This is a genomic window from Gardnerella sp. c12Ub_1 (assembly GCF_055804375.1).
Window position 1 is genome coordinate 230,686 of the sequence record NZ_JANUZC010000001.1, and the last position, 57,671, is coordinate 288,356.

Here is a 57,671-nt window from a genome sequence, read left to right on the forward strand (position 1 = left end):
AAACTTCCACTGTTTGTTGCAGATTATGTGCTTATGGGCTACGGAACGGGCGCAATTATGGCAGTTCCAGGCGGTGATCAGCGCGATTATGATTTTGCTAAAGCTTTTGGCTTGCCTGTGATTTACACTGTTAAGCCTTTGCTTGATTCTGGCGAAAAGTTAGAAGATTATGATGGCAAAGCTCCGTTTGTTTCTCATGACGGAATTGTTATTAACTCTTCTGTTGAGCATACTCATAAGCTTGGCGACGCCTTGTCTATTAACGGTTTGCGCGTAGATGAAGCTATTAAAAAAGTGACGACTTGGCTTGAATCGGCAGGCGTAGGCGTTGGCAGAGTTTCTTACAGACTTCGCGACTGGCTGTTCTCTAGGCAGCGCTACTGGGGTGAGCCTTTCCCAATTGTTTACGACGAGGATGGTGTTGCTTACTTAGTTCCAGATAGTGAGCTTCCGATTGCTTTGCCAGATGTTCCAGACTATCAACCAAAGACTTATGCTCCAGACGATGCAAACTCGGAGCCAGAAGCGCCGTTGAGTCGAAATGATGATTGGGTTAAAGTTCAGCTCGATCTTGGTGACGGCGTAAAAACCTACTATCGAGACACCAACACTATGCCAAATTGGGCTGGTTCATGCTGGTACTACATGCGCTACTTGGATCCGAATGACGCAGAGCACATGGTTGACAGCGACGAATACGACTATTGGATGGGCACGAACCGTCCAGGCAAAGAGCATGTTTCTGGCGGCGTTGACCTTTATGTTGGCGGTGTAGAGCACGCAGTTTTGCACTTGCTTTACTCGCGATTCTGGCATAAAGCGCTTTACGATTTGGGTTATGTGAATTCTGCTGAGCCATTCCATCGCTTGTTTAACCAGGGCATGATTCAAGCTTACGCTTACACGGATGAGCGCGGACAGTACGTTCCGGCTGATGAGGTTGAGGAAGGTGCTCCAAACGGCTCCGGCGAGCCAACCTTTACATGGCACGGCGAGAGCGTAAATCGCGAGTTTGGAAAGATGGGCAAGAGCCTAAAGAATATTGTGACTCCAGACTACATGTACGAAAACTACGGTGCAGATACGTTCCGCTTGTACGAGATGAGCATGGGTCCACTTTCTGAATCTCGTCCATGGAATACGCGCAACGTTGTTGGAGGCATGCGATTCTTGCAACGCTTGTGGCGTAACGTTGTTAACGAAGAAACTGGTGCTTGCGTAGTAACAGAAGATGCGCTCGACGAAAAGACGCTTAAGCTTCTTAATAACACGATTGCCGAAGTGACTGTAGAGATGGAAGCAATGCGTCCAAACACTGCAATCGCTAAGCTGATTGTGTTGAATAACCACTTAACGTCTCTACCTCACGTGCCTCGCGCAGCAGTTGAGCCGCTTGTTCTTATGCTTTCTCCAATTGCGCCGCATATTTGCGAAGAAATGTGGAGCAAGCTTGGGCATACTAAGTCGATTGCTCACGCAAATTGGCCTGTTGCAGATTCTCGCTATGTTGGTGAGGATACTGTTACAGCTGTTGTGCAAATCAAGGGCAAAGTTCGCGCAAAGCTCGAAGTTGACCCGAATATTTATGCTAGCGAGCTTGAAAAGCTTGCGTTGAAAGCTGTTGCTGATCGCTTAGGTGGTAAAGCTCCGCGCAAAGTGATTGTGAAGGCTCCAAAGATTGTGTCTATTGTGCCAGACGAAAGCTGAAAACTCAATGTTTTCTAGGCAAAATAGCCTTTAACCACATTGGTTAATTTTACTTGAAAGATGCTTATCTTCATTTAATAGTGGAGGTAAGCATCTTTTTTTATGAATGATTATGAATAACAAAAGGAGGTGATTAAAGGTGCATAAAACGAGTCGTAATGTTTTGGAAAGATTTGAGGCTATTAGTGGCTTGAACAATTATGTTAGTGAAGAAATCAGTGATATTAGTGATTCTTATAGAGAAGCTAAAGATTTACAGCACACAAAAGATGATTTGAATATTTTAGACTATAAAACTTGTGTTTTAGATAGCGAAACTAAAGAACGTGCGCTCGCTTTGAAAGACCTTGCTGCTAATGCTAATAGTTCTTCATTAAAAGTTGATGATTTTAATAAGCGCAACGAAGCAAGAATGAAGAATCATGTTAGATTAGCTATAAAGCCTGCTCATATTTTAGCAATAATGCTGATTCTAGTTGTTTGTTTATCTTGTAGTTTAACAATGTTAATAAGTCAATATGCAACTTATAGCAAGGTTTATGCATATAACGCTAGTGCAAAGTCAAAAAATCATTCTAATAAGCAAGTTGATTTTTACAATAAGTCAGATGCTAAAGGCGACGGTAAAAATGATGGTAAAGACGAATCAAATAATAAATCAAAAGTGAGCACTAATCATAAAAGTGAGTTAAAAAAAGATGAAGAAAGCGTTGAAAGTGTTGGTAAAAATCAAGATTTGATTGAAAAAAATAAGAGTGAATATAGCCAAAATCGCAGCAAAAATATTCAAAATAAAAGTGAATGCATAAATATAAATAGTGCTGGGTCAGAAGAATTACAAGCAATAAAAGGCATAGGGCCAAAAATGGCTCAAAGAATATTAGACATGCGTAAAAAAGTTCGCGTTTTTAATCGTGTTGAAGATTTGATGCAAGTAAATGGGATTGGTTCCAAAACTTTTGCAAAGATTAAATCGATGATTTGTGTTGGTTAAGAATCGCTTATCTATAGGTTTATTTTATAACTTTGTTGTTTAAGGCGTAAAATGGAAGAATTTTATTGGAATTTTGAAAATGGAAACAAGGATTTTAGACTTGTTCCAATTGCTTTTGCAATGTGGTTTGGATGCTTGTATGCAAGATTTATATGCAAAAGTAATCAAGTTTTAGCGTATACAATATTTGCCACTTTTGCGTTTGTTGTTGCATGTTTTTATTGCGTATTTGCTAATGGCATGTTTAAAATTACATTTTTGAGACGCTTAGAAATAATCAAATACAAGCAAACTTTTTATGCGATTATGTGCGCATTTTTAGCTTCATTTATGATTTGTTTGATTACGCAATGTTTAGAAGAACTAGATCCTGTTTTTTCTGTTATTAAAAGCGAAAGTGCTAGAAGCGCTCAAAGCTATGATGGTAATAAAAGGCTCGATTCTAAAAGCGCTAAAGTGGTTATGAAAATAACGTCTCCCTTAAGAACATCCCCTTCTTTTAGAGGAGATTGTGTAGCTAATGTAAGTGTTAAAAGTGTTGAAACAGAAGATAAAAATCATGTTGTGCAAAAACGTGTGAGTTTTGCAAGTGCGAAGCTTTACGCTTTTAATCCAGATTGTAAAGCAATTAATTATGGCTATACGATTAGCAGTTTTGCAAAGATTGGTATATCAAAATTTGGCGCAAATAACGTAGAAATTCAAATTCCTAAAGCTAGTAAAAAAGATAAATCTAAGTTTAGTAAGGAAAATAAAACGAGCAAAAATCAAGTTAATTCCTTAAAAGTGATTGAAAAATCTGGGTTTTTAACAAGTGCTCTAAACAGTCTTTACAAAGAATTTTACAAAGTTACAAGCAATTTGAGTGAGCAGGGTCAAATGCTTGTTCCTGGACTTACTGTAGGGCTTTTGGGTCAAGAGCATTTAAGCAATGACGATGAAGATAAAAGTAGTCAAATTGACAGCGCATATGCAAATACAATGAAGCAAAGATTTAAGATTTCGGGAATAATGCACTTAATGGCAGTTTCTGGAGGTCACTTTTTGCTTATTGCTGCAATGATTCGTAAAATTTGCTTATATTTTCTTGCTCCAAAATGGCTGTGTGCGCTCCTTGAAATACTTGGAAATATTTCTCTAGCATTTATTGTTTACCCATCTGCTTCGGTTTTACGCGCACTTATAATGGGCATTATTTGTTCAATCGCATTTTTACTTTCTAGAGTGTATCAATGTGCTAGCGCGTTAAGTTTAACTGTTATAGGTGTTTTATTTGTTTGCCCAAAATTTGCGTGGGATTACGCGTTTGCGCTTTCTGTTTGCGCTACTTTTGGAATAATTGTTTGTGGAATGCCTTTAAGAAGAATCTTTTTAAGATATATGCCGTCTAGTATTGCAAGCGCGTTAAGTATTACATTGTGTGCTCAATGTTTTACACTTCCTGTGCAAATATTAATGCAACCTCAAGTTTCTTTTATATCTATTATAGCGAACTTACTTGTTGCTCCTTTTGTTGATTTTGCAACGATTTTTGGGCTTTTGTCTCTTGTTTGCTCGTGCTGGAATTACTCTATTGCGCTATTTTTCGCTAATATTTCCTCTATTGGAACAAACATTATGGCGAATTGTGCTTGGAATCTTGGAGATTTACAAATCGGAGTTATTCCATGGGTTTCAGGGCCATTAGGCGCGTGGCTTGCGTGGTCGGTTGAATTTAGCGTATTTTTGTGTGTATTTTTTATTAATAAGTATCTTAAAAATAAAGAGTTTTATAATGCGTTTAAGATTTACGCTCAAGCAAAATCAAATCGCTTTAAGCATCTTGTAGATGATTCGGTTGAACTTTTTGAATGATTTTTGTGCAAATGATGATTTTGAGCAATTTTTATAGTCAATCATCTTAAGTTTTGTATAGTTTGTACAATTATTAGATGTGTTAAATAGCTAAAAATAATCGAATTAATGGTAGATTTGATTAGCTAACTTGTAAAACATTAGCATTAAGGGGTACGTATGCAAGCGTTAAAAAACTTTGCGCCACTTACGATTGTAGTTGGTGGGGATGCGTATTTGAATGATTTGAACGCTCGCGACTTAAAAACGCGCATATTAGTCTCATGCCCAGATGCAGATGTTGTAAATTTAGACGCTTTTAATGCCAATAAATATGCTTTTATAACTGCTACAGGTCCATCACTTTTCTCTAGTGGAACAATTGTTGTTATTAATAATCTTGAACAAGCTAATGAAGATTTAGTCGAAGCAATAATAGAGTTTTGCGCTAGTAAATCTAAATCTAATGTAAAATCTAATGAAAACGATTGCTGGGTTATTGCACGACACGAAGGTGGTGTTAAAGGAAAGTCAATCGTTACAAAGCTAGAAAAAGCTGGAGCAAATAAAATAACTGTTCCAGATCTTAAAAAAGATGATGCAAGATTGAATTTTGTTCTAAGTCTTTTTGAAAGACAAAATCGCACAGTAGAGCCTGCAGCAGCTGCGCGAATTGTAGAGGTTTTAGGTGGAAAAACCGACCAGTTGGCATCTCTTTGTTCTCAGCTTTGTTTTGATTTTGAAGATAACCCAATAACGCTAAAAATAGTTGACCAATACTTAATATCGGATCCGCAAGTAACTGGATTTTTTGTAGCAGATAAAGCTGCACAAGGAAACGCGGGTCAAGCTATTCTTGCTGCAAGAAGAGCGGTTTTGCAAGGCGTTGACCCTATAGCGTTGATTGGAGCATTAGCTGTAAAAATGCGCATAATCGCAAAAGCTATAGCAGTTAAAAACGGAGAAATTTCTAACGCGCAAGCAAAAGTGAACCCGTGGGCGTTAAAAATGGCTATGAGAGATTTAGGCGGATGGAGTGAGAATGGAATTCGTAAGTGTTTTATGTGTTTAGCGTGGGCAGATGAGCAATGCAAAGGCGGAACAAGCGATGCTGATTACGCTTTAGAAAAATGCATTAGCATGATTGCTTTGCGCGGTCGTTAAAGTAAATCAAATTAAATTGAATTAAATTGAATTAAGTCGAAAGTGTGTGATTTTGGAAAATCATAATATTAAAAAGCTTGTAATTCCAAGTGATTCGTGTATGCAAGATCTTGGAGAATCAATCGCAAAAATAGTGCATGAAACAGACGTTATTTTGCTTTCTGGCCCTCTTGGTGCTGGAAAAACGACGTTTGCTAAAGGATTTGGTAAAGGCTTAGCAATAAAAGAGCCAATAGTTTCCCCAACTTTTACTATTGCTAGAGAGCTTAAAGGAACGTTTTCTAACGGAAAAGTGGCAAATCTTATTCACGTAGACGCGTACAGGCTTGGTGGAAAAGATTACGCTCCAGGGCAAGACACTGTTTCTAGGCTTTTAGATGAGCTTGAATCACTTGGATTAGACGAAGCTTTAGAAGAGCCAGGAGATGGAACTGTTGTGCTTATGGAATGGGGAGAGCAAATGGCAGGCGTTCTTGCAAATGTTCGTCTTGAAGTTCATATTGATAGGCCGATTGATAAAAGCGAATCAAATGAGTTTACGAGCGAAGGAAATCGCGTTGTAACGCTTGTTCCAGTTGGGGGAGACTGGTGTGATCGCTTAAAAATTCTTGATTAAGAGTAAGCTAAATTGGTTAGTCAATTTAAGGAATGAAAATGAGCAATACGCTGATTATAGACACGTCGTACGGTTCAACAGTTGGAGTTGTGGGGCATAATCCGATAATAGAAACGGATTCTCGCACTCATGTTGAAAGATTGCAAGTAAACATTGATTCTGCTGTAAAAAATGCTGGACTAGAGCTTAATCAAATAGATGAGATTGTAGTTGGAGTAGGCCCTGCTCCTTTTACTGGTTTACGAGCTGGACTAGTTGCAGCTAAGGCGATTGCTTTTGCGAATAACGCAAAGATTCTAGGATGCAACAGTTTGCTGCCTCAAAGCTTAATGATTCGTTCTGGAGCTTTTGAAGAATCGCTTAAAAATGGCGTTATCTCTAATAGCGAAATAGTCGAAAATAATGAATCTTGCGTAGCTAAACACACGTATGTTCTTTCGCTAAATGACGCTAGAAGACGCCAAGTTTATATGAGTTTATATGACGATAGTGGTTGCGCAGTAATAGAAATGGATATTGATTATCCTGCAAATATTGTTGATAGAGTAAATCAATATTTTGAATCAAATAATATTTGCGATTATTGCGTTTGCGTTGCGGGTCATGGTGCTAAAAAATACGCTGAAGATTGGAAGAAAATCGAGAATATATGCTTAATCACCGAAGTGAGTGCTCTTGATTTAGACGTAAAAGGATTAGAGATATTTAAGTTGTGCGCAAGTCAAAAAGACGTTATTGAACCACTTTATTTAAGAAGACCAGACGTATCTGTTCCAAACCCATTGAAGCATGTTTTGGGATCTGGCGCTGCTACAAAAGTGGCGGAAGTGGCGGAAAAATAGGATTCAAGCGAAGTACGCATATGATTGTAGACATAACTTGCTCAAAATATCCAGCTTGTGTATCAAATAGTAAAAGCAGAGCTATAGAGAAAATTGATTGTGCAAAATATGAAGCAATAGTTTCTCAAATTGCAAAAATCGAAGCAGACTTGTTTGGGTCAGGATGCTGGAACAAGAACATGATTTTGCAAGAGTTACAAGCACCGATGCGCGCGTATTATGCAGATGTTGATCTAAACACAAATACGGTAGCTGGGTATGCAGGATTTTGGTTTGATGGTGACGACGCTCAAATAATGACAATAGGTGTTGCAAAAGAGTATCAAAAGCGAGGAATTGCAAGCAATCTTCTAAAAACTATGATTGAAAATGCAAAATCAATCGGCGCAAAACGAATGCTTTTGGAAGTTAGAGTAAATAACAATCCAGCGCTAAAACTGTATGAAAAATTCGGTTTTACAAAAATGGGATTACGAAAAAGATACTACATGCCAGAAGGAATAGACGCATATACAATGTGTGCGCAAATAGAAAACTTTGAAGACTTAGACAACTTAGACGACTTAGAAAATTTAGAAAACTCAAAAAACTTAAAAGAATCTAGCGAAGCTTATAACAGCGCTAAAAGTGAGGATAACAATGAGTGAAACAATGAATAAAACAAGCGAGCCAATAGTTTTAGGCATTGAATCAACTTGCGACGAAACAGCGGCCGCAATCGTTAAAGGAAGAACATTAGTTTCTAACGTTGTAGCATCCTCAATGCAAGAACACGCGCGATATGGCGGTGTTATACCAGAAATCGCATCGCGCGCGCATGCAGAAGCATTTGTGCCAGTCGTTTCAAAAGCATTAGCAGATGCAAATATGGATTTGAGCGATATTGATGCTATAGCAGTAAGCGCGGGTCCAGGATTAGCAGGATGTTTAGCTGTTGGTGTTTCTGGCGCTAAAGCACTAGCGAGTGCCGCAAAAAAGCCGATTTATGGAATAAACCACGTTATTGGACACATTGCAGTAACGCAATTGCAATTCGGAGACGTGCCTAAAGACGTTCTAGCGCTTATTGTTTCGGGAGGACACACTTCTCTTTTGCATGTTAATAACATTGCGCGCAGCATAGACGTTGTTGGAACAACATTAGACGATGCAGCTGGCGAATGCTTTGATAAAGTAGCTAGGTTGCTTGGATTCCCTTACCCAGGAGGCCCGCATATTGATAGGCACGGGCGCCTTGGAAATCCAAATACGTTGAAAGTTCCACAGGGACTTACGCAAGGTCGTTCTGGCAAAGAGCATCCTTACGACTTTAGTTTTTCGGGAGTAAAAACTGCTGTTGCGCGCTGGGTGGAAGCTCGCCAAGCACAAGGCTTAGAAATACCAGTAGACGACGTTTGTGCGTCTTTAGCAAACTCTGTTGCAGATGTTCTTTCGCGCAAAGCTATGATGGGCTGCGAACAGTATGGTTCTAAAACTTTGCTGATTGGTGGCGGATTCTCCGCAAACTCGCAACTTAGAGAGCATCTTTTAGAGCAAGGCAAAGAACACGGAATCGAAGTTCGCTTGCCGCAGCTTAAGCTTTGTACAGATAACGGAGCAATGGTGGCAATGCTGGGCGTGAATTTGGTAGAAGCAGGCGTTCGTCCATCCGCTCCAGATTTTGCAATCGATTCAGCAATGCTACTTACAACCGTTAGCTTATAATAGTAAAAGTCGTTCTAAAAATAAGCGAGGTGTTTTGTGTACGAAAGCTATGCGCGTAGAGGAGTTTTGCAAGTTGGTGAAAAAATCCAATTCACCGATAGAAAAGGCAAGCGAATCACAGCACAGCTTGTTAAAGGCGGAGTTACACAAACCGAGCATGGCATTATTTTGCACGACGATGTTATTGGCAAAACTCAAGGCGTTGTAGTAACAACAGTTAGCACAAAACGTGATTTTGAGCGCAGTAATAAGCCAGTTGACGCATCTAAAGAATCAAACAAGCCTTGGATGGCTGCGCGCGCAATAGGCGGATGGGATTATGTAGTTATGCGTCCGCGATTGGCAGATTACGTTTTATCTATGCCAAGAGGCGCTCAAATCATGTATCCAAAAGATATTGCACAAGTGATTTCTTTAGGAGATATTCGCTCTGGAATGCGCGTTTTAGAGTCGGGAGCAGGCTCTGGCGCAATGAGCTTAAGTCTTTTAGACGCTGTTGGTCAAAGTGGCGAGCTTACAACAATAGAGCTTAGGCCTGATTTTGCTAGAATCGCGCAACTAAATGCAACGATTTACTATGGCGAAAGTCCAAAATGGTGGAATCTTTTAACTGGCGATTTTGACACAGTAGCAAAGTCTCTTCCAGAAGGTTATTTTGATCGCATTATGCTAGATATGCTTGACCCTTGGAACAGGCTTGAACAAGCTTATAGGGTTATTGCTCCAGGTGGCGTATTAGTTGCGTACGTAACAACAACAACGCAAATGTCTAGAATGGCACAATGTTTGCGAGCTTCGGGAGTTTGGACGGAGCCAGAGATTCAAGAAACGTTAGAAAGAACTTGGAAAGCTCAAGATTTAGCAGTTAGACCAGATCACGCAATGATAGGTCACACTGGTTTTTTGGTTATTTCGCGCGCAATGGCTCAAGGATTTAATGCGCTAAAAAAGCGCGAGCGTGCTACAAAAGATACTGTTAGCGATATTGATGACTTAACCCCAGAAGAGCGTGCAGAACAGCTAGAAGACTTGTCTCTTAGAGATATATCCGATAGAAAGCTTAGAAAAGTTCTTAGAGATTTAGATTTACAAATCGCACAATTGCCTAACTCAAATCCAGAGCCTAATAAGGCTTAATTTTAGAAGTAGGAGATTAAAATGGCGGCGTCAATCAAAAAAATCGTTAAAAAAGTAAAGCATGCAAAATATGTGCTGCTACTAATGCGCCACGCAAAAGCGGTGCCGCCAACAATGGGAGACGATTGGGGAAGGGACCTTAGCGATAAAGGCATAAAACAAGCAAAAATCATGGCAAAAGGCTTGAAATCTTTAAAGCTTGTTCCAGATTATATTGTTTGTTCAAGCGCAAATCGCACAGAGCAAACAATGCACAAAATGCTTAAAAAGTTTGGAGATTCGCCAATAGTTGCATCAAGAAAAAGCTTATATGATGGCGGAATGCAATCTGTAATGGATGAGCTTTGCGCGATTAGGAGTGAATCTAAAATAACAATGATTATAGGCCATGAGCCAACAATGTCGATGGCTGCGCAATGGCTTTCCTCCCCAGATTCTGACCCAGACGTTTTAGGAACAATGCGACTGGGGCTTTCTAACGCTTCGATTGTTGTGCTAGTTTCCGAAACTCCTTTTGCAACTTGCGGACTTCGCGGAGCAAAAGCTTTAGGCATTATAAGTCCAAAGGATTTTGAGTAGTAAATACGAATAAAATTCTTATAAAATTTGCATAAATTTGCACAAATATCTGAATAAATATATGCACAAATATGCATATAAGTTTAAGTTATAACGACACCCCCAAATAGGTAATGACCTCATTAAGCCAAATGTTTGCTAGGCTGAATCAGGTTGTTAATTATTTGGAGGATATATGCATACTGTTCTTACATCTGTACAGGGATTCCCACGAATCGGCGCAAATCGCGAGCTTAAGAAAGTTATTGAACGCTATTGGAAAAAAGACGCAACTCTAGAAGAAGTAAGACAAGTTGCAAAAGATTTGCGCAAAAAGCATTGGAAAATTCAAGCAGAATCTGGAATAGAACTCATACCAAGCAACGATTTTAGCTACTACGATCAAATGCTAGACACAGCAATCCTGCTTGGTGCAGTGCCAGAACGGTACAAGAATCTAGAGTTTGAAAATGCGGAAGATACGCTTTTTGCAATCGCGCGTGGATATCAAGGGGATAGAGGAGATGTAACAGCGCTTCCAATGAAGAAGTGGTTTACAACCAACTACCACTACATTGTTCCAGAAGTAGAAAATCCGCAAGAGTTGCGTTTAGTTGGCACAAAACCATTCGACGAGTTTAATGAAGCAAACGCGCTAGGAATTGAAACAAAGCCAGTTCTGATTGGCCCATACACATTCTTAAAGCTTGCTCGTACGCCACAAGCTCAAGAATTAGAAGCAAACAAAGAGACGATTGAAGCCTTAGCAAACGCATATTGCAGTATTGTAAAACGATTTGCAAGTCTTGGAGCAAAATGGTTGCAATTTGATGAACCATACTTGTGCTTAGATAAAGAAGATGGCGATTTAAAGATCTTTAGCGATTTATATGAGCCGATTCTTGAAAGCAGACTTGAAAGCGCTGCGAATGATGAAAACGTTAAAATTTTGCTTAACACGTATTTTGGCAATATTTTAGACTCTTACAAAACACTAAACGATTTAGCGTTCGATGCAATTGGCTTAGATTTTGTAGAAGGCAAAGAAGAAAACCTTGAAGCTTTGCAAAAATATGGAGTAAACGAGAAAACAACTATTTTTGCAGGAGTTGTAAACGGCAGAAACATTTGGAAAAATGACTACGCACAAAGTCTTGGCTTATTAGACGCTTTGCAAAAAAATGTTACTAATCGCATAGCTGTTTCTACTGCATGCTCGCTTTTGCATGTTCCATTTAGTACGGATGGAGAAGAGCTTGGCGAAGACGTATTAAAGCATTTTGCGTTTGCTGTAGAAAAGTTGAAGGAAGTAAGCGAAATCGCTAAGCTTTGCGTTTTGAATGATGATGAGCTTAAAAATAGCGAGGAATTAGCGCAAAATCAGGCATTGTTTGACGGGTCTAGAGTAAAAGTAGACGAAAACGTTAAATCGCGAATCGCAAGCCTTAAGGCAGAAGATTTTGAGCGAAAGCCATCTCGCGCGGAGCGTCAAAAATTACAAAAAGAAGCATTAGGATTGCCTGATTTGCCTACAACAACTATCGGATCTTTCCCTCAAACAAAAGAAATAAGATCGATTCGAGCGCTTTTTAGAAAAGGCGAAATTAGCAAAGAAGAATACAACGCGTTTATTGCCAAGCAAATAGACGAGTGCATAGAACACCAGGAGAGCATTGGCTTAGACGTTCTTGTGCATGGCGAGTTTGAGCGAAACGACATGGTTGAATACTTTGGCCAGCATTTGCACGGATTTAAGTTTACAAAAAACGCTTGGGTGCAGTCTTATGGAACTCGATGCGTAAAGCCTCCAATCGTTTGGAGCGACGTTTCTAGAGCGCAGCCGATCACAGTAGAGTGGAGTGCGTATGCTCAAAGCCGCACAAATCATGTTATGAAGGGCATGCTAACGGGGCCTGTTACGATTCTTAACTGGTCTTGGCCTCGAGAAGATATTACGCACGAGGAGCAAACTCAGCAGCTGGCTCTTGCTATTAGAGACGAAGTTTTGGACTTGGAGCGTGCTGGAATTCGCGTAATTCAAATCGATGAGGCAGCTTTGCGTGAAAAGCTTCCGCTTAGGCGTTCTGATTGGCATAAGAAGTATTTGGATTGGGCAATTGCATCTTTCCGTCTTGTGCATTCTGCTGTAGATGCTACTACGCAAATCCACACGCATATGTGCTACTCGGAGTTCAACGACATTATTCGAGACATTGATGCAATGGACGCGGACGTTATATCGTTTGAAGCTTCGCGCGGAGATTTAGTTGTTTTGGACGCTATTCATAACGCGAACTTTGAAACAGAAGCGGGCCCTGGCGTTTACGACATTCACTCTCCTCGCGTTCCTAGCGAAGAGGAGATTGTTAACAGGATTCACGAGATTTTGCAAAAAATGCCGGCAGGCAAACTTTGGATTAACCCAGATTGTGGCTTAAAAACTCGCGGCAATGCAGAAACGTGGGTTAGCTTGCAAAATCTTGTTTCGGCAGCTAAAAAAGTTAGAAGCGAATTGGGTGGCGGTCTAAAATGACGTACAAACCAAAGTTCTCTTTAGAGGTGTTTCCGCCTAAAAGAACATCTCCAATAGGCACGATTTACGACACTTTAGACGGCTTAAGGGGTTTAGATCCAGATTTTATATCTGTAACTTACGGAACAGGAAAATCTTCGGATCGAACTGCTACTGCTAGAATCGCCAACACTATTCGATCGGAGTATGGCATTAAGACTGTTGCTCACTTAACAGCAAGATACTTGGATTATGACGATGTTGACGAAGCTTTAGACATGTTTGATAAGGCAGGCGTTAGTGGTGTTTTAGCTTTGCGCGGAGACGTTATTGAAAGTCAGAATGCTGCTGGAGTGTTTAATCACGCAAGCGATTTAGTATCGTATATTCGCTCAAAGCGACCAGATTTGCCTATTTTGGGTGCATGCTACCCAGAAAAACATCCAGAAGCTGCTACTTTGCAAGAAGACATTGATAATCTAAAGCGAAAAGTGGATGCTGGAGTAACTTACTTGATTTCGCAACTTTTTTACAATAACGATGACTTTTTGCATTTTAGGGATTTAGCTAGAAAAGCTGGCATTAACGTTCCTATTGAAGCTGGAGTTATGCCAGTTGTAAACGCAAATCAAGTTAAGCGAATGACAAAAATGTGCTCTTCTAAAATGAGTGAGCCAGTTTTAGCAATGATTGAGCGATGGGGAAGTAACCCAGAAGTTTTGCAAGACGCTGGAAGTATATTTGCGTCTCAACAGATTAACGATTTAGTTGCGGAAGGTGTAGACGGAATACACTTGTACACAATGAATCGTCCTGGCGTTACTAGAAGCATTTGGTCAAACGTTAAGCCACTTTTTACTAAAATCGTGTAGATTATGCGATTTATGCAAATTGTGCGATTTGTGCGATTTTTGTGATTTGTGCATGTGGTGCCGTGCAAAATATTGTTGTACGACACCACAATGTACAGTGGCGTTATGAGCAAAGAATCAAGTAATGCTGGAGATTTAAGCAATGGCTTTAGCGCGATTTTGAACGTGGAATCAAAAGCTAATTTGCAAAATGGTTCAAAAAGCAACTTAGGTTTTGCTCAAGAAAGCAACTTATCGTATAGAAGTCTAGTTAAAGCAGGGTTTGCGCGCCCAGAATCTGCTCGTAAAACTATAGAAGATGTTTGCAAAAATTGTGAGAATAATTCAATTAATGTGCTCAAAATCTTAGAAAGCATAAATAGAGTAGAAGATCCAGATTACGCAATTTTAGCGTTTAACGACATATATAAATCGCGTCAAAAAGTTGTTGAAAATATTGCTCAAAACTCGAATAATTCACTAATAACAAGTCCGCTTTCGTCTTTAATGCAAGTTCTTGGAGCTTCTAAAGCGTTTGCAATGCTAATGCGAACACGCGAAGATTTAATAAACGCTGCTGCAAGTGACCCAAATCATTTGCTACATATGACTTTAGAAGAGCGCGTTTTGGATTTACTAGAAGCTGTTCAATCGTACAGCGCAACAGTAGTAAATGAAGAAAAAGATGACAACAAGAATTGCGATTCGTGCACTGTTCCAATAAGCTCTATGCCTTTTGCGCAAGCTGTTTGCGCGCTTAGAGCGAGATATCGCCAGCATATTGCTGCGATTATGGCATACGATTTGGCGAGCGCAGACCCTGTAGAATTACAACCAGACATAAGTCGTAAACTTTCGGACGCTGCAGATGCTGCTTTAGAGGCGGCTCTTGCGATTGCGCGCGGGCAAGTTTCTGGATCTTGCTGTTGCAAGTTTGCAATAATCGCAATGGGAAAATTGGGAGCGCAAGAAATAAACTACGTTTCCGACATTGACTTAATATACGTAGTAGAGCCAACTAATGGCGTTAAACAAGATGAAGCTTTGAGAGTTGGTTCTTCTATTGCGCTTGTTTTGCAAAAAGTGTGCCAATCGGTTGTTATGGGTTGTGCGGAGCCGCCATTGTGGCAAATTGATACTGCGTTAAGGCCGGAAGGTAAAGATGGTCCGCTTGTTAGGCGATTGGAATCTAACAGAGAATACTACGAAAAGTGGGCAAGTAGCTGGGAGTTTCAAGCATTACTAAAGTCGAGGCCAGCTGCAGGAGATATGCAACTTGGTAAAGATTATAGACAAATGGCAGATTCGCTTGTTTGGAAAGCGTCTGGGCGTGAACACTTTGTTGCAGATTGCCAACATATGAGACAGCGAGTGGAGTCTTTGATTCCTGCGTCTCATAGAGATTTAGACATGAAGCTTGGTCGCGGAGGATTGCGCGATGTTGAGTTTACTGTGCAAATGTTGCAACTTGTGCACGGAAGCGAAGATACGTCTTTGCGAGTTAGAGATACACTAGGCGCGCTTAACGCATTATCTGCTGGAGGTTATGTTTCTAGATCGCAAGCTGCGATTTTGGCAGAACACTACCGTTTTGAGCGCGTGCTAGAACATCGCCAGCAAATGTGGAATATGCAACGTACACATTTATTCCCAGACTTAGGTGCGCAAGGAAATGGTGGATTAGATCGCGCAAGAAGTATTAGTGTAGAAGAGCTTAACAGTAACGAGCAAATTAGGCGTCTTGCTAGAGCTGTTAGACTTAAGCCAGAAGAGCTTGTTGCGCGATTCGACAAAGCGCGACGAGAAATTAGACACTTGCATAAAGATATTTATTATCGCCCAATGCTTCCGATTAATGCGCAAACGGATGCGGATCCTATTGTGCTGTCTGCTGAGGCTGCTCGCGCTCGCTTTGCATCAATCGGATTTGCGGACGCTAAAGCTGCACAAATGCATGTTGAAGCGCTTACTGAGGGGCTTTCGCGTGCTGCTAAAATTCATAGAATTTTACTTCCAGCAGTGTTGAAATGGCTTGGAGAAGGTCAAAATCCCGACATGGGTTTGCTTGCTTTTAGACGACTTTCCGAACGTTTTGGTGGAAAAAATACGTATCTTGGATTTTTGCGCGATTCTCCTAGCGCAGCTCAGCGGCTTTGCCATGTTTTGTCTGATTCGCGCTATTTAGGCGATGCAATGATGAAGTCCATACAGTCGATAACTTGGCTTGGAGACGACTCGACGCTTGCGCCAAGAGGCAGAGAAAGCTTGGATATGCAAACGCGCGCAATGGTTGCAAGATATTCAAGCAGTATTGCGGATTTTGCTCAATCTTTGCGCGCTTTAAGAAGGCAAGAAATTGAGCGAGTAGCTCTTGCTTGGATGTGTGGGATTATTGACGATGATACTTCTATGCAAGCGATGAGTGACGTATTTGACGCTGTTCTTGATGCTGCTTTGCAATGGGCTATGAAAGATGCGTCTCTAAAAATGTGCCTAGATGAGAGCAAAGCTTCGATTGCAATTATTGCCCTCGGACGTTATGGCGGTAGGGAAGTTAACTTCTGCTCTGATGCAGATATGATGGTTGTTTATAAGCCTACACAAGATATTTGCGGTTGTGATTCTAGCGATGATTCTGGAGCGAATCTTGCTCACCGTTTTGCGCAAACTACTGTAGACATATTGCGCAATATTTTGCAAGGTTCTCTTACTTTAGAGCCAAAAATCATGGTTGATTTAGATTTGCGACCAGAAGGCAAAGATGGCTCGCTTGTGCGCTCGCTAGAATCGTGCGAGCATTATTACCAAAAGTGGGCAAGTACGTGGGAAAATCAGGCACTTTTGCGCGCGCGCTTTGCTGCAGGTTCTAAAGAGTTGGCGGATGCTTTGCTAAGTGGAGTAGTAAAAGACTTGCGCTATTCATTGGAGCCGCTTAGCGAATCCCAATTAGCGGAAATTCGTAAGCTTAAAGCGCGTATGGAAGCAGAACGTTTGCCAAGAGGAGTTAGCAGAGACAGACATTTGAAGCTTGGGCGCGGCGGTTTAAGCGATGTTGAGTGGACTGTTCAGCTTTTGCAATTGCAATACGCTGGAAAATATGAGTCTTTGCGAGTGGTTGGCACAATGCAAGCGTTGAAAGCGCTTAAAGAATTGCATTTGATTGAAGATGAAGATGCAAATGTGCTAGAGCGCTGCTGGCATATGTGTTCTGCAGTGCGAAATGCAAACTTCTTGTGGTCTGGCTCCCTTGAGCGCGCGGATGTTATTCCAACAGACTCTTATTCTTTAGGCGGAATCGCAACTTATCTTGGATATGATCCAAACCAAGGTCGCGTTTTTGAAAACGATTTAATGGCTGTTATGCGTCAATGCCGTGAAGTCATGTCTCGTCTCTTCTACTGTCGATAAGTTTGCAGTTGCTAATCTAGTCATATTTTGTAGCTTCGAATTTATTGTTATATTTTTCATACATGTGTGCATGTTATAATTTCTTGGGATGGGAGGTGATTTTTAATGAAAAATTCAATGATAAGCATTGATGTAAAAGAAAGAGCTAAGTCTTCAGTTTTTTATTCTGATGTTTCTTCACGTATAAAGCAGACAGTCAGTAGTGAAAATTTAGAAGAAGATGACGAATTATTCTCTACTGATTTTGCTGCAAAACTTATGAATAGTTACAAGCAATCGGTTGCTGGTTTAGTGCGTTCGTATGAATCAGTATTCAATGAGTTAGAAAAGGATTGATATGCGTCCTTTTAGTGTTTTTCTAACTCAAGATGCGGAAAATGATTTGAAAGAAATAAAGAATTATATTGCATCTAATATTTCTTCGAAAACGGCTCTTAGGATTATTCGTCTTATAAAATCTAACATTGAGAAATTATCATTCTTACCTGAATTTGCTGTAGTTGTTAAATATGAACCGTGGAATTCTCTTGGTGTTCGACGTATTGCTGTGGGGAATTTTTTTGTTTATTATAGAGCCGATTTAGAAGAACGCGTCGTTTATGTATTAAAGGTTACTTATTCTAGGCGTAATCAGAAATCAGTATTAAGTCAGATCGATTTTTAATTTGATTTATAATTTTTTGCATCTTATTTCTGCATTTTGTGGTAACAAATATACGCCACTCCGAGTATGGGTTTCGTCAAAGCTAATCAGTAATATTACTTAGGTCGCGCACAATCGCGGCCGTTTGCCAACTAGCGAAAGGTAAGCGGTTTTATTATGACGAACGCATTTTCTGATTCTTCCAATCAAGTTTTTTCTCGTTGCGCAATTGCTCAATCGTTAGCAGGCAAAAGCGTTGTTACTTTAGACGATATTTCTACGGCACAAATACGAATGCTTTTAGATAAAGCGCGATACATTGATTCGCACAGAAAAGAAGTGGCCCACACTTGCGATGGCAGAGTGTTGGCCACTCTTTTTTATGAGCCGAGCACGCGCACGCGATTAAGCTTTGAAACAGCAATGCTTCGCTTAGGTGGCAAGGTGATTGGCTTTGCAGGCGCTCAACTTTCTAGCGCGAGTAAAGGCGAAACAGTTAGCGACACGTTAAAAGTGGTGTCAAACTATGTAGATGTTGTAGCAATGCGTCACCCTAAGGAAGGCGCCGCTTTTGTAGCAACGCAAGCTGTTAGCACGCCAGTAATTAATGCAGGAGACGGTGGCCACATGCATCCTACTCAAACTCTTGCAGATTTAGCAACAATTCTTGCACGATTTGGAAGGCTGAATAATTTAACAGTTGGGCTTTGCGGAGACTTAACATACGGCCGCACAGTTCACTCGCTTATTGAAACTTTATGCCGCTTTGGAAACGTTCATTTTGTGCTGATTAGTCCAGATGAGCTTAAAACTCCGCAATATGTTATTGATCGCATAAACGCAACTGAATCGTGCTCTTACGAGGAAACTCGCGATTTGATGGAAGTTATTGGAAGTTTAGACGTTCTTTATATGACTCGTGTGCAAGAAGAGCGTTTTACAGACAGGGATCAATACTTGCGACTTAGAGATACTTACATTTTGACGGAAGAAAAATTGCAAAAAGCAAAGCCTAATACGGCTGTTCTTCACCCACTTCCTAGGATTAACGAGATTGCGGTTGATGTTGACGCGGACCCTCGTGCAGCATACTTTGAGCAAGTTAAAAACGGTATGCTTATGCGAATGGCTCTTGAAAGCTCTGTTCTTGGAGATAAGCTTTTGGGCTATGAGCCAACAGATTTTGTGAATGTGCCTAAAGACGAATCGCAAGCTTACGATGCTAATGGAATTTCGCTCGCTAATCCTCGTGTTCATAAAGAAGACAAAAATGCTCCTAAAGATCTTAAATGTCCTAATATTCGTTGCATAACAAATAGTGAATTATCATTAGTCAAAAAGTTCTATAAGGACGATTCTGACGCAAACGTGTATCGATGCTTGTATTGCGACGAAGAAGCATAAGTAGATTGAGCGCACTAAAACGCGCAAATAATCGCGATTAACGCAATTGAAATATAAAGTAATCTAAAATAATCTAATAACTTAAAACCTTGAGCAAACTAGGAGCAATATGAATAACTCACGAACCTTAACTTTGCAAAATATTGCAGTTTGGGATACTAGCGAGCGCATCGATTTAATTGTAGAAGGTGTGCGGCAAGATGCTTTAATTGAGCCAAATGCCAGAATATGCGGAGAAATTGATGCAAGTGATTGGATTGTTGCTCCTGGTTTTGCAGACCCGCACGTGCATTTTAGAGATCCTGGTCAAACAGATAAAGAAACGATGATGACTGGCGGCAATGCTGCTGCTGCAGGCGGATATACGCAAGTTTTGATTATGCCAAACACGATTCCAGCGGTGGACGGCGAGCCTTGGAATGATGCTCCTTTCGATGTTGAAAATGTGATTGACTACTTGCAAAGATACGGTTGCATATATGGCGTAAAATTGCCAGTTCGCTACGATTTAAGCGTTTGCGCATCGGGCGGAAGAAGTGGCGTTGATCCTAGCAACGTTAATTTGTGGAAAAAGTATGTTCCTGGAATCGAAGATAGTCAAAAAACGTCTCCAATGAAGAAGCATCCTGTAGTTGCAATCAGTGACGATGGTGCTGCAGTTACAGATTCGATTTTGCAAGACGTTCTAAAAATCGCTAAAGAAACAGGATTGCCTCTTCTTGAACATTGTGAGCATCACAATTCTGGCTCAGTAAACGAAGGCCCAGTTGCTAAGATTTTAGGCGTTGGCGGAATTCCTGCTTCTACGGAGCTTGCGATTGTTAAGCGCGACATTGATGCTGCGCGAGTTAGTGGCGTTCATGTGCACTTCCAGCATGTGAGTACTGCAGCTGCTTTTGAAGCGATTCGCAAAGCTAAGAAGGAAGGTTTGCCTATTACTTGTGAAACAGCTCCGCATTATCTTGCTCTTTGCGATGAAGATGTGCTTAAGTATGGCGTTAACGCAAAAATGAATCCGCCACTTAGGTCTAAAGCAGATAGACAGGCCACTCTTGGTGCAATCGCAGATGGAACTATAGACATGATTGCGACTGATCACGCTCCGCACACAGTTGCAGATAAAGCTGGCGACTTTGCGAGTGCGCCTAATGGCATTATTGGCTTAGAATGCGCGTACGCGGTTTGTAGAAAAGTGCTTGTGGATGCAGGCTACACGGATGATAAGCACTTAATTGAACTAATGTCTGTTAATCCAATGCAACTAATGAGCCGCAGACCTACGGATGTTTCGGCTTTGCTAAACGTGTCTTCTAAATGCGCGATTAGGCGTACATTGCGATTAAGCAACACGGAGCACCCAGAAAACGTTGATTTAGTGTTGATTAATATGAACGAAAAGTGGAGTGTGGATTCAAACTCATTCCATTCAAAAGCTAGAAATACGCCATTTGACGGTTGGCAATTAAAGGGCAGGCCAGTGGCAACTATTATTGGATCGCAAATTGCGTTTTCTAGAATGTAGTCGCGTATTTAATAAGTTTAGTAAGTTTAGTAAGTCGCATTCATAAGTCGTAAAAAATAGTAAAAATGGGAGCAAAATGGACGAGTTAGTAGAAGCGATTGCATCAAAGCAAAATCCTACTGTTGTTGGCTTAGACCCAAAGCCTGGTATTTTGCCTGCGCAAATTTTAAGCGGCTTAGCAAATGAAGTTTTGCAAGAAGTAGAGAGTGAAGAAGCTTTGTCAACTTTGCTTGGTGCTGCTTATTTTGAGTTTAATCGTGCAATTATTGATGCGATTTGCGATATTGTTCCAGCTGTTAAGCCGCAAATTGCAATGTATGAGGCGCTTGGCCCTGCTGGAATTGACACTTACACAATGACTTGCGATTATGCTAAATCCAAAGGCTTAGTTGTTATTGGAGATGCAAAACGAGGAGATATTGGTTCTACGGCAGGCCAGTATGCTGCGCATTTGCGAGGATTTGCTAATCTTGATTCGTATTTTAGCGATGAATCTTACGACTTTGACGAGTCTTTGATTAATCTTCTTAAAAGTTCTAGCACAAAGGATGTTTGGCACGAGGATTCGCTTACTGTAAACCCGTATATGGGGTCTGATGGCGTTAAGCCTTTTGTAAACGAAGCAATTTCGCGCAATAAGAGCATTTTTGTGCTTTTGCGCACGTCTAATCCTTCTAGCAAAGAGTTGCAAGAGCTTGTTGTTGAAGATGGCAGACCAGTTTACGAGCATATGGCAAGCTTGATTGAAAATTGGGGCGAATCAAACATTGGAAATCACGGATATTCTAGAGTTGGAGCGGTTGTTGGAGCAACTCATCCGCAAGAAGGCAAGCGGTTGCGTGAGTTTATGCCGCATACTTTCTTTCTTGTTCCAGGCTACGGAGCACAAGGCGGAACGGCACAAGATGTTGCTGGAATGTTTGATGAAAATGGTAGTGGCGCTATAGTAAACTCTTCGCGCGGAATTATTGGTGCTTGGAAAAACAGTGAATCTTATAAAAAGCACGAATCTTCAATTTCTTTAGATGACATTCTAGATATTGTTGCACATTCTTCTGCTTGTGCTGCTATTAATATGCGAGATGATTTAAGGCAGGCGATTTATAAGTGAATCTATTTATAAGTGAATATAGATAAACATAAGCGAATATAATTTATAGCTAATAGCAAGCTACAAATCGTAAGTTATAAGTTTCAAATTATAAATCGCAAGTTGTAAATCGCAAATTATATATAACTAAAAACTAAACAGTTACACATTAAACAAGATAGGGCAAATACATGAGTGATGGCATGTTTATTCAAACTCGAAAATCTTCTAGAGGCTTTATATTTACTATTCGCGAAAGCTCTTTAGACTATTCGGGTTCAGATTCTAGTAAGCCAAAATATAGCCGTCTTTTAGGAAGGCGCCCAATAGAAGTTCTTGATAATCAAAAGCTTGACGAAGGTGTGTATCGCTTAGTTTTGCGCGATGATGCTATTGCTAAAACGGCCACTCCTGCGCAATTTGTTAACTTATATTCTCCAGATTCTACAACTATGCTTCCTAGGCCATTTGGTGTTGCAAGCGTTGATGGAGACACTTTTAGTCTTATTTTTGCTGTTATTGGTAAGGGCACTGCCGAATTTGCACAGCTTAAAGCAGGTGACACTGTAGATGCTTTAGGGCCATTAGGATTGGGCTTTGATATTTCTAAGCCAGCGCACTATGTTCTTGTAAGCGGAGGATTGGGCGTTCCTCCTTTGATTTGTGCTGCTCAAGCGATTTCAAAAAACAAGGATTGCAAAGTGAGTGCAGTGCTCGGGTATCGCGATAATCATTTTGCTGACTCGTTTATGAAGGAATACGTTGATGATGTTTATAGCATTAGCAACGCGCAAGGAACTGTTATTACTTTGCTTAATGAGCTAGAGCAAGAAAATTATTTTGATTTTAATGGCGATTTGCCTATTGTTATTCTTTCTTGCGGACCTATGCCAATGATGAAAGCTGTAGCTCATTGGGCACATGAGCGTAATGTTAAATGTCAGCTAAGCCTAGAAGCAAGAATGGGATGCGGCTATGGAACTTGTGTTGCTTGCGTTGTAGATACTTTAGAAGGCAGACTTAAAGTTTGTAACGAAGGACCAGTGTTTGACGCTGAAAGATTAGGCTGGGAGTAAAGGAAAGAACATGAGCAATGAAACAAATAATGCTTTAGAAAACGCGCAAAATAATGCGCAAAATCTTGGTTTTGACACTAGCCACGTTTGGAAGCACTCAACTAAAGTTGCGGGAGTTGAGTGGAAAAACATGGTTGGAACAGCGTCTGGAACGTTCCAACTTGCAGCTTGCGCGCACTTTTATGACGTTAGCCAACTTGGAGCAATTTGTACAAAAGGTGTTTCCCCAGTTCCTTGGGAGGGTAATCCTTCTCCGCGCACTGCAGAATCGCCTTCTGGAATGGTGAATGCTGTTGGTTTGCAAAATCCTGGAGTTGATCACTATTTAGTAGACGAGCTTCCAAAGTTAAAAAAGCTTGGAGCGCTTGTAATCACAAATGTTGCAGGCCACAGTGACGAAGATTATGCGCAAGTTGTTGAAAAGCTTGCGGATTCCGCGGCAGATATGCTAGAGATTAACGTTAGCTGCCCAAATGTAACTCATGGCGGAATGAGTGTTGGCACAGACCCAGTTGCATTGCATCGTTTAATTAAGCGACTTCGCGCAATGACAGATAAGCCGATGATTGTAAAAATGACGCCAAATGTTACAGATATTGTTTCGATTTGCAAAGCTGCTGTTGACGCTGGCGCAGATGCTTTAAGCATGATTAATACTTTAGTTGGATTGAGAATTGACATTCGCACAGGCGAGCCGATTATTGCAAACCGTACGGGCGGTGTTTCTGGTCCTGCAATCTTCCCGATTGGTCTTGGATTTGTGTGGCGAGTGCGTCAAGCTATGCCAGATATTCCAATCATTGGTATTGGTGGCATTGATTCTGGAGAGAAAGCTTTGGAATACTTGTATGCTGGCGCTAATGCTGTAGAAGTTGGGGCGGCCGCTCTTGTGGACCCAACTGCTCCGATTCGCATTGCGCGTGAGCTTGACGATTTGCTTGATTCTCGACCAAAGCTTGCATCTTTGCTTAAAGAAGGCAAAACTTGGCGATGAAATTTAATACAGTAAAACAATTTATTTAAGACAGATTATTTAAGACAGATTATTTAAGACAGATTATTTAAGACAGATTTAACAAGGAGAGTTAATTATGGCACAATTACACGAGGATTTTACAAAGTTTTTGCTTGATTCAGGCGCACTTAAATTTGGTGATTTTACGCTTAAGTCTGGTCGCCAATCGCCTTACTTTATTAACGCTGGTGCTTTTGACGACGGCATGAAAATCGCTTCTCTTGGCGATTATTACGCTCAAAGAATTGTTGCAGCAATCAAAGATGGTATTCTTTCTAACAATATTGACACAGTTTTTGGTCCTGCTTATAAAGGCATTCCGCTGGCAGTTTCTACGTCTATGGCTTTAACAAATAATTACAATATGCCAGTTGGTTTTACTTTTGATAGAAAAGAGCGAAAAGACCACGGCGACGGCGGAATGATGGTTGGAAAGCCGCTAAAAGACGGCATGAATGTGTTGCTAGTTGACGACGTTATGACTGCTGGAACTGCAGTTCGCGAAACTTTGCCAAAGCTTAAAGCAGAAGCAAATGTGCAAGTTGTTGGCTTGATTTTGGCAGTAGATAGAATGGAGCGCACAAAAGACAGTGATCTTTCTGCAGTAAAAGCAGTAGAGCAAGAGTTTGGATTCCCAGTGCTTCCAATTGCAAACGTGCGCGAAATCTTCGATGCAGCCAAGAATATTAGTAATTCAAACGGCGAGCCTGTAATGAATCAGCAGTTAGCAGATCGCGCTGCTAAATATCTTATTCAATATGGCGCTTGATATATGGCGTTTTAATAAAATATCTTAAAGTTTTCCGCAAAATGTTGTAAACATGTTGTGTAGAACAACATTTTGCGGAAAATTATTGCAAATGTTTTAGTTTTTCTTTAGAGTAAAGGTTGCAATTCCAGTAATTGCAACAACAAATACAACTAATATAGCAATAGCTAATACATGCGTATTATTGGTTGAAGAGGCTGCTTTCGCAATATAGCTGTTATTTGTTAGTGCGTCCTTCTTTTTGTTTACGCTTTTACTTGAATCATTATCTTTAGAGTTGTTTTCTTTAGAATAATCGTTTTGCAAATCTTTGTAATCAGCGTTATTGCTGATTGAGTTGCTGCTTTGTTCGGTTTGATTCTTATTTGTTACAGTTTTGTTGGCGATTTCTGCTTTGTAAGAAGTATCTTGATTTTCTTGTTGCGATTTAGCAGATTCTGCAGTTTTAGGTTCTGCAACCTTTTGTTGTTCTGCAGTATATGTTTTCGCATCAACACTGGTTTGATTATAACTACTATAATTGTAATCATCTTTATTAAAAGGAATGAATAATAATTTGTTCAAACTGTAATCAGAATCAGAATCATGGTCCGAAGATTCAGATCTACTAGGCTCAACAACGTTTGAAGTTTCCTTTTGAATGCTTTTAGTTTTAACAGTCAAATTAAAATCTTTACTTAAATCAAGATTGCTTAAATCTGTATTAAAAGCAGAGTTCCCATTATTCCAATCTGTAATCACTTCGTCTTTTAAGCCTAGAATTGTAGATAAAGTTGCGTTTGCTTTTTCTATACCTAGATTTCGGAAGTCAGTTATTTTATTATTTGAATCTTTACAGTTAACAATTGCATCAACAAAATTATGTTTTCCATTCGTATTAACTAAGCAATTAATATTAGCATCGCCGTGTTTTATTGTAGCCATAAAGTATCCGCGTAAGAATCTTCTAGAGCCGCTTTCTTTGCTTTGTTTTGCGTTATTTTCTATTAAATCTTTTGCACTATTTGAGAATCCACCTTCTTTAATAAGAAGATTTCCATTTTGTGTGCTTGCTTCTTTCCAAATGTCATTAAGTGCCGAAAGATTTGTTTGTTCGAGATTAACGCCAGATGGAATGGTAATATCAACGATTTTGCTGCCGCCAAACATGTTTTTAACACCTTGGTTTAATGAACCGGTTTGAATATTAAGAGCTTGTGTTAAATCCCACTTAGAAATATCTAGAGACGTTACAGAAGAGTTTGCAAACATATCGTTCATGTCTGTTGCGCTAGAAGTGTTCCAATTTTCGATTCCTGGTATTTGTGTTAAATTAGTAGTGTTTGAAAATGCTTTTCCCATATTCCAAACATTTTTTGTATTCCAATTTTCTAAGCCAGTTATCTTTTTAACGCCACTGTTGTCAAAAAGACCAACAATGTTTGAAACATAAGAAGTTTTCCATTTTCCAAGGTTGGCTTCTTTAAGTGAGGTTGTTCCAGTAAACATTTTTCCAATGTCGTTAGTATTGCTAATATCCCAGTTTTCAAGCGCTTTAATGTCTTCTAGCTTGTTGGCGTTCATAAACATTCTTCCCATTGAAGCTAGATTGTTGTTTGTAAACACTTCTAAGCCTTCGCTAGTTGTTAATCCGCTTTCTTCAAACATTCCAGTTGCTTCATCGCAGTAGGTGTTGTCCCAAGTAATTCCCTTAACGTTTGAAAGATTCTTTGCTTGGTAGAACATGTTGTTCATATGATGAACATTGCGCGTTTTAAAGTTTCTAATGCCGTCTGCAGATTCGATTGCGCTGCCTTCAAACATGCTAGTCATGTCTGTAACGTTGTTAGTGTTCCACTTTTCGTCTAATCCGTGAACTGTGCGCAAATTTTTTGTGTTTCTAAACATTAGCTGCATGTTTTCAACGTTGCTAACGTCCCAGTTAGATATTGGATTTATGCTGATTATTCCGCTATCTTCAAACAGGCTGCTCATATCTGTTACGCGGCTTGTATCCCAGTCTTTAGTTCCATTAATGTTTTTTAGCTTAGGAGTTGAAGAAAACATTCCAGACATATCTTCTACATTAGAAGTGTCAAATAAATCCAAATTGTTTATTGTTTCTAGATTTGCAAAGTTTGAAAACAGATTGCTAGCACCGTTACCGAGTTGAATTTTTCCAGCATTTTCAGTTTGATCGCCTGATTGAACAATATTTATGACTTTGACTTTAGCTGTATCAAAATTTACGCCATCTTGGTTGTTTTTATTAGAGGAAATTATTTTTTCAATTGAGTTAGATGCAAAATCTGTCCCGCTAATTTTTGATATTTCAAGAGTGTTAGTTGATTCGTCCAACTTCCACTTTAGTCCAGTAGGAGTTGGGTCAAATAAACCCTGATATTTTGCTTCGTGCCAAATGTTTGGTGTATTTTCTGTGTTTTTTGGATTAGATGCAACAGATTCGTTATACTGCGTTAGCCCAGTGTTTAATTTTTCGCGAGCAATGGCTTGAGTTGGTATTAGTGAGAAAATTATTACTAAAGATAAGCAAGATGCGAATATATTTTTTCTCATGGTTTCTCTTCTCGGTTAAATCATGCGTATGTTCGTTCTTGTTAGAACATGTTAAATATATCAGTCTTTATGAATAAAGTAAAGATAATATGTTAGTTTATGTTCTTTTTTTGTAAAAATAATTATAAATTAGTGTTTTATAATGATGCTTTTATATGTGAGTAAAAATATCAAAAGATTGTATTAATCTCATAATATGGAAAACAGCAATAATAAGTACCAAGAATCAGAAGATTTGGATGATATCGCTTCCTTTAATAATCAAGATGAGTATGAGCAAGAAAATATTTTTGGATCTTCTAATGATGATTCAAACAACTCCTTGTTAAGCGATAAAAAGGCTATTGCTGTTATTGTTTGTGTATCTCTTATATCAATCGGAGTCGTTGCTGGATTAGGGTTTGTATTATTTGCTAATAACTCTAAGACTAATCTAAAAGCAAGTGAGCCTTCTAAAAATTGCGTTCAATTGCGCAAAAAAGTAATCAATGCTAAAGAAGAGCTTAAAAAAATTGTATCAAGTCAAGATGTTAAAGATGCTTCTAATATAAAAGCTGCTGATTTTGATGAAGATTTTGATGCAGCTAAAGACGCTGCAGATGATTTTGAATCTTCTCTAAGCTACGCTAATGATGACTTAAACGATGATATTCCAGCATGCCCACTTGGCGCGGATTCTTACGATTCTACAAGAGTTGAAAATAAGCTTTCAGACAAATTGGATTCTTTGCGTAAAGATGCTGATTCTGTTAAAACGCATGCAAAGAATTTACTAAAAACTAGCAGAACTGCTTTTGGAGATCAATTGTTAAATCTTGTTAAAAAAGCTAGAGAGCTTGTAGAAAAAGCGAAAAATTTGCCTATTTTAGCTGATGCTTCTAAAAGCCTAGAAGATGCTATTAATGATGCTGGGAATGCTCTTGCTAAAAGCACCAATAATTATCAAGAATTAAAGCAGGCTTATCAAAAAATAAAAGCTGTTATAAGCCAGTACGAAGATAGAATTAAAAAAGTGAGCGATAGATTTTTAAGTAGAGATGGCAATGGGTATCCTTTTGATGCTCCACATCCTAAGGATGATCAAGGTGGCTATATTCCAATGGGTCGTAGTCAAAACTCAGAGTCTTTGGAACAAAACGATCAGAGTAACGAATAATTGCGTTAAATGCGGTTGTTATTTTAGTTGTTATTTTAATTAGTTGACGCTTTGTGGCATAATAAGCAAGGTTTATTTCTTAGCTGCACGCATTGCAGCTTTATTAGCGAAAGAAACGGATAACTCGTGGCACAGACTACCAATGATATTAAAAATGGATCGGTTTTGAACCTTGAAGGTCAGCTTTGGACTGTTGTTAAGTTCCAGCACGTAAAGCCAGGCAAAGGTCCTGCTTTCGTTCGTACCACCATTAAGAACGTGCTCTCGGGCAAGATTGTCGATAAGACTTTTAACGCCGGCATGAAGATGGAGTTCGAGACCGTTGATAACCGTACTTTGCAATACTCTTACGAAGACGGCGATAACTTTGTGTTTATGGATATGACAACCTACGACCAGGTGTACATTCCTAAGGATTTGGTTGGAGAGCAAAGCAAGTATCTTCTTGAAGGAACTGATTGCATTGTTAGCTTCCATGATGGCACTCCTTTGAGCGTAGAGCTTCCAGCGTCTGTAATTTTGACGATTACTCACACTGAGCCAGGCTTGCAAGGCAACCGTTCTAACGCTGGCACTAAGCCTGCAACAGTTGAGACTGGTGCTGAAATTCAGGTTCCACTCTTTGTTGGCGAAGGCGAAAAGGTTAAGGTCGATACTCGTGACGGCTCTTACCTTGGTCGCGAAAACTAGTAAAAACTTATAAAAAGGACGCTAATATGGCACGCTCCACTGCTCGAAAGAGGGCATTGAACACTCTTTATGAGGCAGACGAGAAAAGTCAGAATATTCTTTCTTTACTCGACGAACGTTTGAAAGAGCCAGGCGCGCAAACTCCTCTTCCAGATTATGCTGTTGATATTATTCGCGGAGTAGGAGAGCGCAGAAATAGGATTGATAAAACCTTAAATCGCTATTCAACAGGATGGAAAGTTGGAAGAATGGCGGTTATTGACCGCAATATTTTGCGCATTGCTGTTTGGGAGATTCTTCTAAACGACGAAGTGCCAGATAAAGTTGCGATTGACGAGGCAATTGCTCTTTCTAAAACATATAGTGATGATGAAGCAATCACCTTTATTCATGGTCTTTTAAGCGCAATTGTTTCCGATAAAGACGCTTGCTTGGCTAAGTTTAATGGTGAATCTGGGGAATCTGGTGAAGATGCTTCTGCGGAAGCTGCTGAATAAATTTTCTGTAATTGCTTTCCTATTTGGCTACAAATATCGTGTATTTTGACAGTTTCTTTACTTGCGTGTAAAGGAAAAGTCGAAATCTTGCGAAATGTTTCACGCGAATCTGCACTGCCTTCGTCAATCGAGACGAAGGCAGACCTCGCTTGCGTTGAAAGCACCCCATGCTTTCAACCTTGAGCAAGCTCGGCGCTCCGAATTGCTTTCGCATGCTACGCTTTGAGTGCGAAAGCAGGTCGGAGCGCATCGGCGCGTCGCCGTCCGCCAATATGAGTAGACTTACCACGAATAACCTAAAGCCATAAGGGGGTTAAGGTGGGCTATAACGACACCTTCGCCGGATTCGGCACTGATGATGCAGTATTAGTATTGGAAGACGGGCAAGTTTACGTTGGTAAACCATTTGGCGCAAAAGGTTCTACACGCGCTGAAATCGTGTTCTCTACAGGAATGACTGGTTACCAAGAAACACTTACTGATCCAAGTTATGATCAACAAATAGTTGTTCAAACGTTCCCACACATAGGAAACACGGGAATAAACGGCGAAGACCCAGAGTCGTCAAAAATATGGGTTGCAGGATATGTGGTAAAAGCTCCAAGTCCAAATGTTAGCAATTGGAGAGCCACTGGTTCCTTGGAAGATGATTTAGAAAAACAAGGTATTGTAGGAATCAGTGGTATTGATACAAGAATGCTGGTACGACATTTACGCTCAGTTGGCGTTATGCGTGCTGGCATTTTTTCTAATGATGCTCTTATAGATAAAACTACTGGAGCAATTCGCACAGTCTCATCTTTTGTAAATGAGATTAAAGAAACTCCTCAAATGCAAGGTTTGCGACTAACAGACGAAGTTAGCACACAAGAAGCTTATACGATTGAGCCTTGCGGGGATTATGAAGGCAAAGAGCCTCTTTACACTGTTGTAGCTGTTGACTTTGGAATAAAAGCCATGACTCCTCACCGTTTGGCGCAGCGTGGATGCCGTGTGCACGTTGTAAGCTCCTCAATAAGCTTTGAGTCGCTTCAAGCGCTTAACGCAGATGGCGTGTTCTTCTCGAATGGCCCTGGAGACCCTGCTCAAGCAAATCGCGAAGTGGAATTATTGCGTAACGTGTTAGACGCAGGATACCCATTCTTTGGAATATGCTTTGGAAACCAATTGCTTGGTCGCGCGCTCGGCTTTGGAACATACAAGCTTAAGTTTGGTCATCGTGGCATAAATCAGCCTGTAAAAGACGTGACTACCGGAAAAGTAGAAGTTACGGCTCATAATCACGGATTTGCTGTAGATGCTCCTATTGGCAAGACTGTTCAGTCTCCTTACGAAAATGGCCATTTTGGTCGCGTAATAGTGTCTCATGTAGATCTTAACGACAATGTTGTAGAAGGCTTGCAATGCCTTGATATTCCAGCTTTTTCTGTGCAATATCACCCAGAAGCAGCCGCAGGACCTCACGACGCATCATACTTGTTTGATCGCTTTGTAGAACTTATGCAAAATCACAAGAATAAGAGCGAAAAATAGTAGGTATAAAGAGATAAAAGGAATTTATAATGCCAAAACGCGATGATATTAAGTCTGTAATGGTGATTGGTTCTGGCCCAATCGTAATTGGTCAGGCTGCAGAATTTGACTATTCGGGAACGCAAGCTTGCCGAGTGCTTCACGAAGAAGGAATCCGCGTAATCCTTGTAAACTCTAATCCTGCTACGATTATGACGGATCCAGAGCTTGCAGATGCAACATACATTGAGCCAATAGACACGGCGATTTTGGAGCGCATTATTGCTAAAGAGAAGCCAGACGCGCTTCTTCCAACGCTAGGCGGCCAAACTGCGCTTAATGCTGCAATGGACTTGGGGCGTGCAGGAATCCTAAAAAAGTACAATGTGGAGCTTATTGGCGCATCTTTGGAAGCAATTGATCGCGGTGAAGATCGTGAGCTTTTTAAGAAAGTCGTAGAAAAAGCTGGAGCAGAAAGCGCAAAATCCTTTATTGCTCACTCAATTGAAGAAGTAGACAAGATTGTTGAAACGCTTGGATACCCAGTAGTGGTACGCCCAAGCTTTACAATGGGCGGCTTAGGATCTGGAATTGCTCACAATCAAGAAGAATTACACCGTATTGCGGGAGCTGGCATCCACTATTCTCCAACAGACGAAGTGCTTATTGAAGAAGGCATTGAAGGCTGGAAGGAATTTGAGCTGGAGCTTATGCGAGATTCTAAAGACAACGTTGTTGTTGTGTGCCCAATCGAAAACGTTGATCCTGTAGGCGTTCACACGGGAGACTCGATTACTGTTGCTCCATGCTTTACGCTAACGGATCGCGAGTATCAAAAGATGCGCGATATTGGCATTGCGATTATTCGAGGCGTAGGCGTTGATACAGGCGGTTGCAATATTCAATTCGCAATCAACCCTAAGACTGGTCGCATAATCGTAATCGAAATGAATCCGAGAGTTTCGCGTTCTTCTGCGCTCGCATCTAAAGCAACTGGCTTCCCAATCGCAAAAATCGCCACAAAACTTGCGCTCGGCTACACTTTGGACGAAATTCAAAACGATATTACGCGTTCAACGCCTGCAAGCTTTGAGCCAACGATTGACTATGTTGTAACTAAGATTCCACGTTTTGCTTTCGAAAAGTTCCCTGGAGCAGACACTACGCTTACTACTTCTATGAAGTCGGTTGGCGAAGCAATGGCTTTGGCTGGAAACTTCCAGGAGTCCCTAGGAAAAGCAATGCGCTCAATCGATAAGCGCCACGCATGCTTTAACTGGGACGGAGAGCGCCCGAGCAAAGAAGAAGTTAATAGACTTCTTGAAGAAATGCACACGCCAACAGAGCACCGCTACTTGCAAATTCAGCGCGCGCTTTGGGGCGGAGCAACTCCAGAGCAGATTTTTGACGCAACAAAAATCGACCCATGGTTTGTTGAGCACCTTTCGTTAATTAACAAAACAGCGCTAGAGGTTCGTGAAGCAGAAAACTTGACGCCAAAAGTGTTAAAGAGCGCTAAGCTTGCAGGCCTTTCGGATGTTCAAATTGCGCATTTGCGTAATCTTGGCGACGAAGGCGAAAACATGGTTAGAGAGCTTCGATGGGCCTATGGATTGCATCCTGTTTACAAAACGGTTGACACTTGCGCTGCCGAGTTCGACGCTGTAACACCTTACTACTATTCTTGCTACGCTCAAGAAAGCGAGCTTAAGCCGCGCAATCGCGAAGCTGTGATTATTCTTGGATCTGGTCCAAATAGAATCGGCCAGGGTATTGAGTTTGACTACACTTGCGTTCACGCTGTGCAAGAGCTGGGTAAGGATTACGACACAATCATGGTTAATTGCAATCCTGAAACAGTTTCTACAGACTACGATATGTCGGATCGTCTTTACTTTGAGCCGCTTACCTTCGAAGACGTGCTTGAGATTTATCAAGCAGAAAAGAAGCTTGGACCGGTTAAAGGCGTGATTGTTCAGCTTGGTGGTCAAACTCCGCTTTCGCTTGCAGCTCGCCTTAAAGCTGCAGGTGTTCCGATTTTGGGAACGACTCCTGAGGCCATTGATTTGGCGGAAAATCGCGAGCTTTTCGGCGAGGTTCTTCGCCAAGAAGGCATGAATGCTCCGCGCTACGGCACTGCTTTAAGTCTTGAAGAAGCTAAAGATGCAGCTCACGCAATCGGATACCCGGTTCTTGTACGACCAAGCTACGTGCTTGGTGGTCGTGGCATGGAAATCGTTTACGACGATGCTCAGCTTGCAAAATACGTAGATCGCGCTTTGCAAGAAGCTAGAGCAGACACTGTTGTTTCTGGTCGCTTGCCTTCGCCTCTTTTGATTGATAAGTTCCTCCAAGATGCTATTGAGATTGACGTTGACGCGCTTTACGACGGAAACGAGCTTTATATTGGCGGAATTATGGAGCATGTTGAAGAGGCTGGTGTGCACTCTGGCGATGCTGCTTGCACTCTTCCTCCAAGCACGCTTTCCGACGATCAAATTCGCCGCCTTAGGGAGGGCACGCTTTCGATTGCTCGCGGATGCTCGGTTCGTGGTCTTATTAACGTTCAATACGCTTTTATGGCAAACACTTTGTACGTGATTGAGGCAAATCCGAGAGCGTCTAGAACTGTTCCGTTTGCTTCTAAAGCTACGGGTGTTGCTCTTGCTAAAGCTGCTGCTCGAATTATGTCTGGAGAAACAATCGAACAGCAGCGAAAGCGCGGTCTTCTTCTTCCAAAGGGAGATGGCGGAGATATTCACCCAGGCCAGCAGGTTGCTATTAAGGCTTCCGTCTTGCCTTTTAAGCGTTTCCGCACGCCTGTTGGTAGAACAGTTGATATTTTGCTTGGTCCAGAAATGCGTTCTACTGGAGAAGTTATGGGCTTCGACCGCGACTTCCCACATGCTTTTGCTAAGAGTCAGCTTGCAGCATACAAGGGCGGTTTGCCTACAAGTGGCAACGTGTTTGTGTCTGTAAGCGATGCAGATAAACGCCAATTGCCTCTTCTTGCAGTGCGCTTAGTAGAACTTGGATTTACGATTTGGGCTACAGAAGGTACGGCATCTGTTCTTAGACGCTACGGCATTGATTCCGTTATTGTTGACAAGCTCTCAAGCCAAGGCGACACGGCGAAGGATGTACGAAATGACGTGCCTTCGCGCGAAAGAATCGGCAAAAACGTGGTTGAGCTGATTGAGAATGGTAAGATTGATATGGTGTTGAACACGCCGAATTCAAGAGGGTCGCGTACGGATGGTTATGCTATTCGTGCAGCTGCTGTTGCAGCAGACCTTCCGCAATTCACAACAATTACGGAGTTTGCACCAGTTCTTATGGCTATAGAAGCCGTTAAGAACAACGATTACCAAGTGATGAGCATTCAGGAGCATGCAAAGCAACTGTTTGCAATCGAGAAGGCAGAAAACGAAGAAAGTCGGGCTTAATACATGACCGAAAGCATACGAGAGCAGGAATTGCGCGCGCAAAGATCCGATTTTGGATTGCGTCTAAAAAACGCTATGGCAAAATATGGGCCATTATGCGTTGGTATAGATCCGCACCGCAAAATGCTGCTTAATTGGGGATACAATATGGACGCTCAAGGAGCAGAATTGTTCTCCATGCGTATGCTTCAAGCCATGAACGGCAGAGCTGCTGCCGTAAAATTCCAGTCAAGCATGTTCGAGCGCTACGGGTCTAAGGGTTTCGCGGCGCTCGAACGAGTGCTGTATGCTGCAAGGCAAATGGATGTAATCACTATTGTTGATTGTGGTCATGGTGGTTTGTCTACAACAATCTCCGCTCTTGCAGACGCTTATTTTAAGCCAGATGCTCCTCTTCTTACAGATGCAATTACTCTTCTTCCATATTACGGAGCTAGGTCAATGGGTGGGTTGATTAATGAGGCTCTTAATAATGGCAAGGGTGTGTTTATTGCTTCGCTAACGTCTAATCGCGAAGGCGCTAGTTTGCAAACAGCAATTCGTCAAACTGGTTCATACCGTGGTACAACTGTTGCTCATGGTATTGCTCAAACTGCTCAAACTTTTAACAACAATACAAAGGGCATGGGTTCTGTTGGCTTAATTGTTGGAGCCACTATTGGAGATTGGATGAATGGCGGTGGAATCGATTTAACGAGTTTTACTGGCCCTATTCTTTCTCCAGGCTACGGCTGGCAGGGTGCGGAAGCTAACGATTTGAAAACGGTTTTTGCTGGAACTCACGGAAATGTTTTAGTAACTGTTTCTAGGTCTATTGCTTCGCACGGTCCAGATATTGGTGCATTATCTAATGCAACTGAACGAATAGCTTGGGATATTCGTCAAGCTTTAATGGATTCATAAAAATGATTTAAGAGAGTCAAATATGGTTAGTTTAGACAATACACAAAGTACGCAATCCATTAAAAGGCGATTGATTGTTCTTACTGGTCCTACTGCTGCTGGTAAGGGCACTGTTGAGGGGGTATTGCGCGAAAAACACCCTAATATTTGGCTTTCTGTTTCTGCGACTACAAGAAAGCCTCGCTACGACGAGTTTAATGGCATTCATTATTGGTTTATTGACGAAGAAGAGTTTGCTAGAAGGCAAAAGAACGGCGAATTTTTAGAGACGGCTCTTGTTCACGGAATGGCTCACTATGGTACTCTTCTTAAACCAGTTTTGGATCATCTTGCTCAAAACGTTCCAACGCTTCTAGAGATTGATCTTCAAGGAGCTAGAAGAGTAAAGCAAGAGGCTTCTAGACTTGGTTTGGAAGTTGTGTACGTGTTTATTGCTCCTCCTAGTTTTGAAGAGCTTAAGCGTAGGCTTATTGGTAGAGGTACAGAAACTCCTGAGCAACAAGCTAAGCGTTTGCAAACAGCAAAAGTGGAAATTGCTGCGTCTAGTGAGTTTGATTTTGTGATTGTTAATGACGATGCTAATCGCGCTGCGGACGAGCTTTGGAATATAATCGCTAAAGAATACGATTTAGATTAATCTTGATTAGTTTTAGTTTAGATTAGTTTAGATTAGTTTAGATCACTTTAGTTTAATTTTGATTAGTGTTTTGAATATCCTTGCAATAGCTTACAATTGTTTATTTGGAAACTATTGTGGCACCATAGAATATGGAGAACATTATGGCATTGGGCACTAAGCCAACACCTACGGGACTTGCAAATCCGCCTATTGATGATTTAATGCAGCATGCGGATTCCAAGTATGCGCTTGCCTTGTTTGCCGCAAAACGAGCACGGCAGATTAATTCTTATTTCACACAGCTTAACGAGGGATTGTTGCAAAACGTTGGTCCTCTTGTTGAGTATAAGAACCAAGAAAAGCCTCTTTCTATTGCATTCCGCGAGATTAATAAGGGTTTGCTAGTAGAGAATCTTGGTGAAGACGATGTGAACGAAGGAAACTGAGTTTTCTTTTTCGTTTAATTGCAGCCGTATTATCCTTGCGCTTACAATCGCGTGTGGGTATGCGGCTGCGATTGTTTTAATGCGCGATTTATAGAGTTAGCTTGATTAGAGAGTTAGCTTGATTTATAAAGTTATAAAGTTATAAAGGGGAATTATGAAAGAGTCTAAACTTATTTCTGCAGAATCTGTTACGGAAGGTCATCCAGATAAGCTTTGCGATCAGATTGCAGATGCAATTTTAGACGACATGCTTCGTCAAGATCCCCATGCGCATGTTGCTGTTGAAGTTTGCGCTTGCGTAGGCCAATTTGTTGTTTTTGGCGAAGTTAGGGGAGAAGTTTACACAGATATTCCTGGAATCGTAAGAAAAGTTGTGCGCGAAGTTGGATACAACAGTTCTTCGGTTGGCTTAGACGCTGATTTTTGTGGAGTAATGGTTTCGCTAACTGAGCAAAGCGCGGAGATAAATCAAGGTGTTTCTAGATTAGATTTAGAATCCGAAAATCTTGCGTCTAAAGAAGAACGCTACAAAAATCAAGGAGCAGGCGACCAGGGCGTTATGTTTGGTTATGCTAGCGACGAAACAGACACTTATATGCCTCTTCCAATCTATCTTGCTCATCGTCTTGCTCAACGCTTATCTTATGTTAGAAAGTCTGGAATTGTGCCAAATCTTCGACCAGACGGAAAAACACAAGTAACAATCGAGTATAACGAAAAGTTAGAGCCTATTCGCTTAGATACTGTTTTGATTTCCACTCAACATAGCCCTAATGTAAGCGTTGATTGGCTTAGAGAACAGCTTGTTAAAAACGTTGTAGAGCCTGTTCTTAGTAAAGTCTTAGAAAATCGCGTTGATTATAGCGATTATAGAATGCTTGTAAATCCTACAGGGTCGTTTGTTTTAGGCGGTCCTGCTGCAGACTCTGGATTGACTGGCAGAAAGATTATTGTAGACACTTATGGTGGAGCCGCTCATCATGGTGGCGGAGCTTTTTCTGGAAAAGACCCTAGTAAGGTAGATCGTTCTGCGGCATACGCTGCACGTTGGGTTGCTAAGAATCTTGTTGCTGCAGGTTTGGCTCATAAAGTAGAAGTGCAAGTCGCGTACGCAATTGGTATTGCGGAGCCTGTTAGCGTAAATGTAGAAACTTTTGGAACAGAAGCCAACGGAATTACGCGTTCGGATATTTCTGCAATAGTTCGCAAAGTCTTTGATTTGAGACCAGCTGCGATTATAGACGAGCTTGATTTGCTTATACCAATTTACTCTAAGACTTCTGCTTATGGTCATTTTGGCAGAAGTGATGTTGAGTTTCCTTGGGAAAAGTTGAATCGTGTTGAACAGATTAAAAATGAGGTAAAATCATTAAAAAAATGATTTGAAGTTTTATAAGGATTAATTTTATAAGGATTATTAATGCTTGAACAGTCTTCGTTGCAGCCTTCTTTAGAAGGTTTAGCGAAAAAATCGCACAGGCGCAAAAAGGGTGGTTCAACACCAATCCAAGCGAGTAACTGTGCGATTGCGCATGTTGTTTTAGACGTTCAAGCACCTCATCTTGGAAAAACTTTCGACTACATTGTTAGCCAATCGCAAGATGAAGACGCAAAGCCAGGGGTTATGGTTCGCGTAAAATTCGGCGCAAGACGAGTTAACGGAATCATATGGAGCAGAAGCGATTCAAGCGAAACGCCAAAATCTTCCCTAAAGTTTATTGAAAAAATTATTTCTAGCGAAAAAGTTGCATCTAAATCTTTTATGCAAGATATTTCGTCAATTGCAGAAGCTTATGGTGGAACTAGAGCGAATATTATTCGGCTCGCTTTGCCCAAAAGAATCGCTGGCGTAGATAAAGAGAATTTTTTAGACGATATTCACATGTCTAAAAGGCAAAAATGGACCATCGATTTTCGCAAAAGCTTAAAATCAAAAGATGACTGGCAACAGAATCAATATAGCGAATCGGAAAATCTTATAAAAACAACCGATGCTCGCATGTTTGCGTCTTACAAAAACGCGGACTTGTTAAAACAAGCGCTAGAAAACGTTCAAAAACCTTATTATTTGCATTCTAAAGATGACTTTACGTTAAGTACAACGAATAATTACAAAGCTTTTCTTGTAGATGCTTTGCCAGGAGCGTTTAGATGGGCGCAAGATTTAGCGTGGATTATTGCAAATGCTATAAGCGCTGGTCGTCAAGTTGCTGTTGTTTTGCCTACGATTCGAGAAGTGAGCGATGTTATGCGCTCGCTTATGGTTTACGGCCTTAAGCCTTATAAAAAGTCACAAAATTCTAATGGCGCTTTAAGTGGAGATGTTGCTCGTCTTTGCGCTTATGATTCTCCAGCAGATAGGTATAGAGCGTGGAGAGCCATAGAAAAGGGCATTGTTCCGTGCGTTTTAGGAACAAGGTCTGCAATGTATGCGCCAGTTGAGTCGCAAGCGCTTTTTGTGATTGTAGAAGATAGCGCATATCAGTATGCAGACGGCATGATGCCTTACGCACAAGCTAGAGGCGTTATGCGATTGCGCGCAAAAAATCATAATGGCGTATTTGTTTCAATGTCTTTTGCAAGAAGCGTTATTAGTCAAAGCGAAGTTGAAAACAAAAAATTAGCTCCTTTGGTTAGTGGCCATTTAGTAGAAGTTACGCCTTTTAAGTCTGTTGTTCAAAATGCAAGTCCTTGGGTTCGTCTTTTAAATTCAAATAATTTGACTAAAATAAATGACCCGAGTGTAGGTTCTAGAATACCGTACACTGCGCTAACTTCGATTAGACAAACTTTAGACGCTAAAATGCCTGTTTTGCTTGCCACTTGCCAAGATAGCGCTATTCAAAAAGCTGCGTGTAAAAAGTGCCATTGTATTGCTCGTTGCAAACGTTGCACTGGTCCGCTTGACTTGCCCTTAGACGGTTCTGCTCCTAAATGCGCGTGGTGTGGAAGTGTTGCAATAGGTTGGAAATGCTCGAATTGTTCTAGTAATTCTGGAGCAATTGAAGCTGTTCATATAGGCGTTAATTTTACAGCTAAAGAAGTGTTTAAGTTTTTTAAGGATGTTCCAATTATTGTTTCTTCTGCAAAACAAAAAAGCGGTGTTGTTGAGTGGGTTGAGCAAAAGCCGATGATTGTTATTAGCGCGCTTGGATCGCAGCCGCGTGTTTTAAGCGATTCTAAAGATTCTTGCGGGGAATATGGTCTTGTTGCGATTTTAGACGCGTGGACGAGTCTTTACAGCACGGGATTAGATGCTCGAATCGACACTTTGAACGCGTGGATGAAAGCGGCTTCTATGTGTGCTCCAAAAAGCAGAGACGGAAGCGTGCTTATTTTGGGAGAAACTTATGATGTTCTCGCTAAATCGTTAGAGGAGTGGGATTCTTCGATTCTTTCTAAACAAGAGCTTAAAGAAAGAGAAGATGCGCTTTTGCCTCCTTCTGTTTGCGTTGCAAGAATATGGGGGTTTAGGCAAGCTGTTGTAGATACGCTTAATGCGATTGGTGCAATGTGCGATTATGCGTGTGAAGACATTAGTGAAGACATTGCAAAAGTCGCAAGCAAAAATGGCAATTTAGATAGTTCTAGCAATCTTCCAATGTTAAAAGTCGAAACTAAAAATAGTAACTCTGTGGTTTCTGGCGATTCGAGCGAACCTGAATATCTTCCACCTTTACTTGGAATTGTTCCAATGAAGCCTCCTTCAACATTGCGCGAGCAAAATTCTCAACGATTTGAAGAATTAAACGATAGAGTTAAAGCAGTTGTAAGAGTGCCATTAGAATATAGAGATGAATTAGTTAATCGTTTGAAAAAAGAATGCGCAAAGCATTTTGCAATGCGGAAAAGTGGCGAATTAAAATTTAGTGTAGATCCTAAGGATTTGTAAAATCGCATAAACTATTGTTAATAGAGGCTCACAAATAAAGACTTATAAAAAAAGAGGTTAAAATGGTTGAAAAATGCTACAATTGTGCGGTTTTGGGCAATCCTATATCGCACTCTCTATCTCCAGTCCTACACAATGCTGCCTACAAGGCATTGGGCTTAAATAATTGGCATTATGGTAAAGAAAAAGTTAGCGAGGAAGACTTAAAAGATTTTATTGCAAATCTTGACGATTCTTGGAAAGGCTTAAGCCTTACAATGCCACTTAAAAAAACGATTATGAGCCTAGGTATAGCTTGCGACTATTGGGCAAAAACGCTTGGAGTTGCAAATACTGCTGTGTTTAGTAAAAAGCCATGCATAGAAAACCCTGAGTCGATTGAGCTTTGTAACACAGACGTAAATGGGATTGTAATGGCGTTAGTGCGCGCTCTAAAATCTAAAATATTAAACGCTAAAAGTGCGGTTATTATTGGCAGCGGAAACACAGCGTCTTCTGCAATGGCAGCTTTAATAGAAATTGCGCAAGGCTCAAAATTGAGCAAAGTTAGTGTTGTTGCAAGGTTGCAAAGCGATGGAAAAACTGTTAAAAGCGTTAGCAGGTTTAATGATTTAGTAGATAAATATAACTCGGATTTTCCAAATAGCAGAAGAATAGCGCCGTCTAACTTGTATCTTAAAAATAAGCGCGATTACAAGCCTGTTTACGGTATAGAGTTTCCTGCGATTGAGCCTTTACAACCGCGCGATTTACAAATTGACGATTTACAAGATATAGAAGAATGTGATAAATCTCACATTCTAGAATCTATTTCTTCGTTGGATGCAATTGAAGCAATTGCAAACGCAGATATTGTTATAAGCACTGTTCCAGCTCATGTAGCAGACGGATTAGCGCTCGCTTTGTGTGAATATTGCAAGGAAAAGTCAATAAAACATTTAGGAGCTTTGCTAGACGTTGTTTACAGTCCTCGACCAAGCCAGATGCTTAAAGTTTGGAGAAAATACGGAATTGGTATTGGTGGAGAAGAAATGCTTTTATATCAGGCATTAGATCAAGTAAAACTTATGACTTTTGAGTATAGGCATTCGAGTGATGATTCAAGTGATGATTCAAGCGATGATTCTTGTATAATCAAACATAAATCCATCAAGGCTACAGATTACGATTACATAAGAAGTCGCATGGAAAAAGCATTGCAGGAGGCATTATGAGCGATGAGAATAATCTAGAAATGCAATCTCATAATTCCGTTTTTAAGTTGCAATCAAATAATGCTTCTTTAAGTAGCCAAGATGCGCATGTTTCAAGCGATTTTGAAGTAATGCTTATTACGGGCATGAGTGGCGCTGGAAGATCGCATGCTGCAAATGCTTTGGAAGACATGGGCTGGTATGTTATTGATAATCTCCCTCCAAAGCTTCTTATCCCGCTTGTAGACATGATGACGTCTTCTGGGTCTAAAGTGCATAAGCTTGCAGCAGTTATTGATGTAAGATCGCGTGGATATTTTGACGATCTTTTTGCTGTTTTAGGTCACATAGATGATTTGGGCGTAAAAACTCGAATACTATTTTTAGACGCTTCCGATTCTGTGCTTATTAAGCGATATGAGTCTGTGCGCAGGCCGCATCCTTTGCAACGCGGCGGGAGACTTATTGATGGAATTTTAGAAGAGCGCGAGCTTTTAAGTCATCTTAAGGATTGCGCGGATATTATTATCGATACTTCTACTCTTAGTATTCATCAACTTTCAACTAAGCTTTACGAAGGCTTGCTTGGAAAAGGATCTTCTACTGTATCTGTTCACATTTTTAGTTTTGGATTTAAGTATGGAATGCCTATGGATGCCGATTTTGTGGCAGATATGCGATTTTTGCCAAATCCATTTTGGGTTCCAGAACTTAGAGATTTAACTGGCAAAGATAAAGCTGTTAGCGATTATGTTCTTAAAAACCCAGCCGCAATGGAATTCTTAGATTCCTACGAGAAAGCTCTTCTTACAGCAATCGATGGTTTTGCAAAAGAAGATAAGCACTATGTAACTATTGCAATTGGATGCACAGGAGGCCAGCATAGGTCTGTAGCTATTAGCATAGAGCTTGCAAAACGATTAAAATCTAGAGGATTACAAGTTACAGTGTCTGCTAGAGAGATGAGATCTAGAGCATGATTTAACTAATAATGTATTTTCTCCTACGGTGTTATGTAATATAAAAAGCAATATTAAAAGGTAAAATGTCCAAGTCATTGGGTACTACAGAAAGCCGAGCATGTAGATGTTTTTAGCATCGTGCAATGGCATCTTGCAAGAATCCCAACGCATACTTTAAGAAGAACAAAATAGGAGGTTTCCCTTGGCTCTTCTTGACGACGTAAAGAACGAACTCGTCGCAAATAATAGTGACCAACCAGCGGTTATTATGGCTCAAGCTGCAGCGATGATGCGTTTTGCTGGAGGTTTAAGGCCAGTTAATAATCAAGCTGTAATTAGAGCACAGTTTGATTCGCAAAATGCAGCACAATGGCTCGTAGACGTTCTTGAGACTTATTTCCAGCGGGAGGCTAAGATTTCTCAAGCTTCTCGTCAAACGCCTACGGGTGTTGTTACTCGTTACGAGGTTCTTGTTGATCGAGGAGCCGCAGCTTTAGCATTGCAATCTGGTCTTCTGGATCGACGTATGCACATTGTTGCAGGCTTAGCTCCAGAAATTGTTAGCGGAAGCATTGCACAAATTAAAGCCGCGTGGAGGGGAGCGTTTATAGCTCACGGTGCTATATCGGATCCTGGAAAAGCTAGCTATCTAGAGATTGTTTGCCCAACTCACGAAGCTGCAACAGCTCTACAAGCTATGGCTGCACGTTTGGGTGTAAGCGCAAAGGCTCGTAAAGTTAAAAGCTCCGAGCGCGTTACTTTGCGTGATTCAGACGCAATTGAGCGTATGCTTAATTTGATTGGCGCTCCAAGGTCTTCTAGAGAATGGACTGGCAAGCGTTCTGATGGAGAAGCAAGAGGAAAAGCTAATCGTTTAGCAAACTTCGACGATGCAAATATGCGCAGAAGTGCTAAGGCTGCTGCAGAAGCTTGCGAAAAGGTTCGTCACGCTTTCGACGTTCTTGGAGACGATATTCCAGAAAATCTTTTGATGGCAGGCAAGTTGCGACTTAAGCACAGTGATGCAAGCTTGGAAGAGCTTGGTCATTTGGCAGATCCTCCAATCACAAAAGATGCTGTTGCTGGACGTATTCGTCGACTTTTGCAACTTTGCGCTAAAGTTGAAAAATCTAGAATGTGAGTTGATTCTAGAATTAACTTTTGTAGCTACTAACTTTGATTAAATGCCGTATACACAAAGTATGCGGCATTTTTGTATCGCGTGATTTTTGCTGTTGATTTTTATGTACATCTTTCTGTTGATTTTGTGCGCGCTTGTTGCGCATATGCGGTATAATCATTTGTGGAATTTATAGACGGTTTAGCTTTGCTTTCGTCTTTTTTCTTGTTAAATTCGCCATCATGATTGGTTGAATCATGGTTTGGAAAGGATACCAATGAAGACACTTAAAGATTTGGGAGATTTGAGCGGCAAGCGCGTACTCGTTCGTGCCGATTTTAATGTTCCTCTTAAGGGCACGACTATCACAGACGACGGTCGAATCAAGGCTGCTTTGCCAACGATTAAAGCTTTGCGCGAGCAGGGCGCCAAGGTTATTTTAATGGCTCATCTTGGCCGTCCAAAGGGTCAAGTTGTTCCAGAGCTTTCTTTGGCTCCAGTGGCAGCTCGCTTAGGTGAACTTCTTGGTGTAAATGTTGCTTTGGCTGCAGATACTTACGGCGAAGATGCTCAAGCTAAGGTTGCTGCAATGAACAATGGCGACGTTGTTTTGCTTGAAAACGTGCGCTTTAACGCTGCAGAAACAAGCAAGGATGCTGCTGAACGCGCTGAATATGCTAAGAAGATTGCGTCTCTTGGAGAGGTTTTTGTTTCCGACGGCTTCGGCGTTGTTCACCGCGCCCAGGGTTCAAATTACGATGTTGCTGCGGATCTTCCAGCTGCTGCTGGCTTGCTTGTTGAGAAGGAAGTTAAGGCACTTTCTCGTGCAACTGAAAATCCAGAGCGTCCTTTGACTGTTGTTCTTGGTGGATCTAAGGTTTCCGATAAGCTCGGCGTTATTGAAAACTTGCTTTCTAAGGCTGATCGCCTTGTTATTGGCGGCGGTATGGTGTTCACCTTCCTTAAGGCTTTGGGTCACGAAGTCGGTACTTCTTTGCTTGAGGAAGATCAACTCGAGAAGGTTAAGGGATATATCGAAACTGCTAAGAAGAATGGCGTTGAGCTTGTTCTTCCAACCGATATTGTTGTTAACGCTGGCTTCCCAGCAGGCGACACTCCAGTTGCTCCAGAAGTTGTTCCAGCGGATGCTATTCCTGCAGATAAGATGGGCTTAGATATTGGCCCTGATTCTCAAAAGCTGTTCCACGATAAGATTGTTGATTCCAAGACTGTTGTGTGGAATGGACCAATGGGCGTGTTTGAGGTTCCAGAGTTTGCTGCTGGTACTCGTGCTGTGGCTCAGGGCTTGGTTGACGCCACTAAGAACGGTACTTTCACTATTGTTGGCGGTGGTGATTCCGCTTCTGCAGTTCGTAACCTTGGATTTGCGGAAGATGGCTTCTCGCACATCTCCACTGGTGGCGGCGCTTCTCTCGAGTTCTTGGAAGGTAAGACTCTTCCAGGCTTGAGCGTGCTTGAGTAAATAAATTTAAGATATTGTGCCGGCTTCGATTTTATGAATTCATTTTGTAAATCGAGGTCGGCATAATGTTAATTTTATCTTTATAACAATTCTTAAGGGTGATTATGGTTTGTAAAAGAAAACCGCTAGTTGCAGGTAATTGGAAAATGAATTTCAATCACCTTGAAGCCACTCATTTTATTCAAAAATTCTGGTGGATGCTTTGCGATTCTCACTTTGATTGCAAAAAATGCGATATTGCGCTTATGCCGTCGTTTACATCCTTAAGAAGCGTACAAGTTTTAGTTGAATCCAGTAATATTCCTATTCTTTACGGAGCACAAGCTGTTTCCGTTACAACTCAAGGCGCGTTTACTGGAGACGTTTCTGCAGATATGCTTGCAAGTCTTGGCTGCTCAATGGTGATTGTAGGCCATTCCGAGCGTAGAAAGTATCATCCAGAAGACGATGCGAATATTGTTGACCAAGTGCGCGCTGTTCTTGCAGCTGGAATGCAACCAATTTTATGCGTTGGCGAAAGCTTCGAGGAGCGCAAGCAAGGTATAGAGCTTGATTTTGCGGTTGGTCAAGTTCACGACGTTACTCGCGACTTAGACTCTAAGCAGGCAGCACGTTTGATTATTGCGTACGAACCAGTTTGGGCTATTGGAACTGGCATGGTTGCTACAGCTCAATCTGCTCAAGAGGCAGCTTTTGCGATTAGGGACGATTTGCGACGCACTTTTGACGATAATGTTGCAAATTCTGTGCGTATTCTTTATGGCGGATCTGTAACGTCTTCTAATGCGTCAAGCTTAATTAGTGAGCCAGATGTGGATGGATTCCTTATTGGAGGAGCGTCTTTAGAAGTTGAAGAGCTTGCTTCTATTGTTAAACTCGCGTCTTATAAAAATCGCGAATGATTTTAGTGCTTATTTAGTGAATGATTTAGCACTTATTTAGTTCTGATTCAACATATATTTAGCGCATAGGTCAATGGCTTTTACTATGCTTTACAGAGTACCAAAAACAGGAGGTTACTTGTGTCCGCTGTGAAAATTGTTTTGCAAGTGTTGCTTGTGCTCACCAGCATTTTGTTAACATTGTTGATTTTGATGCACAAGGGCAAGGGCGGCGGCCTTTCCGATATGTTCGGCGGCGGTTTAACGAAGAACGCTGGTAGCTCTGGTGTTGCAGAAAAGAACTTGAATCGTTGGACTGTTATTATAGCTTTGATTTGGGTGGCTGTTATTGTTGCCTTGAATCTTATGACTAAGTTCTCACTTATCTAAGTATTCTTTTAAGCGCGTAGTCGAAAGATTGCGCGCTTTTGTTTTATAAGCAGAGCAGGCGTATATTTTGCTATGCTTTTTAAGATGTTAGAAGATGTTAGACTAATTAAAATACATTAGGTTATTGTTATGCTTCATTTTTCTCCTTCTCTTGTGGTAGCAGATCTTGATGGCACTATGCTTCATGATGCTAATGCTTTTGAAAGCAGATATTTAAGCCAAGAAACTGTTAGCGCTTCTAAGCGTTTGAGTGAATGTGGAATTCCGCTTGCGATTATTACTGCTCGACCTGTTGGAAGTGCTTTTGATTTTATTCACGATTTGAATGCTCAAGTTTGCGCGTACCTTAATGGTGCTCTTATTGATTTTGACTGTGCTCACAGCACGATAGGTGAGCTTACTTCGCAAAGAAGCCTTGATACTCTTACGCGTTTTGGATTTGATTCTCAACATGCTTGTAGTGTGTGTTTGCGCTTGCTTAATGAGATTCCTACGCTTCGCATTGGCATTGTTATGAACGATGTTCGTTACACTAACTTTGATGTTCGTATGCTTTGGAACGAGCAGGATTTTGTTATTACCGATTTTTCTAATGTTCCAAGTGGCATTGCAGACAAGATTATTATTGTTCCTCGAGAGAGTGAGAAGGAAAAACTTCAGAGCATTCTTCCAACCGATTTTTCGCTACACATTAGCGAAGATGTTTTGTGGATGCTTACGAATCCTCTTGCAAACAAGGGGCATGCTTTGAACGTTATTTGCAATCGTTTGGGTGTGAAGCCGAGCCGCACAGTCGTTTTTGGAGACGATATTATAGATATAGACATGTTCCGCGCAGGGGGATACGGTGTAGCGGTATCGAATAGTAATCCTCGGTTGCTTGCGATTGCGGACGAGGTTTGTGATTCCAACAACAATAATGGCGTTGCCAGCTGGCTTAATTCAAATCTTTTACTAGATTGTGAATAACCCACCTTTCGTTACTGGCGAAGTTGTGTGACGAATTCTTTCGTAGAGAGTCAAACGGAAAGCTTGGTGACATTATCAGTGAAGAGAAGAAATCTACCATTCAAGTCGGAACAGCTAAAGATCTCAATGTATAATACCCATTTTTCATTAGTGGTGATGCTGTACTTTCTTGTGATAAACCACTAGTTAATAATCGACCCATTTATATTCCAAATGAGATTGAACTTAAGGTGTTTAATAGAATTGCTATGCCTGCTTATACGACTATATCGTCTAATCAACGCGAAAATAGAGCTTTGATAGCTCTCCGTGATTGGCTTTTACCTATGCTCATGAACGGGCAAGCGACAATCGAAGATTAGGCAGCTAAATTATCATTTATCTATCCATTAATTTCTTCTCCTTAATCTATAAATTTCAATTAAAAAAGCGACTGAACTTATATTTCAATCGCTAAATGTCTTATATATTAAATTGTTTTAAGTGTGGCTTCTTATCCTTACCATTTTTACCTCCTAATTTTGAGTATAAAAAAAGACGATAGAGTTTTAACTGTCTATCGTCTAATACCTTTAATATGATATTTTTAAATCTTTTTTGACCAATATACTTTTAATAATTTAGAAAATATTATTTGTACAAATGCAACTATTATTAACGCTAAAAAGGCTTCATAACTTACATATGCTACAGCTAAAGAAACTATTACAATAACCATTGAGAATATAGGTATTATATTTGATCCTGACTTCATCCTTATTAATATCATTCTCTCATCTGTTTCTTTAGTATACATCTTCTCCAATATATCTCTATTTCTATATGCTCTACCAAGCATTGACATGTAGAATACAGATACAAGTTCAAGTCCAATAAAAAATACTACTACATAATCTGTCACATCTTCTTTTAATGGAAATTTATATTTTAAGTAAAAATTTCCAATAATAACTGCGAGTAAGGCAACCATACATAATAAGACTAAAATAGTAATTCTAAATCCTATTTCTTTTTTATATTTTTCTAATTTGTTCATATTAATCGTCCTCCTCTATGCTAAATATTTCTTCAATACTTGTATCAAAAAACTTAGCAATTCTAAAAGCCAACGGCAGTGATGCTATATATTTTCCAGTTTCAATGGAAGTTATGGTCTGCCTTGTAACTCCAACTTCATTTGCCAATTCTTCTTGAGTTATTTTATGCTGTTTTCTTAATCGAAAAATTGTATTTTTCATTTTCCTCCTTCAACAGCAAGTTAACTTTACATATAATGTATAGCTCGCTTTGCTTTTTTTTGTCAAGCGTACTTTGCTTTTTTATAATTTCTTAAACTAAAAAGACGACAGATTTTATTAACCATGTTCGTATAAAAAATGATGGAACAGAACCACAGTATTATGTAAAAGATAGCCACGCGTCTATTATTCCAAGAGATATTTTCTTTAAAGTCCAAGAAGAAATGGTAAGACGAGCCAACATGTTTAGTGGTGAGGAGAATAAAAAAAAGAGAGTTTATTCCAGTAAGTACGCTTTATCCAGTTTATGTGTTTGTTCTAAATGCGGGGATGTTTACAGAAGAATTGCTTGGAACAACCGAGGAGTGCATTCTGTTGTTTGGCGTTGTTGTACCAGATGGGAAAATGGTCCTAGTGCTTGCGATGCTCCGACAGTAAAAGAGGAAGAACTGCAGTCTGCTACAGTGAAAGCCATAAACAAAATACTCACCGTACCTGGTGAAGTATTGGATACGTTGAATAACAATATTAGAGAAATTATCGCGGGAAACAACTTAAGTGAGCTTGAAACGGTTGATAAAAAAATCGCGGATAAACAAGCGATACTATTAACCTTGCTTAAAGCTAAAAAAGACTACACGAAAACTGCCAACGAGATTGATGAGCTGAAAGGTAAGAAACAGCAGCTTCTTATAGAAAAAGCAGGTCAAGAAGATGCTAAAAGACGAATCAGAGAAATGGAAGATTTTCTGAAAAGTGAGCGTCACGATATTAGTGAGTATGACGAGAAGCTGGTAAGAAAGTACATCAAGAAAATAAAAGTTTACGAGGACAGGTTCAGTATAACTTTTAAATCAGAGATTAGTGTGGATATTGAAAGGGCATCGTAAAAGCCAAAAGATTGTGAGCGTTTGAAATGTTACAAAAGTCAGCCTAGGGGTAATCCTCTCTAGGCTATTTTTATGCTCAAAAATCAAGCTATCAAGCCAATCTTAAACCTTTTAACGATAGCTTTTTCTATCGTTAAAAAGTGCACCCAATATCCATAGTGTGCACTCAAAAACGTGTAGTTATACTTGGAGTTCTCTCAATCCATAGTGGAATAGAGCATATAATTTCAGATGAAAGATATTAATGAATCCCGCTATTATGGCAAGAGATCGTTACATAAACATTATTTCTGTTTATGTTCGGACAGAACAATCAGCCGAAAACATTAGCCAGGATACCATTAGAGCAGTTCGAAGATGTACTCTCTTACATAAATTATGAAAACATAGATCATGATACAATTACGCTTATCTGAGTCTCGAAAGGCGCAGAATACGCGTTGATGCCGGAGCAATGATCATTGAATTCGGTGGAGAGGAAGAAGAAAATCAGAAGGCTAAAGCGGAGTCTCAAACCTTGATACTTGAAACACTTATGTTTTGGATTGATCACCGTAGTGCCTTTACACTGCCACGACGTTGAATATCAGATTGTATAAATTAGCATTTGAAGGAGAAATCAATGAGCTTAGATGAATTGAGGAATGATATCATCATAAAGCAGAAAAAAGGATTGCCATTTATCATGGCATCGGTGATTATATGGCTTCTGATAGTACTTGTGTCAATTTTAGATATCAATGTGGATATGAAAAATTTATTGGTATTTTGCTGTTCATGCCCATTATTACCGCTGGCTTGGCTCATTGGTAACCTTATAAAGGTGGATATCTTTTCAAAACAAAATCCACTTGGACAATTAGGCTTCATTTTCACCCTAAATCAAATGATTTATTTATTAATCGTTATGTGGGTGTTTAGTGCGGTTCCGGAAAAGATGATTATGGTGTATGCAATGGTCTTTGGCGCACATTTACTGCCGTATTCATGGCTGTACAAATCAAAGGGATATACAGTTGCTGCAATTTCCATTCCGATGATTTCCTTGATTTTAGGATGTGCATTAAACGGCACAACGGTTGCTGTTGCGGCATGTATTATTGAGATAGTATTTGCTTGTGTATTACATATGGAATTAAAGAAAATGGGAGATAACTACAACAAATCCCAGTTTGTAGAGCTTAGCAAGGATCAGGTTTCTATGAAATAGAAATCTAGATCTAAAAGCGCTATGTGTAAATAATTAAGGCGGTAGTAATACCGTCTTTTTTGATGCCTGAAAAAGTTTCAGAGTTCAAAGCTAAGGTTTCATTGTATCCAACACGTAATGAAACTAGACCACTCAATCTCATGTGGAGATGTTATAAAATCCAGACTATTGAATTTTCTTTAGTCTATTCTTATGTTCAAAAATCAACCTATAGAATAGATGGAGTTATCTCCGGCATCATGGCACTTGACTGTGCTATAAAAAGCGGTAATACAAAGGCAATGCGAAGGTAACACGAACACGAAAAACATGTATGGCAGCTGAGGGATCTTATTCATATAAATTGTGTTGCAATATGCGACACAATAATTTATTATATGCGTATGGAGGTTGGTTTATATGGCAGTTACTAAGACAGCGAATGTGAATGTGAGAATACAAGAAAATATTAAGCAGCAGGCGGAGCAGATTCTGGAAACGATTGGAGTTCCTAGGGCTACGGCTATTGACATGTTTTATCGTCAAATCATTCTTAATAAGGGTATTCCGTTTTCGCTTACTATTCCAAAGTCTCTTCCAGCACAAGATGATATGGATGAGAAAACGTTTAACGCGTTGATGGCTAAAGGTTATGATCAGGCGGTTCGTGGTGATAGTTATCCGATAGATGATGTTTTTGAAGATCTTGAACGAGGTCTTTAATGGATGAGTATAAGATAAAAGTCACTCGTCAGGCGAAAGAGCATCTTGCACTTATTCGAGAATATATCGCCACGGAGTTACAAGCACCGATAGTGGCTAAAAGAATGCTCGAGCTGTTGAAGTCGGAAATGATGTCTTTGCAGACGATGCCTTATCGTGTGAAGTTAATTAGTGAGCAGCCGTGGTGTGAACTTGGTTTTAGAAGAATACGCGTAAAAAATTATTACGTTTATTTTTGTGTTGATGATAGTAGAAAAGAAGTTCAAATACTCGCGGTTATCTACGTGAGAAGAGACCAGACTAAACAACTGGAAGAATTGTAATGTAACGCGCTATCAAGCCAATCTTAAACTTTTTAACGATAGCTTTTCCTATCGTTAAAAAGTGCACACAATATCCATAGTGTGCACTCAAAAAAGTGTAGCTATACTCGGAGTTATCTCAATCTACGTTGAGAGTGTCGTATTGATGTCTAGGGCTAATTAGGTGGGTGCAAGTTTGCCCTTGTATAGCAGGTGTTTGCGAGGGCTATCGTTAAAAGGTTTAATGAGTGGCTGCTTTAGGCTGGCTTGGCGTGGTTTTTGAGCGTGTTTTGGCTGTATGAGGGAAGATGTCTACGCTCTAGGGTCGAGTGCACAGGATGTTAACGTTAAAAAGTGCACCCACCCTGCACCCACCTTGTGAAGGTTGGTTCTAGTTTCTTAACTCTTGGATACAATGAAACTTTTCCTTCTGAACTCTGAAACTGTTGCTTTCTGTGTGTAGAGTTGTTGCCTTAATTTCGCCTTTTTACCATTTTCTGTAATGCCTGTTATTTTTTGTGGGTTTATATCACCGGTATGCGTGTGCGAGTGGTCTTCTTGTTTTGTACTTGTTTCTAGCATGATGTGGTGTATCGATAGGTTTTTTAGAGTTCGAGTACATTGTTAAATATATGCTGAAAAGTGTTGGTGCTACTATGAGTATGACTGGTAGTATTCCGCCTTTGAACGCGCATGAGAGAGTGATAAGAACTATTGAGAATATTATTTCTTGAATGTTCATTCGTAATGATTCAGCTAATGTAATATGTTGCGTTGTTTTTGGTGTAACAACAAATATGGCTTTTCTTCCTGTAAGTGCTAGGAATGATGATTTCATTGACACGTAAAGCATTGAACCGTACAAGCAGAAAGTAAAAAGCATGTAGAGTAGTAAATGTTTGAGCGATACTTTACCAAGCCAGAAGAATACGTCGTTTAGCATTGGTGCCATGAAGAATATTACGGTTGGTACAAGTAGCCATGCTGGATAGTGTAAATCGTAGTGCAGCGCTGGGAAGAATATGATATTCATTGCTACATAGCATGTGAAAAGTGATGTTAATGGCAGGTTGTAGGTGAACAGGAAAATATCTAGTTTTTCAAACCATCGCATTTTAGATGTGAAAATGCGTTTAGTGTAGCATTTCATGAACTCGAAATTACCTTGAGTCCATTTACTATGTCGTTTCTTAAAAGCTAGATAGTCAATCGGATATTGTTCCTCGCATGTTATGTTCGGTGCGAAAGCAACATAGTATCCTTTACTGCGTGCTTCAATTGATAAGCATAAGTCTTCAGCAACAACTTCTGGTAATCCATCTACTGCTTCGTAGCATTCGCGGCTTACCATTGCACCATGTCCTAATAGAGACATGAAACCATAGTGATGTTTCATTGTTTGGTACACAGGCCAGTGGCTGTTCACTCCAATGTGTAGTAGGTGCATAAAGCGGTTAATGTTACGTGTTGCTACGTGATTGCATTGTACGATTCCAGCGTTTTTAAAGTATTGGAAGTATTGTAAGCATCGAATAATAAAATCTGAAGGAATGATTTCATCACTGTCGAGAATAACAAAGTAATCGTAGTCAGTTCGTCCGTGTAAATAGTTGTTGAGATTTCCTGCTTTGAATCCTTTTCTATTTTCGCGGCGTACTACTTCTACATTATGTTCTTTAGCATATTCGTCTACCTTGTTTTTGTAATTAGGGTCACTAGAATCATCAAGGATGACTGTTTTGACTGATCCGGCGTACTTTTGTTTTAAGCATTGAGTGAGTGAGTCACCTTCGAAATCGTTGCAAGTACAGTAGAGCATTACGATACGCTTGTTTGCTGGTATTGGCATGCAAGAGACTTTTTGAACGTATTGTGTAATGGATTTCTTATGCAGGTAGAACCATAGTACGTAGATGATATCTTTAGTGCCATTTAGCCAGAAGTAGATTATGAAGATTGCGTTTAATGCTATGAGAATATCTAGCGTAGTGTTTCTTGTTCCAGAAAAAACGTATTCTCTAATAGCGAATGGTGTAAAGATCAAGAATAGTAGTAACCATGTTATGAGAATAGTTACGTATAGTGATGCTTTCTTTAACATGGGGAAAAGTCTAGGGGGGGGGGGACGTTTTCCCAGACGTTTTTATGCGAGTGCTAAAAAATAGGTTTTGCTTGCAAAATTCTGATAGATATAAATACAGGTAGAGTGGCTGACAATAAAACTTGATATAAGTTGGAATTAGAGCGTATATAGACATACCAATAAAGGAGGACTATATATGCTCTATGTAAAATTTGATGATTTCGAAGATGTTAGTGTCATGGGAAATGAGAAAGACCATGGAATGTTTATTCCGATTAAGGATGGGAATGTGTATGCTGAGTGCGAACGGTGCGGTGTAGTTGAAAGGATTACCTCACCGTGCGAATTCATTGCTAGCACATTTAGGTCAAGAGTGAACTTCAATGAAGGTTATGAACTTTGTGAGAAGTGCTTGCAAGAGGTTGAGTTTGTTACTGTCGCTTTGAGAACTGGAAAATTACCTAATCGAGAATTGAAATAACTGAAAAAGCAAAGCAGTGATAACCGTAGTAATACAGGAAAAACTAAAGGGTTAGACCAATTTCTGAAAATAGCCTAACAATCTCACGTCGAGAGTGTTGTGTTGATGTCAAAGGCTGATTAGGTGGGTGCATTTTTGCCCTTGTGTAGCAGGGCTTAGCGAGAGTTATCGTTAAAAGGTTTAATGCGTGGCGGCTTTAGGCTGGGTTCTCGAGATTCTAGATGTGATTTAGCTGTTGTTAAAATCCCTACTCTTTAAGTATAATAAGCATAAATCTGTAGATGGTGAGATAGATTATGAATAGCAGCAAGAATTTAAATATATTTTTGATGGATGGCGATGTTACGGGCAGGATTAAATGCACGATGTCTGGCTGGAGCGGTTTAGCATATAAAATTCCTAGAATTTATTTAGATAAATGCAAAGATAGGGAACAGTTAAAACAGAGTGGTGTTTATTTTTTATTCGGTAAGAACAATTTTGATGAAGATGCGGTTTATATTGGACAGGCTGGTATTAGGAAGAATGGCGAAGGTGTTTTGTTCAGAGTCGCTGAACATTTGAAAGATGACTTTTATTTTAATGAAGCTGTTATGTTTACAACTAGCGGTAATTCTTGGGGTCCAACTGAAATAAGCTATCTTGAAAATAAGTTTACTAATTTAGCAATCGATACAAATCGTTATAAGGTTCAAAATGGAAATGATCCTAATCCTGGTAATGTAACTGAAGAAAAGGAAGCTGAATTAGAGATTTACGTTGAGCAGTTTAAGATAATGCTTGGCGTATTAGGATATAGGATTTTTGTGCCGTTAGTGAAAACACCGGAATCTGTAGTTGAAGAGCATGATGATGAATTAATCTTAGGTCTTTCTAGGAAAATCAAGAGGTCTCAAAGAAATATTGAAGCGTATTGCAAAAGAACTAATGAAGGTTTTGTTGTTTTGGCTGGTAGTCAGATAGAAGAGACGGATTCTGGATCTATACCAGATGTAATCAAAGAACTTAGAGAGCGTTGTAAGCAAAATAATGAGATAAAAGATGGTGTGTTGACTAGGAATTATCTGTTTAAGAGTCCTTCATATGCAGCTTCATTTGTTTTAGGTATGACTACCAATGGTAAAGTTGATTGGAAAACAGAAGATGGCACATCACTCAAAATGATAGAAGAAAACGCTTAAATCTGATATGAACATAGATGTTGCAATCATATACATATTTAATACTGTTGTAAGTAGGTAAAAGTCATATTCTTATTACTTACAAATTTTGTGTTTTATACAGTATGTTGGTTTAGGTGTTATTTGTAGGACGGGGATTAGGCGCATTGACGAACAAATGACGCGCTTTTTTGGGAATTATAATTAAGGCATTCATTAACTATATTTTTTGAAAACTCAATTTGTTGAATATGAAGATTGAAGTAGCATAGTGAAAAACTGATTAGGGCATGATAGGACAGGATTAAATAATGATCCGTGGGAGGAATAGTTGTGAATAAGTTTGAATTGTTTTCTATGATTTATTACGCGTTAAATCATTATTGGAAAGAAAATAAAAGTGAAGAATTGACTTCATTTTTAAGTGATATGAATCCTTTTTTATTTGATGATATTGGCTCTGCTGTTCCTTCTGTTTATGAGAAGTATAGTTTGCTAGTAAATGAAGAGATCAGCATTGATAATAGTTTTAGTATTGCTTGTAAATATGTTGAAAGTTTAGGTTTGCAGGCTGTGACGGATGCGTTTGCTTGCGTTAGTGAAAATGATTGGAAAGCGAGGTGCGTGAAATACATGTCGTCAAATCATAAAGGGCAAAATATTTAGTACTCTGTGATAGTTTGTGTTTTCGTTCTATATTTGTTTATGTTCATGAAGTTGAGTGTAAGACTAAATAATCTTGTTAGAAAGAAAAATTTGTGTTAGTTTGAAAGATTTAATAAAATACTCTCATTGGTGTAGCATATGTAGATAACAGTACCCGACGCGCCTCTTAACAATGCGGACCAAGTCGGGTCTTTTGATTTTTGAGGAGAGAAATATGAAGAAATCCTATCAACCTTCTATAAGCATTGATAAGCAAATAGAAAATTTAGTGTCTTTGGGATTAGAGATAAAAGATACAAGTTATGCTAAAGATGTACTTAATAGGGTTTCTTACTATCGCCTCATTAAAGCATATAGTATAACTCTAAAAGAAGATGGTAGATACATAGAAGGTACTACTTTTGAGAATATAGTCGAGTTATATCTATTTGATATGGAGTTTCGTCATATTTTATTTTCGTTGATAGAACATATAGAAGTTTATTTAAGGGCTGTAATCACTAATTACTTTTCATTAAAATATGGGAATTTTGGTTATAAGAATCTTAATAACTATGCGAAAAATAATTATCAGAAGAATACTTTAGATGAGTTAGAAAGAGAAATTAATAGGAATAGGAAATCGCCTTTTATACGTAATTTTAAGGATAATTATGAGGGAGGGGAGATTCCTTTATATGCTGCTATTGAAGTAGCAAGTTTTGGTACTCTTTCTAAAATGTATAAGAATATGAAGAATGATGATAAAAAAGCAATTTCAACAACATTTGGCGTTGATTACGTTTATTTAGAGTCATGGATTGAAAATTTAGCTTATGTTAGAAATATTTGTGCTCACTACGGTAGATTATATGGTTCAAAATTAACCAAGACACCAAAATTATATAAAGAGTATTTAAAGAAAGGTGTATTGAATAATACTATTTTTGCTAGTATTCTTAATCTTAAAGTATTAGCTGAAAACGAACATTACAAGGAATTTTCTAGTAAGTTATCAAAGATAATTGATAAATATCCGTTAGTGGATTTGAAGCATTTGGGATTTGTTAATAAATGGCAAACCTTTTAACGATAGCTTTTCCTATCGTTAAAAGGTGCACCCACTTTGCACCCAGGGCGGTAAATGATAAGTTTAGGGAGGCGTTTTATGTCAGTAATTAAAATTGAAAACCTCACTTTCTCATATTATGGATATGTAAAACCCATATTTAAAAATGTATCGTTTTCCTTTGATACAAACTGGAAAACGGGATTGATAGGAAGAAATGGAATCGGTAAATCAACTCTATTTAAGTTACTTTTAAATCAAGAAACTTATCAAGGTAAAATAAGCAAGGATGTTGAATTTATTAAATTTCCACCAAATATAAGCGATACTT

The 57,671-nt window shown here is 39.9% G+C and carries 51 protein-coding genes (2 of these 51 only partly in view); 47 read left to right on the forward strand and 4 right to left on the reverse strand.

The genetic code is table 11. From position 1 onward, the window contains the following. From leuS to pyrE, 21 genes are all read left to right on the forward strand, one after another. A protein-coding gene (gene leuS / locus NYP65_RS00935) for a leucine--tRNA ligase (RefSeq protein WP_473410483.1) crosses the window boundary here: on the forward strand, positions 1-1,707 show its 3' portion. 1,278 nt of this gene lie to the left of the window's left edge; 1,707 of the gene's 2,985 nt are visible here — the last part of the coding sequence; the start codon falls outside the window, past its left edge; it ends in the stop codon at positions 1,705-1,707. A 139-nt stretch (positions 1,708-1,846) separates the two neighbouring features. Next, positions 1,847-2,701 (forward strand): ComEA family DNA-binding protein, encoded by an 855-nt coding sequence (locus NYP65_RS00940; RefSeq protein WP_473410484.1) that lies wholly within the window; start codon positions 1,847-1,849, stop codon positions 2,699-2,701. Between the two features lie 51 nt (positions 2,702-2,752). Continuing rightward, positions 2,753-4,555, forward strand: coding sequence for a ComEC/Rec2 family competence protein (locus tag NYP65_RS00945; protein WP_473410485.1), 1,803 nt, complete (start codon positions 2,753-2,755; stop codon positions 4,553-4,555). Between the two features lie 159 nt (positions 4,556-4,714). After that, complete coding sequence (gene holA, locus NYP65_RS00950; protein WP_473410486.1) at positions 4,715-5,698, forward strand: DNA polymerase III subunit delta; 984 nt, start codon at positions 4,715-4,717, stop codon at positions 5,696-5,698. 52 nt (positions 5,699-5,750) lie between these two features. Beyond that, positions 5,751-6,314, forward strand: a complete 564-nt coding sequence (tsaE, locus tag NYP65_RS00955; RefSeq protein ID WP_032839262.1) for a tRNA (adenosine(37)-N6)-threonylcarbamoyltransferase complex ATPase subunit type 1 TsaE — start codon at positions 5,751-5,753, stop codon at positions 6,312-6,314. A gap of 38 nt (positions 6,315-6,352) precedes the next feature. Continuing rightward, entirely contained in the window at positions 6,353-7,156 is an 804-nt protein-coding gene (gene tsaB, locus NYP65_RS00960) for a tRNA (adenosine(37)-N6)-threonylcarbamoyltransferase complex dimerization subunit type 1 TsaB (RefSeq protein ID WP_473410487.1), read from the forward strand. A gap of 20 nt (positions 7,157-7,176) precedes the next feature. Further along, entirely contained in the window at positions 7,177-7,803 is a 627-nt protein-coding gene (rimI, locus tag NYP65_RS00965) for a ribosomal protein S18-alanine N-acetyltransferase (protein WP_473410488.1), read from the forward strand. Continuing rightward, positions 7,796-8,860, forward strand: coding sequence for a tRNA (adenosine(37)-N6)-threonylcarbamoyltransferase complex transferase subunit TsaD (gene tsaD / locus NYP65_RS00970; RefSeq protein WP_473410489.1), 1,065 nt, complete (start codon positions 7,796-7,798; stop codon positions 8,858-8,860). The genes rimI and tsaD overlap by 8 nt, the downstream gene beginning before the upstream one ends. Positions 8,861-8,896: 36 nt before the next feature. Next, complete coding sequence (locus NYP65_RS00975) at positions 8,897-9,997, forward strand: tRNA (adenine-N1)-methyltransferase (protein ID WP_473410490.1); 1,101 nt, start codon at positions 8,897-8,899, stop codon at positions 9,995-9,997. A 21-nt stretch (positions 9,998-10,018) separates the two neighbouring features. Then, the gene (locus tag NYP65_RS00980; protein WP_004133039.1) at positions 10,019-10,576 is read left to right on the forward strand and encodes a SixA phosphatase family protein; all 558 of its coding nucleotides are present in this window, start codon (positions 10,019-10,021) and stop codon (positions 10,574-10,576) included. A 175-nt stretch (positions 10,577-10,751) separates the two neighbouring features. Next, positions 10,752-13,088 carry a 5-methyltetrahydropteroyltriglutamate--homocysteine S-methyltransferase gene (gene metE / locus NYP65_RS00985; RefSeq protein WP_004133040.1) on the forward strand — a complete coding sequence of 779 codons (2,337 nt, stop codon included), beginning with the start codon at positions 10,752-10,754 and terminating at the stop codon, positions 13,086-13,088. Next, positions 13,085-13,939: a methylenetetrahydrofolate reductase [NAD(P)H] gene (gene metF, locus NYP65_RS00990; protein ID WP_004133041.1), complete on the forward strand. Its 855-nt coding sequence runs from the start codon at positions 13,085-13,087 to the stop codon at positions 13,937-13,939. The genes metE and metF overlap by 4 nt, the downstream gene beginning before the upstream one ends. Positions 13,940-14,029: 90 nt before the next feature. Continuing rightward, positions 14,030-17,326 (forward strand): bifunctional [glutamine synthetase] adenylyltransferase/[glutamine synthetase]-adenylyl-L-tyrosine phosphorylase, encoded by a 3,297-nt coding sequence (locus NYP65_RS00995; RefSeq protein ID WP_473410491.1) that lies wholly within the window; start codon positions 14,030-14,032, stop codon positions 17,324-17,326. 105 nt (positions 17,327-17,431) lie between these two features. Beyond that, positions 17,432-17,662 carry a hypothetical protein gene (locus NYP65_RS01000; RefSeq protein WP_473410492.1) on the forward strand — a complete coding sequence of 77 codons (231 nt, stop codon included), beginning with the start codon at positions 17,432-17,434 and terminating at the stop codon, positions 17,660-17,662. Position 17,663: 1 nt separating this feature from the next. Then, complete coding sequence (locus NYP65_RS01005; RefSeq protein WP_473410493.1) at positions 17,664-17,990, forward strand: type II toxin-antitoxin system RelE/ParE family toxin; 327 nt, start codon at positions 17,664-17,666, stop codon at positions 17,988-17,990. Between the two features lie 156 nt (positions 17,991-18,146). After that, positions 18,147-19,373, forward strand: coding sequence for an aspartate carbamoyltransferase (gene pyrB / locus NYP65_RS01010; protein ID WP_004133044.1), 1,227 nt, complete (start codon positions 18,147-18,149; stop codon positions 19,371-19,373). 109 nt (positions 19,374-19,482) lie between these two features. After that, positions 19,483-20,895: a dihydroorotase gene (locus NYP65_RS01015; RefSeq protein ID WP_018615672.1), complete on the forward strand. Its 1,413-nt coding sequence runs from the start codon at positions 19,483-19,485 to the stop codon at positions 20,893-20,895. A 76-nt stretch (positions 20,896-20,971) separates the two neighbouring features. Then, a complete protein-coding gene (gene pyrF / locus NYP65_RS01020) occupies positions 20,972-22,006 on the forward strand; it encodes an orotidine-5'-phosphate decarboxylase (RefSeq protein WP_101896560.1) in 1,035 nt (344 codons plus the stop codon). 170 nt (positions 22,007-22,176) lie between these two features. Then, positions 22,177-23,061 carry a dihydroorotate dehydrogenase electron transfer subunit gene (locus tag NYP65_RS01025; RefSeq protein WP_101896561.1) on the forward strand — a complete coding sequence of 295 codons (885 nt, stop codon included), beginning with the start codon at positions 22,177-22,179 and terminating at the stop codon, positions 23,059-23,061. A 10-nt stretch (positions 23,062-23,071) separates the two neighbouring features. Beyond that, positions 23,072-24,055 (forward strand): dihydroorotate dehydrogenase, encoded by a 984-nt coding sequence (locus NYP65_RS01030; protein ID WP_016635432.1) that lies wholly within the window; start codon positions 23,072-23,074, stop codon positions 24,053-24,055. Between the two features lie 97 nt (positions 24,056-24,152). Next, positions 24,153-24,845: an orotate phosphoribosyltransferase gene (pyrE, locus tag NYP65_RS01035; RefSeq protein ID WP_060785950.1), complete on the forward strand. Its 693-nt coding sequence runs from the start codon at positions 24,153-24,155 to the stop codon at positions 24,843-24,845. A gap of 96 nt (positions 24,846-24,941) precedes the next feature. Here pyrE and NYP65_RS01040 read toward each other — a convergent pair whose 3' ends face one another. Beyond that, positions 24,942-27,401 (reverse strand): BspA family leucine-rich repeat surface protein, encoded by a 2,460-nt coding sequence (locus NYP65_RS01040; protein ID WP_473410494.1) that lies wholly within the window; start codon positions 27,399-27,401, stop codon positions 24,942-24,944. Between the two features lie 196 nt (positions 27,402-27,597). Between NYP65_RS01040 and NYP65_RS01045 the strand changes: the two genes are divergently transcribed. The 17 genes from NYP65_RS01045 (at position 27,598) to NYP65_RS01125 (ending at position 47,560) form a co-directional block, all read left to right on the forward strand. Further along, entirely contained in the window at positions 27,598-28,557 is a 960-nt protein-coding gene (locus NYP65_RS01045; protein ID WP_102704558.1) for a hypothetical protein, read from the forward strand. 126 nt (positions 28,558-28,683) lie between these two features. Next, positions 28,684-29,247: an elongation factor P gene (gene efp / locus NYP65_RS01050; protein ID WP_004133058.1), complete on the forward strand. Its 564-nt coding sequence runs from the start codon at positions 28,684-28,686 to the stop codon at positions 29,245-29,247. 26 nt (positions 29,248-29,273) lie between these two features. Further along, positions 29,274-29,744: a transcription antitermination factor NusB gene (nusB, locus tag NYP65_RS01055; protein WP_004133060.1), complete on the forward strand. Its 471-nt coding sequence runs from the start codon at positions 29,274-29,276 to the stop codon at positions 29,742-29,744. Positions 29,745-30,062: 318 nt separating this feature from the next. Beyond that, positions 30,063-31,277 (forward strand): glutamine-hydrolyzing carbamoyl-phosphate synthase small subunit, encoded by a 1,215-nt coding sequence (gene carA / locus NYP65_RS01060; RefSeq protein ID WP_004133062.1) that lies wholly within the window; start codon positions 30,063-30,065, stop codon positions 31,275-31,277. A gap of 29 nt (positions 31,278-31,306) precedes the next feature. Further along, positions 31,307-34,702 carry a carbamoyl-phosphate synthase large subunit gene (carB, locus tag NYP65_RS01065; protein WP_473410495.1) on the forward strand — a complete coding sequence of 1,132 codons (3,396 nt, stop codon included), beginning with the start codon at positions 31,307-31,309 and terminating at the stop codon, positions 34,700-34,702. A gap of 3 nt (positions 34,703-34,705) precedes the next feature. Then, positions 34,706-35,605 (forward strand): orotidine-5'-phosphate decarboxylase, encoded by a 900-nt coding sequence (pyrF, locus tag NYP65_RS01070; RefSeq protein ID WP_101889319.1) that lies wholly within the window; start codon positions 34,706-34,708, stop codon positions 35,603-35,605. A 22-nt stretch (positions 35,606-35,627) separates the two neighbouring features. Then, positions 35,628-36,242 (forward strand): guanylate kinase, encoded by a 615-nt coding sequence (gene gmk, locus NYP65_RS01075; RefSeq protein WP_016635440.1) that lies wholly within the window; start codon positions 35,628-35,630, stop codon positions 36,240-36,242. Between the two features lie 143 nt (positions 36,243-36,385). Continuing rightward, positions 36,386-36,670 (forward strand): DNA-directed RNA polymerase subunit omega, encoded by a 285-nt coding sequence (rpoZ, locus tag NYP65_RS01080; protein WP_004130985.1) that lies wholly within the window; start codon positions 36,386-36,388, stop codon positions 36,668-36,670. 154 nt (positions 36,671-36,824) lie between these two features. Next, positions 36,825-38,051 (forward strand): methionine adenosyltransferase, encoded by a 1,227-nt coding sequence (gene metK, locus NYP65_RS01085; protein WP_473410496.1) that lies wholly within the window; start codon positions 36,825-36,827, stop codon positions 38,049-38,051. 39 nt (positions 38,052-38,090) lie between these two features. After that, positions 38,091-40,562, forward strand: coding sequence for a primosomal protein N' family DNA-binding protein (locus NYP65_RS01090; protein ID WP_473410497.1), 2,472 nt, complete (start codon positions 38,091-38,093; stop codon positions 40,560-40,562). Positions 40,563-40,624: 62 nt separating this feature from the next. Next, positions 40,625-41,776, forward strand: a complete 1,152-nt coding sequence (locus tag NYP65_RS01095; protein WP_473410498.1) for a shikimate dehydrogenase family protein — start codon at positions 40,625-40,627, stop codon at positions 41,774-41,776. Positions 41,777-41,886: 110 nt separating this feature from the next. After that, entirely contained in the window at positions 41,887-42,735 is an 849-nt protein-coding gene (gene rapZ, locus NYP65_RS01100; protein WP_080649803.1) for an RNase adapter RapZ, read from the forward strand. A gap of 184 nt (positions 42,736-42,919) precedes the next feature. Beyond that, a complete protein-coding gene (whiA, locus tag NYP65_RS01105) occupies positions 42,920-43,858 on the forward strand; it encodes a DNA-binding protein WhiA (protein ID WP_004130980.1) in 939 nt (312 codons plus the stop codon). Positions 43,859-44,114: 256 nt separating this feature from the next. Then, a complete protein-coding gene (locus NYP65_RS01110; RefSeq protein ID WP_473410499.1) occupies positions 44,115-45,320 on the forward strand; it encodes a phosphoglycerate kinase in 1,206 nt (401 codons plus the stop codon). Between the two features lie 104 nt (positions 45,321-45,424). Beyond that, the gene (tpiA, locus tag NYP65_RS01115; RefSeq protein ID WP_116285816.1) at positions 45,425-46,222 is read left to right on the forward strand and encodes a triose-phosphate isomerase; all 798 of its coding nucleotides are present in this window, start codon (positions 45,425-45,427) and stop codon (positions 46,220-46,222) included. 120 nt (positions 46,223-46,342) lie between these two features. Next, on the forward strand, positions 46,343-46,591 hold the full coding sequence (secG, locus tag NYP65_RS01120) for a preprotein translocase subunit SecG (protein WP_004115170.1): 249 nt from the start codon (positions 46,343-46,345) through the stop codon (positions 46,589-46,591). Between the two features lie 129 nt (positions 46,592-46,720). Next, on the forward strand, positions 46,721-47,560 hold the full coding sequence (locus NYP65_RS01125; RefSeq protein ID WP_116285817.1) for an HAD hydrolase family protein: 840 nt from the start codon (positions 46,721-46,723) through the stop codon (positions 47,558-47,560). 586 nt (positions 47,561-48,146) lie between these two features. Here NYP65_RS01125 and NYP65_RS01130 read toward each other — a convergent pair. Together NYP65_RS01130 and NYP65_RS01135 are read right to left on the reverse strand one after the other, a co-directional pair. Further along, a complete protein-coding gene (locus NYP65_RS01130; protein ID WP_116285818.1) occupies positions 48,147-48,596 on the reverse strand; it encodes a hypothetical protein in 450 nt (149 codons plus the stop codon). Between the two features lies 1 nt (position 48,597). After that, complete coding sequence (locus NYP65_RS01135; RefSeq protein ID WP_018615718.1) at positions 48,598-48,798, reverse strand: helix-turn-helix transcriptional regulator; 201 nt, start codon at positions 48,796-48,798, stop codon at positions 48,598-48,600. A 242-nt stretch (positions 48,799-49,040) separates the two neighbouring features. Between NYP65_RS01135 and NYP65_RS01140 the strand changes: the two genes are divergently transcribed. The 4 genes from NYP65_RS01140 (at position 49,041) to NYP65_RS01155 (ending at position 51,923) form a co-directional block, all read left to right on the forward strand. Further along, positions 49,041-49,688: a recombinase zinc ribbon domain-containing protein gene (locus NYP65_RS01140; protein WP_116285819.1), complete on the forward strand. Its 648-nt coding sequence runs from the start codon at positions 49,041-49,043 to the stop codon at positions 49,686-49,688. Positions 49,689-50,310: 622 nt separating this feature from the next. Continuing rightward, positions 50,311-50,898, forward strand: a complete 588-nt coding sequence (locus NYP65_RS01145) for a DUF7010 family protein (protein WP_004133087.1) — start codon at positions 50,311-50,313, stop codon at positions 50,896-50,898. A 399-nt stretch (positions 50,899-51,297) separates the two neighbouring features. Beyond that, on the forward strand, positions 51,298-51,600 hold the full coding sequence (locus NYP65_RS01150) for a type II toxin-antitoxin system RelB/DinJ family antitoxin (RefSeq protein ID WP_004133089.1): 303 nt from the start codon (positions 51,298-51,300) through the stop codon (positions 51,598-51,600). After that, positions 51,600-51,923: a type II toxin-antitoxin system RelE/ParE family toxin gene (locus NYP65_RS01155; RefSeq protein WP_004133090.1), complete on the forward strand. Its 324-nt coding sequence runs from the start codon at positions 51,600-51,602 to the stop codon at positions 51,921-51,923. The genes NYP65_RS01150 and NYP65_RS01155 overlap by 1 nt, the downstream gene beginning before the upstream one ends. 508 nt (positions 51,924-52,431) lie before the next feature. Here NYP65_RS01155 and NYP65_RS01160 read toward each other — a convergent pair. Further along, a complete protein-coding gene (locus tag NYP65_RS01160) occupies positions 52,432-53,751 on the reverse strand; it encodes a glycosyltransferase family 2 protein (protein ID WP_004113331.1) in 1,320 nt (439 codons plus the stop codon). Between the two features lie 430 nt (positions 53,752-54,181). Between NYP65_RS01160 and NYP65_RS01165 the strand changes: the two genes are divergently transcribed. The 5 genes from NYP65_RS01165 to NYP65_RS01185 all read left to right on the forward strand — a co-directional run. Further along, positions 54,182-54,466, forward strand: a complete 285-nt coding sequence (locus NYP65_RS01165; protein ID WP_004114737.1) for a hypothetical protein — start codon at positions 54,182-54,184, stop codon at positions 54,464-54,466. 296 nt (positions 54,467-54,762) lie between these two features. Then, on the forward strand, positions 54,763-55,647 hold the full coding sequence (locus NYP65_RS01170; protein ID WP_004133093.1) for a GIY-YIG nuclease family protein: 885 nt from the start codon (positions 54,763-54,765) through the stop codon (positions 55,645-55,647). Between the two features lie 297 nt (positions 55,648-55,944). Next, complete coding sequence (locus NYP65_RS01175; protein WP_050543344.1) at positions 55,945-56,292, forward strand: hypothetical protein; 348 nt, start codon at positions 55,945-55,947, stop codon at positions 56,290-56,292. A 214-nt stretch (positions 56,293-56,506) separates the two neighbouring features. Next, complete coding sequence (locus tag NYP65_RS01180; RefSeq protein ID WP_004133094.1) at positions 56,507-57,361, forward strand: Abi family protein; 855 nt, start codon at positions 56,507-56,509, stop codon at positions 57,359-57,361. 78 nt (positions 57,362-57,439) lie between these two features. Continuing rightward, positions 57,440-57,671, forward strand: partial view of an Lsa family ABC-F type ribosomal protection protein gene (locus NYP65_RS01185; protein WP_115761907.1) — the beginning only. It continues 1,247 nt past the right edge of the window; only the first 232 of its 1,479 coding nucleotides appear in the window; its start codon is at positions 57,440-57,442; the stop codon falls past the right edge of the window.

Excerpts from the sequence above, each read along its gene's own strand:
- NYP65_RS00945 (WP_473410485.1), top strand. The coding sequence starts at position 2,753 with ATGGAAGAATTTTATTGGAATTTTGAAAATGGAAACAAGGATTTTAGA.
- holA (WP_473410486.1), top strand. The coding sequence starts at position 4,715 with ATGCAAGCGTTAAAAAACTTTGCGCCACTTACGATTGTAGTTGGTGGG.
- tsaB (WP_473410487.1), top strand. The coding sequence starts at position 6,353 with ATGAGCAATACGCTGATTATAGACACGTCGTACGGTTCAACAGTTGGA.
- rimI (WP_473410488.1), top strand. The coding sequence starts at position 7,177 with ATGATTGTAGACATAACTTGCTCAAAATATCCAGCTTGTGTATCAAAT.
- tsaD (WP_473410489.1), top strand. The coding sequence starts at position 7,796 with ATGAGTGAAACAATGAATAAAACAAGCGAGCCAATAGTTTTAGGCATT.
- NYP65_RS00980 (WP_004133039.1), top strand. The coding sequence starts at position 10,019 with ATGGCGGCGTCAATCAAAAAAATCGTTAAAAAAGTAAAGCATGCAAAA.
- metE (WP_004133040.1), top strand. The coding sequence starts at position 10,752 with ATGCATACTGTTCTTACATCTGTACAGGGATTCCCACGAATCGGCGCA.
- metF (WP_004133041.1), top strand. The coding sequence starts at position 13,085 with ATGACGTACAAACCAAAGTTCTCTTTAGAGGTGTTTCCGCCTAAAAGA.
- NYP65_RS00995 (WP_473410491.1), top strand. The coding sequence starts at position 14,030 with ATGTACAGTGGCGTTATGAGCAAAGAATCAAGTAATGCTGGAGATTTA.
- NYP65_RS01000 (WP_473410492.1), top strand. The coding sequence starts at position 17,432 with ATGAAAAATTCAATGATAAGCATTGATGTAAAAGAAAGAGCTAAGTCT.
- NYP65_RS01005 (WP_473410493.1), top strand. The coding sequence starts at position 17,664 with ATGCGTCCTTTTAGTGTTTTTCTAACTCAAGATGCGGAAAATGATTTG.
- pyrB (WP_004133044.1), top strand. The coding sequence starts at position 18,147 with ATGACGAACGCATTTTCTGATTCTTCCAATCAAGTTTTTTCTCGTTGC.
- NYP65_RS01015 (WP_018615672.1), top strand. The coding sequence starts at position 19,483 with ATGAATAACTCACGAACCTTAACTTTGCAAAATATTGCAGTTTGGGAT.
- pyrF (WP_101896560.1), top strand. The coding sequence starts at position 20,972 with ATGGACGAGTTAGTAGAAGCGATTGCATCAAAGCAAAATCCTACTGTT.
- NYP65_RS01025 (WP_101896561.1), top strand. The coding sequence starts at position 22,177 with ATGAGTGATGGCATGTTTATTCAAACTCGAAAATCTTCTAGAGGCTTT.
- NYP65_RS01030 (WP_016635432.1), top strand. The coding sequence starts at position 23,072 with ATGAGCAATGAAACAAATAATGCTTTAGAAAACGCGCAAAATAATGCG.
- pyrE (WP_060785950.1), top strand. The coding sequence starts at position 24,153 with ATGGCACAATTACACGAGGATTTTACAAAGTTTTTGCTTGATTCAGGC.
- NYP65_RS01040 (WP_473410494.1), bottom strand. The coding sequence starts at position 27,401 with ATGAGAAAAAATATATTCGCATCTTGCTTATCTTTAGTAATAATTTTC.
- NYP65_RS01045 (WP_102704558.1), top strand. The coding sequence starts at position 27,598 with ATGGAAAACAGCAATAATAAGTACCAAGAATCAGAAGATTTGGATGAT.
- nusB (WP_004133060.1), top strand. The coding sequence starts at position 29,274 with ATGGCACGCTCCACTGCTCGAAAGAGGGCATTGAACACTCTTTATGAG.
- carB (WP_473410495.1), top strand. The coding sequence starts at position 31,307 with ATGCCAAAACGCGATGATATTAAGTCTGTAATGGTGATTGGTTCTGGC.
- pyrF (WP_101889319.1), top strand. The coding sequence starts at position 34,706 with ATGACCGAAAGCATACGAGAGCAGGAATTGCGCGCGCAAAGATCCGAT.
- gmk (WP_016635440.1), top strand. The coding sequence starts at position 35,628 with ATGGTTAGTTTAGACAATACACAAAGTACGCAATCCATTAAAAGGCGA.
- rpoZ (WP_004130985.1), top strand. The coding sequence starts at position 36,386 with ATGGCATTGGGCACTAAGCCAACACCTACGGGACTTGCAAATCCGCCT.
- metK (WP_473410496.1), top strand. The coding sequence starts at position 36,825 with ATGAAAGAGTCTAAACTTATTTCTGCAGAATCTGTTACGGAAGGTCAT.
- NYP65_RS01090 (WP_473410497.1), top strand. The coding sequence starts at position 38,091 with ATGCTTGAACAGTCTTCGTTGCAGCCTTCTTTAGAAGGTTTAGCGAAA.
- NYP65_RS01095 (WP_473410498.1), top strand. The coding sequence starts at position 40,625 with ATGGTTGAAAAATGCTACAATTGTGCGGTTTTGGGCAATCCTATATCG.
- rapZ (WP_080649803.1), top strand. The coding sequence starts at position 41,887 with ATGCTTATTACGGGCATGAGTGGCGCTGGAAGATCGCATGCTGCAAAT.
- NYP65_RS01110 (WP_473410499.1), top strand. The coding sequence starts at position 44,115 with ATGAAGACACTTAAAGATTTGGGAGATTTGAGCGGCAAGCGCGTACTC.
- tpiA (WP_116285816.1), top strand. The coding sequence starts at position 45,425 with ATGGTTTGTAAAAGAAAACCGCTAGTTGCAGGTAATTGGAAAATGAAT.
- NYP65_RS01125 (WP_116285817.1), top strand. The coding sequence starts at position 46,721 with ATGCTTCATTTTTCTCCTTCTCTTGTGGTAGCAGATCTTGATGGCACT.
- NYP65_RS01130 (WP_116285818.1), bottom strand. The coding sequence starts at position 48,596 with ATGAACAAATTAGAAAAATATAAAAAAGAAATAGGATTTAGAATTACT.
- NYP65_RS01135 (WP_018615718.1), bottom strand. The coding sequence starts at position 48,798 with ATGAAAAATACAATTTTTCGATTAAGAAAACAGCATAAAATAACTCAA.
- NYP65_RS01140 (WP_116285819.1), top strand. The coding sequence starts at position 49,041 with ATGTTTAGTGGTGAGGAGAATAAAAAAAAGAGAGTTTATTCCAGTAAG.
- NYP65_RS01145 (WP_004133087.1), top strand. The coding sequence starts at position 50,311 with ATGAGCTTAGATGAATTGAGGAATGATATCATCATAAAGCAGAAAAAA.
- NYP65_RS01150 (WP_004133089.1), top strand. The coding sequence starts at position 51,298 with ATGGCAGTTACTAAGACAGCGAATGTGAATGTGAGAATACAAGAAAAT.
- NYP65_RS01155 (WP_004133090.1), top strand. The coding sequence starts at position 51,600 with ATGGATGAGTATAAGATAAAAGTCACTCGTCAGGCGAAAGAGCATCTT.
- NYP65_RS01160 (WP_004113331.1), bottom strand. The coding sequence starts at position 53,751 with ATGCCAATACCAGCAAACAAGCGTATCGTAATGCTCTACTGTACTTGC.
- NYP65_RS01165 (WP_004114737.1), top strand. The coding sequence starts at position 54,182 with ATGCTCTATGTAAAATTTGATGATTTCGAAGATGTTAGTGTCATGGGA.
- NYP65_RS01170 (WP_004133093.1), top strand. The coding sequence starts at position 54,763 with ATGAATAGCAGCAAGAATTTAAATATATTTTTGATGGATGGCGATGTT.
- NYP65_RS01180 (WP_004133094.1), top strand. The coding sequence starts at position 56,507 with ATGAAGAAATCCTATCAACCTTCTATAAGCATTGATAAGCAAATAGAA.